The sequence below is a fragment of the Bacillus sp. FJAT-29790 genome, assembly GCF_019039215.1.
Classification (GTDB): Bacteria; Bacillota; Bacilli; order Bacillales; family Cytobacillaceae; genus Cytobacillus.
In genome coordinates this window covers 1-53,472 of record NZ_JAHNZZ010000005.1, presented here as the reverse complement: position 1 = coordinate 53,472, position 53,472 = coordinate 1, and the positions used below count along the sequence as shown (strand labels likewise).

Annotated in this window: 44 protein-coding genes, 2 tRNA genes, 2 pseudogenes and 4 riboswitches; of the genes and pseudogenes, 34 read left to right on the top strand and 14 right to left on the bottom strand. The window is 37.7% G+C overall.

All coding sequences use genetic code 11. From position 1 onward, the window contains the following. The 12 genes from BGM26_RS20275 (at nucleotide 1) to BGM26_RS20220 (ending at nucleotide 11,467) form a co-directional block, all read left to right on the top strand. A tRNA-Glu gene (locus tag BGM26_RS20275) sits at nucleotides 1-58 on the top strand. A gap of 217 nt (nucleotides 59-275) precedes the next feature. Then, nucleotides 276-348 (top strand) — tRNA-Phe (locus BGM26_RS20270). 396 nt (nucleotides 349-744) lie between these two features. Further along, nucleotides 745-2,220 (top strand): peptidoglycan DD-metalloendopeptidase family protein, encoded by a 1,476-nt coding sequence (locus BGM26_RS21865; protein WP_217042105.1) that lies wholly within the window; start codon nucleotides 745-747, stop codon nucleotides 2,218-2,220. A gap of 407 nt (nucleotides 2,221-2,627) precedes the next feature. Next, the gene (gene yycF / locus BGM26_RS20260; RefSeq protein WP_217042104.1) at nucleotides 2,628-3,338 is read left to right on the top strand and encodes a response regulator YycF; all 711 of its coding nucleotides are present in this window, start codon (nucleotides 2,628-2,630) and stop codon (nucleotides 3,336-3,338) included. A gap of 8 nt (nucleotides 3,339-3,346) precedes the next feature. Further along, on the top strand, nucleotides 3,347-5,179 hold the full coding sequence (walK, locus tag BGM26_RS20255) for a cell wall metabolism sensor histidine kinase WalK (protein WP_217042103.1): 1,833 nt from the start codon (nucleotides 3,347-3,349) through the stop codon (nucleotides 5,177-5,179). Then, entirely contained in the window at nucleotides 5,176-6,501 is a 1,326-nt protein-coding gene (locus BGM26_RS20250; RefSeq protein ID WP_217042102.1) for a YycH family regulatory protein, read from the top strand. The genes walK and BGM26_RS20250 overlap by 4 nt, the downstream gene beginning before the upstream one ends. Then, nucleotides 6,488-7,291, top strand: a complete 804-nt coding sequence (locus BGM26_RS20245; protein ID WP_217042101.1) for a two-component system regulatory protein YycI — start codon at nucleotides 6,488-6,490, stop codon at nucleotides 7,289-7,291. Before BGM26_RS20250 ends, BGM26_RS20245 begins: the two co-directional genes overlap by 14 nt. 7 nt (nucleotides 7,292-7,298) lie before the next feature. Next, nucleotides 7,299-8,093 carry an MBL fold metallo-hydrolase gene (locus BGM26_RS20240; RefSeq protein ID WP_217042100.1) on the top strand — a complete coding sequence of 265 codons (795 nt, stop codon included), beginning with the start codon at nucleotides 7,299-7,301 and terminating at the stop codon, nucleotides 8,091-8,093. A gap of 334 nt (nucleotides 8,094-8,427) precedes the next feature. Further along, nucleotides 8,428-9,657: a S1C family serine protease gene (locus BGM26_RS20235; RefSeq protein WP_217042099.1), complete on the top strand. Its 1,230-nt coding sequence runs from the start codon at nucleotides 8,428-8,430 to the stop codon at nucleotides 9,655-9,657. Between the two features lie 170 nt (nucleotides 9,658-9,827). Then, nucleotides 9,828-9,989, top strand: a complete 162-nt coding sequence (locus BGM26_RS20230; RefSeq protein ID WP_217042098.1) for a CxxH/CxxC protein — start codon at nucleotides 9,828-9,830, stop codon at nucleotides 9,987-9,989. An 80-nt stretch (nucleotides 9,990-10,069) separates the two neighbouring features. Further along, on the top strand, nucleotides 10,070-10,549 hold the full coding sequence (gene rlmH, locus BGM26_RS20225; protein ID WP_217042097.1) for a 23S rRNA (pseudouridine(1915)-N(3))-methyltransferase RlmH: 480 nt from the start codon (nucleotides 10,070-10,072) through the stop codon (nucleotides 10,547-10,549). 69 nt (nucleotides 10,550-10,618) lie between these two features. Continuing rightward, the gene (locus BGM26_RS20220) at nucleotides 10,619-11,467 is read left to right on the top strand and encodes an MBL fold metallo-hydrolase (RefSeq protein WP_217042096.1); all 849 of its coding nucleotides are present in this window, start codon (nucleotides 10,619-10,621) and stop codon (nucleotides 11,465-11,467) included. 92 nt (nucleotides 11,468-11,559) lie between these two features. On the opposite strand, the gene BGM26_RS20215 is transcribed toward BGM26_RS20220, so the two are convergent. The 5 genes and pseudogenes from BGM26_RS20215 to BGM26_RS20195 all read right to left on the bottom strand — a co-directional run bounded on the left by BGM26_RS20215 (nucleotide 11,560) and on the right by BGM26_RS20195 (nucleotide 17,061). Beyond that, nucleotides 11,560-12,741, bottom strand: coding sequence for a NupC/NupG family nucleoside CNT transporter (locus BGM26_RS20215; RefSeq protein WP_217042095.1), 1,182 nt, complete (start codon nucleotides 12,739-12,741; stop codon nucleotides 11,560-11,562). A gap of 302 nt (nucleotides 12,742-13,043) precedes the next feature. Then, a pseudogene (locus BGM26_RS20210) lies at nucleotides 13,044-13,392 on the bottom strand (transposase); the annotation flags it as partial. Between the two features lie 108 nt (nucleotides 13,393-13,500). Then, nucleotides 13,501-14,892 (bottom strand): branched-chain amino acid transporter BcaP, encoded by a 1,392-nt coding sequence (gene bcaP / locus BGM26_RS20205; protein ID WP_217042093.1) that lies wholly within the window; start codon nucleotides 14,890-14,892, stop codon nucleotides 13,501-13,503. 815 nt (nucleotides 14,893-15,707) lie between these two features. Further along, complete coding sequence (locus tag BGM26_RS20200) at nucleotides 15,708-16,529, bottom strand: DUF4179 domain-containing protein (protein ID WP_217042092.1); 822 nt, start codon at nucleotides 16,527-16,529, stop codon at nucleotides 15,708-15,710. Next, on the bottom strand, nucleotides 16,516-17,061 hold the full coding sequence (locus BGM26_RS20195; RefSeq protein ID WP_217042091.1) for a sigma-70 family RNA polymerase sigma factor: 546 nt from the start codon (nucleotides 17,059-17,061) through the stop codon (nucleotides 16,516-16,518). Before BGM26_RS20195 ends, BGM26_RS20200 begins: the two co-directional genes overlap by 14 nt. A gap of 654 nt (nucleotides 17,062-17,715) precedes the next feature. On the opposite strand from BGM26_RS20195, the pseudogene BGM26_RS22065 reads away from it, so the two are divergent. Both BGM26_RS22065 and BGM26_RS22060 read left to right on the top strand, forming a co-directional pair. Further along, nucleotides 17,716-18,762: pseudogene (locus BGM26_RS22065) on the top strand (cache domain-containing sensor histidine kinase); the annotation flags it as partial. Continuing rightward, nucleotides 18,760-19,707, top strand: a complete 948-nt coding sequence (locus tag BGM26_RS22060; RefSeq protein WP_483297831.1) for a methyl-accepting chemotaxis protein — start codon at nucleotides 18,760-18,762, stop codon at nucleotides 19,705-19,707. The pseudogene BGM26_RS22065 and the gene BGM26_RS22060, both read left to right, overlap by 3 nt. A gap of 149 nt (nucleotides 19,708-19,856) precedes the next feature. Here the strand turns inward: BGM26_RS22060 and BGM26_RS20185 are convergent, their stop codons facing one another. The 3 genes from BGM26_RS20185 to BGM26_RS20175 all read right to left on the bottom strand — a co-directional run bounded on the left by BGM26_RS20185 (nucleotide 19,857) and on the right by BGM26_RS20175 (nucleotide 23,688). After that, nucleotides 19,857-21,539, bottom strand: a complete 1,683-nt coding sequence (locus BGM26_RS20185) for a multicopper oxidase family protein (RefSeq protein ID WP_217042089.1) — start codon at nucleotides 21,537-21,539, stop codon at nucleotides 19,857-19,859. A 332-nt stretch (nucleotides 21,540-21,871) separates the two neighbouring features. Continuing rightward, on the bottom strand, nucleotides 21,872-23,185 hold the full coding sequence (locus BGM26_RS20180) for a DUF4179 domain-containing protein (protein ID WP_217042088.1): 1,314 nt from the start codon (nucleotides 23,183-23,185) through the stop codon (nucleotides 21,872-21,874). Further along, nucleotides 23,182-23,688: a sigma-70 family RNA polymerase sigma factor gene (locus tag BGM26_RS20175; protein ID WP_217042087.1), complete on the bottom strand. Its 507-nt coding sequence runs from the start codon at nucleotides 23,686-23,688 to the stop codon at nucleotides 23,182-23,184. The genes BGM26_RS20180 and BGM26_RS20175 overlap by 4 nt, the downstream gene beginning before the upstream one ends. A gap of 613 nt (nucleotides 23,689-24,301) precedes the next feature. Between BGM26_RS20175 and BGM26_RS20170 the strand changes: the two genes are divergently transcribed. Together BGM26_RS20170 and BGM26_RS20165 are read left to right on the top strand one after the other, a co-directional pair. Continuing rightward, nucleotides 24,302-25,516, top strand: a complete 1,215-nt coding sequence (locus BGM26_RS20170; RefSeq protein WP_217042086.1) for a M14 family zinc carboxypeptidase — start codon at nucleotides 24,302-24,304, stop codon at nucleotides 25,514-25,516. Nucleotides 25,517-25,949: 433 nt separating this feature from the next. After that, nucleotides 25,950-28,094, top strand: a complete 2,145-nt coding sequence (locus BGM26_RS20165; RefSeq protein ID WP_217042085.1) for a bifunctional metallophosphatase/5'-nucleotidase — start codon at nucleotides 25,950-25,952, stop codon at nucleotides 28,092-28,094. Between the two features lie 156 nt (nucleotides 28,095-28,250). Here the strand turns inward: BGM26_RS20165 and BGM26_RS20160 are convergent, their stop codons facing one another. Beyond that, nucleotides 28,251-28,679, bottom strand: a complete 429-nt coding sequence (locus BGM26_RS20160) for an exosporium protein C (RefSeq protein ID WP_217042084.1) — start codon at nucleotides 28,677-28,679, stop codon at nucleotides 28,251-28,253. Between the two features lie 557 nt (nucleotides 28,680-29,236). On the opposite strand from BGM26_RS20160, the gene BGM26_RS20155 reads away from it, so the two are divergent. From BGM26_RS20155 to BGM26_RS20130, 6 genes are all read left to right on the top strand, one after another. Further along, complete coding sequence (locus tag BGM26_RS20155) at nucleotides 29,237-30,577, top strand: cyclic 2,3-diphosphoglycerate synthase (protein ID WP_217042083.1); 1,341 nt, start codon at nucleotides 29,237-29,239, stop codon at nucleotides 30,575-30,577. Nucleotides 30,578-31,530: 953 nt separating this feature from the next. Further along, on the top strand, nucleotides 31,531-32,988 hold the full coding sequence (locus BGM26_RS20150; RefSeq protein ID WP_217042082.1) for a protein adenylyltransferase SelO: 1,458 nt from the start codon (nucleotides 31,531-31,533) through the stop codon (nucleotides 32,986-32,988). A gap of 364 nt (nucleotides 32,989-33,352) precedes the next feature. After that, nucleotides 33,353-33,742, top strand: a complete 390-nt coding sequence (locus BGM26_RS20145) for a VOC family protein (protein WP_217042081.1) — start codon at nucleotides 33,353-33,355, stop codon at nucleotides 33,740-33,742. 124 nt (nucleotides 33,743-33,866) lie between these two features. Then, a riboswitch (ZMP/ZTP riboswitch) is annotated at nucleotides 33,867-33,946 on the top strand. A gap of 385 nt (nucleotides 33,947-34,331) precedes the next feature. Further along, nucleotides 34,332-34,412, top strand: a riboswitch (glycine riboswitch). A 139-nt stretch (nucleotides 34,413-34,551) separates the two neighbouring features. Then, nucleotides 34,552-35,751: a phosphoglycerate dehydrogenase gene (locus BGM26_RS20140; protein WP_217042080.1), complete on the top strand. Its 1,200-nt coding sequence runs from the start codon at nucleotides 34,552-34,554 to the stop codon at nucleotides 35,749-35,751. 544 nt (nucleotides 35,752-36,295) lie between these two features. Then, entirely contained in the window at nucleotides 36,296-37,468 is a 1,173-nt protein-coding gene (locus BGM26_RS20135; RefSeq protein WP_217042079.1) for a ParM/StbA family protein, read from the top strand. A 14-nt stretch (nucleotides 37,469-37,482) separates the two neighbouring features. Continuing rightward, nucleotides 37,483-38,085, top strand: a complete 603-nt coding sequence (locus tag BGM26_RS20130) for a hypothetical protein (protein ID WP_217042078.1) — start codon at nucleotides 37,483-37,485, stop codon at nucleotides 38,083-38,085. A 61-nt stretch (nucleotides 38,086-38,146) separates the two neighbouring features. On the opposite strand, the gene BGM26_RS20125 is transcribed toward BGM26_RS20130, so the two are convergent. Beyond that, entirely contained in the window at nucleotides 38,147-39,337 is a 1,191-nt protein-coding gene (locus BGM26_RS20125) for a coenzyme F420-0:L-glutamate ligase (protein WP_217042077.1), read from the bottom strand. A gap of 271 nt (nucleotides 39,338-39,608) precedes the next feature. On the opposite strand from BGM26_RS20125, the gene BGM26_RS20120 reads away from it, so the two are divergent. The 5 genes from BGM26_RS20120 to queF all read left to right on the top strand — a co-directional run bounded on the left by BGM26_RS20120 (nucleotide 39,609) and on the right by queF (nucleotide 44,379). Continuing rightward, nucleotides 39,609-40,499: a LysR family transcriptional regulator gene (locus BGM26_RS20120; protein ID WP_217042076.1), complete on the top strand. Its 891-nt coding sequence runs from the start codon at nucleotides 39,609-39,611 to the stop codon at nucleotides 40,497-40,499. Between the two features lie 172 nt (nucleotides 40,500-40,671). Further along, nucleotides 40,672-40,854: riboswitch (Lysine riboswitch) on the top strand. A gap of 126 nt (nucleotides 40,855-40,980) precedes the next feature. Continuing rightward, on the top strand, nucleotides 40,981-41,829 hold the full coding sequence (locus tag BGM26_RS20115) for a transporter substrate-binding domain-containing protein (protein ID WP_217042075.1): 849 nt from the start codon (nucleotides 40,981-40,983) through the stop codon (nucleotides 41,827-41,829). Nucleotides 41,830-42,012: 183 nt separating this feature from the next. Then, nucleotides 42,013-42,765 (top strand): amino acid ABC transporter permease, encoded by a 753-nt coding sequence (locus BGM26_RS20110; RefSeq protein WP_217042074.1) that lies wholly within the window; start codon nucleotides 42,013-42,015, stop codon nucleotides 42,763-42,765. A gap of 17 nt (nucleotides 42,766-42,782) precedes the next feature. Then, nucleotides 42,783-43,517, top strand: a complete 735-nt coding sequence (locus tag BGM26_RS20105; protein ID WP_217042073.1) for an amino acid ABC transporter ATP-binding protein — start codon at nucleotides 42,783-42,785, stop codon at nucleotides 43,515-43,517. A 188-nt stretch (nucleotides 43,518-43,705) separates the two neighbouring features. Then, nucleotides 43,706-43,752, top strand: a riboswitch (PreQ1 riboswitch). A 126-nt stretch (nucleotides 43,753-43,878) separates the two neighbouring features. Next, nucleotides 43,879-44,379, top strand: coding sequence for a preQ(1) synthase (gene queF, locus BGM26_RS20100; RefSeq protein WP_217042072.1), 501 nt, complete (start codon nucleotides 43,879-43,881; stop codon nucleotides 44,377-44,379). 147 nt (nucleotides 44,380-44,526) lie between these two features. Here queF and phaC read toward each other — a convergent pair whose 3' ends face one another. From phaC to BGM26_RS20085, 3 genes are read right to left on the bottom strand one after another with little or no spacing between them, the layout of a single operon-like run. Continuing rightward, the gene (gene phaC / locus BGM26_RS20095; RefSeq protein ID WP_217042071.1) at nucleotides 44,527-45,609 is read right to left on the bottom strand and encodes a class III poly(R)-hydroxyalkanoic acid synthase subunit PhaC; all 1,083 of its coding nucleotides are present in this window, start codon (nucleotides 45,607-45,609) and stop codon (nucleotides 44,527-44,529) included. 34 nt (nucleotides 45,610-45,643) lie between these two features. Next, nucleotides 45,644-46,387, bottom strand: coding sequence for a 3-oxoacyl-ACP reductase (locus tag BGM26_RS20090; RefSeq protein WP_217042070.1), 744 nt, complete (start codon nucleotides 46,385-46,387; stop codon nucleotides 45,644-45,646). 32 nt (nucleotides 46,388-46,419) lie between these two features. Then, nucleotides 46,420-46,878 (bottom strand): DUF4349 domain-containing protein, encoded by a 459-nt coding sequence (locus BGM26_RS20085; protein WP_217042069.1) that lies wholly within the window; start codon nucleotides 46,876-46,878, stop codon nucleotides 46,420-46,422. A 219-nt stretch (nucleotides 46,879-47,097) separates the two neighbouring features. Between BGM26_RS20085 and phaQ the strand changes: the two genes are divergently transcribed. The 3 genes from phaQ to BGM26_RS20070 all read left to right on the top strand — a co-directional run bounded on the left by phaQ (nucleotide 47,098) and on the right by BGM26_RS20070 (nucleotide 48,825). Next, complete coding sequence (gene phaQ, locus BGM26_RS20080; RefSeq protein ID WP_254119818.1) at nucleotides 47,098-47,514, top strand: poly-beta-hydroxybutyrate-responsive repressor; 417 nt, start codon at nucleotides 47,098-47,100, stop codon at nucleotides 47,512-47,514. 279 nt (nucleotides 47,515-47,793) lie between these two features. Beyond that, a complete protein-coding gene (locus BGM26_RS20075) occupies nucleotides 47,794-48,336 on the top strand; it encodes a hypothetical protein (RefSeq protein WP_217042067.1) in 543 nt (180 codons plus the stop codon). Nucleotides 48,337-48,405: 69 nt separating this feature from the next. Continuing rightward, nucleotides 48,406-48,825: a MaoC family dehydratase gene (locus tag BGM26_RS20070; RefSeq protein ID WP_483297830.1), complete on the top strand. Its 420-nt coding sequence runs from the start codon at nucleotides 48,406-48,408 to the stop codon at nucleotides 48,823-48,825. Nucleotides 48,826-48,841: 16 nt separating this feature from the next. Here BGM26_RS20070 and BGM26_RS20065 read toward each other — a convergent pair whose 3' ends face one another. Beyond that, on the bottom strand, nucleotides 48,842-48,982 hold the full coding sequence (locus tag BGM26_RS20065) for a hypothetical protein (protein WP_217042065.1): 141 nt from the start codon (nucleotides 48,980-48,982) through the stop codon (nucleotides 48,842-48,844). A gap of 211 nt (nucleotides 48,983-49,193) precedes the next feature. Here BGM26_RS20065 and BGM26_RS20060 point away from each other — a divergent pair, with 211 nt between their 5' ends. From BGM26_RS20060 to BGM26_RS20045, 4 genes are all read left to right on the top strand, one after another. Continuing rightward, nucleotides 49,194-49,385: a hypothetical protein gene (locus tag BGM26_RS20060; RefSeq protein WP_217042064.1), complete on the top strand. Its 192-nt coding sequence runs from the start codon at nucleotides 49,194-49,196 to the stop codon at nucleotides 49,383-49,385. A gap of 182 nt (nucleotides 49,386-49,567) precedes the next feature. Then, the gene (locus tag BGM26_RS20055; RefSeq protein ID WP_217042063.1) at nucleotides 49,568-51,016 is read left to right on the top strand and encodes a DEAD/DEAH box helicase; all 1,449 of its coding nucleotides are present in this window, start codon (nucleotides 49,568-49,570) and stop codon (nucleotides 51,014-51,016) included. Nucleotides 51,017-51,053: 37 nt separating this feature from the next. Further along, nucleotides 51,054-51,299, top strand: coding sequence for a glutaredoxin family protein (locus tag BGM26_RS20050; RefSeq protein WP_217042062.1), 246 nt, complete (start codon nucleotides 51,054-51,056; stop codon nucleotides 51,297-51,299). 208 nt (nucleotides 51,300-51,507) lie between these two features. Further along, nucleotides 51,508-52,917: a vWA domain-containing protein gene (locus BGM26_RS20045; protein WP_217042061.1), complete on the top strand. Its 1,410-nt coding sequence runs from the start codon at nucleotides 51,508-51,510 to the stop codon at nucleotides 52,915-52,917. Nucleotides 52,918-53,472 lie beyond the last annotated feature (555 nt).

Sequence of the window (53,472 nt, the reverse complement as noted above, 5' to 3'; positions counted from 1 at the left end):
CAAGCGGTTAAGACACCGCCCTTTCACGGCGGTAACACGGGTTCGAATCCCGTAGGGGTCATGGCACATGACAGTTAGTAAGCGGCTGGCAAGGACGGCTACCTTGCTGACTGTCATATATATATTTTATTATGTTTCGTTAGCTGATTATAAAAATTTGCAGTGTCGAAGCAATATATTCCTGGATGGCAACCATATAAAAACTGTGACAAAGAACGCATCGCTTTGGAACACAGTATGCCCACAATCGAAATTTAGGAAACAATACTATATATGGCTCAGTAGCTCAGTCGGTAGAGCAAAGGACTGAAAATCCTTGTGTCGGCGGTTCGATTCCGTCCTGAGCCATCCTGAAAAAGGAGCATGACAATAGTCATGCTCCTTTTTGTTACACAAATGTAATAAAACAATAAAAAATTTCAGGAAAAAGGCTGAAATTAACCTTGTTCCCCGGCTTAAATCGATATTTTTTTAAAAAAACACCCCGAAAAACCACTTATTATAGCGTTATTTCTTAATATATTCTCTATTTTTGACAAAATTCGATTACAATCGCCTTAATCAATTATGAAATAGTAATAAAATGTCAATAATTATACATTTCTGTTACATTATGAAGTCTACTAATCTATTGAGATGCTTTTATGATAAAGTAGAGAAGTGAAAATTCTGGCAGGGAATAAAACTAGTTACATAGCACTATATTAAAGTGTGTTTGTTGCCGTAGTCTAGGAGGATGTAACAGTGCAGGAAACGACCAATAAATTAACAACGCTTAAAAGCCATACATATAAGAAAGTAAAATCGATATTTAAAAAAGCAGTAATAACAGCATTTGCTGCAGCAGCTATTTCTATTACGGGCGGAGCCTCTCCCTTGGCAAACACCGAGGAAATAACGACTGTTTTTTATGTTTATGTCAATGAGCAATATATTGGCACGGTCTCAGATAAAAATGAGGTTGAAAGCTTAGTTAATCAAAAATTGCAAGAGTCGCAGGCTGTTCACAAGAATCTTAACTTATCGCTTAATTCCAAGTTAACCTATGTCCCGGAACAAGTCTTTCACTCGAATTCTATCGCTAATAACCTAGAAGTAGCAAAGGAAATTGTAAAGGAAATTAATGTACAGGCTCAAGCCTCTGCACTTGTAATTGGTGGAAGCCCTGTAGCTTATGTTGAAAATCAAGAAAAGGCTAAAGAAGTAATCGACCAAATAAAATTAAAATATGTATCGGAAAATGAACTGCAAGAAGTAGAAGCGAAAAAAGCCTCCGTAGACGGTACATTCCCGCCATTAAAAGAAAATGAAACTCGTATACTTGACGTTCGGCTATCTGAAGAAGTTTCAGTATCTGAAGGGAAAATTGAACCCGAACAAATCATGTCTGTCGAGCAGGCAGTAAAACTTCTCGAAAAAGGATCGATAGAAGAAATAAAGTATAAAGTAAAAGAAGGAGATGTGCTTGGCGGAATTGCTAGTGCCCATAGCCTTCAATTAAAGCAGCTGCTCGCAATCAATCCTGGTTTAACCGAAAATTCTCTTCTGCAAATTGATCAAGAATTGAATGTAACAATCTTAAAACCATATGTTCAAGTGATCGTTGACAAGGAATATTTCAATAAAGAAACAATTCCATTTGAAAAAGAAGTTGTAGAGAATTCTTCGATGTTCAAAGGGGATACAAAGGTAAAACAAGAAGGGAAAGATGGGGTGCGATCAGCAACCTATCATATTTCCGAACAAAATGGTCAAACAGTTAAAAAAGAGCTAGTTAAAGAGGAAATTCTTCAACAGCCTGTTAAACATATTGTGGTTAAAGGAACAAAAGTTATCCCATCACGTGGCGAAGGAAGCTTTGTCTGGCCGGCGGTTGGCGGATATATTTCAAGTAAAGTTGGATACCGCTGGGGGAAAATGCATAAAGGCATTGATATCGCAAGACCGAGCAACCGTACGATTAAAGCGGCAGATAATGGCGTTGTCGTATCTGCAGGATGGGCTAACGGTTTTGGGAATAAAATTGTCATTGATCATCAAAATGGCTACCGCACCATTTATGCCCACCTCGCTTCGATTGATGTAAGCGCAGGCCAAACTGTATCAAAAGGTTCTAAAATCGGTATCATGGGCTCAACTGGGGATTCTACAGGCGTACATTTACATTTTGAACTTTATAAAAATGGAAGCTTGCAAGATCCATTAAATTATATTCGCTAATTTCCGCTGTCTCTAGTTGTTTATACTAGAGACATTTTTATTCTTTTGGCAGTGTTAAAGCACACTGTTGATATTTGTATTTTGTTGATTGGAGCGGAAGGTGCGAGACTCCTGCGGGAAAAGCGAGTCCAAGGGAGACCCCGCAGGAGAGATAGCGACAAGGAGGCTCTCGAACCGCCCACGGAAAGCGAGCACCTGGAGCGGAAATCAACAACCAAGATTAACAGAACCATTCTTTTTGAAATAACGACATTGAATGGCTCAGCTAGGCAGTGGACTTTACTAGGTTAATCTAACTCTTCCAAATAGATGAATTCCCTAGTGTAAAATGTTAAAGTAAGTTAATAACCTTTGATATTATACAGCATTCTACTGCTCCAAAATAAATGATTAAAAAGGAGAAAAGTATGGATAAAAAAATTCTAGTTGTAGATGATGAGAAACCAATTGCAGATATTTTGCAATTTAACTTGAAGAAAGAAGGCTACGAAGTAATCTGTGTCTATGATGGAAATGCTGCTTTAGAAAAGGTCGAGGAAATTAAGCCGGATCTCATTCTCCTTGATATTATGCTTCCACTAAGAGATGGAATTGAAGTTTGTCGTGAAGTGAGAAAAAAATATGATATGCCGATCATTATGCTGACTGCGAAAGACTCGGAAATCGATAAAGTGATTGGGCTTGAGCTCGGAGCTGACGACTATGTAACAAAGCCCTTTAGCACACGGGAGCTAATTGCTCGGATTAAAGCAAATTTAAGACGCCATCAGCAAATTACTGCAAATGCTACTGAAGAGAATGAAACAAATGAAATAACAGTAGGATCATTGATTATTCATCCGGATGCTTATGTTGTTTCAAAACGTGGAGAGACAATCGAACTGACTCACCGTGAGTTTGAGCTTCTTCACTACTTGGCTAAGCATATTGGACAAGTTATGACACGGGAGCACCTGCTTCAGACTGTTTGGGGCTATGATTATTATGGGGATGTGCGAACCGTTGATGTGACGGTTAGACGGCTTCGGGAAAAAATTGAAGACAACCCAAGTCACCCTACATGGATCGTTACAAGACGAGGGGTCGGGTATTACTTACGAAACCCCGAACAGGAGTAAGGATATTAATGAAAAGAGTAGGTTTTGCCCGATCAATCCACCTAAAGTTTGTCATCATTTATGTGTTACTTATATTAATCGCGATGCAAATCATTGGTGTGTACTTTGTTCGACAATTAGAGTTCACATTAAAGGATAATTTCAAAACGACGATCCAAGATAGGGTTAATTTGCTTGCTTATTATCTCGAAGAACAGATGACGAAAGAACGATTGCCTGACGAAGAGGGACCGTCTCTCGAAGAGGATGTTTATAAATTATTAAGAGACTATTATTCTGCCGATATTACGGAGGTAAGGGTGATTGAAGGAGATACACTCAAGATTTTGGGAACTTCCGACCCTGATAATCAAGGAGTAGTAGGTCAAAGAACAACGGATACGTTGAGCAGAATGACAATAGCTACTTCTCAGCAAGCGAGTGAAGATTTCATTGACCCACATACGGGTAATCGCATCTGGGTTCTAGTGACCCCGATTAAACATAATGGGGAAGTAAAAGGGGCTATTTACTTAGTTGCAAAGATTGAGAACGTATTTGAGCAGATGAGACAGATCAACAGTATTTTTACATCTGGAACAGCCATTGCCCTTGCAATTACTGCCGTTTTGGGCGTTCTTCTCGCACAAACGATCACAAGGCCGATGTCTGATATGCGTAGGCAGGCCCTTGCGATGGCGAAGGGGAATTTTTCAAGAAAAGTAAAGGTTTATGGCTATGATGAAATTGGGCAATTGGCAATGACCTTTAATAACTTAACAAAGAAGCTGCAAGAGGCCCAGGCAACGACGGAAGGGGAACGGCGGAAGTTGTCTTCAGTCCTTGCCTATATGACAGATGGCGTAATCGCAACGGACAGAAAAGGCAGAGTCATTTTAATCAATGAACCGGCTGCAAAAATGTTGAATGTTTCACGTGAAACAGTCTTATCCTCCCCTATTGTTTCACTACTAGGTTTGGAAGAGGATTACACATTTGAAGAATTACAAGCGGAACGCGAATCTGTCATTCTCGATTACAGCCAGTATCCGAATACATTGATATTACGTGCGAATTTCTCCGTTATCCAGAAAGAGACTGGATTTGTTAATGGACTCATAACGGTCCTTCATGATATTACTGAACAGGAAAAAATTGATATGGAACGCCGTGAATTTGTCGCGAACGTCTCCCATGAGCTAAGAACCCCATTAACGACAATGAGAAGCTATTTAGAAGCATTAGCTGAAGGGGCATGGAAAGATGAAGAAATTGCGCCAAACTTTTTAGAAGTCACTCAGAATGAAACAGAGCGAATGATTCGTCTTGTTAATGACTTGCTGCAATTATCGAAAATGGATAGCAAAGATTATCTTCTAACAAAAGAATGGATTGACTTTATCTTCTTTTATAATCGGATTATTGATCGTTTTGAATTTACAAAGCAGCAAAATGTGACATTTGAAAGAAAGCTGCCAGATCATTCGGCCCTTGTTGAAATTGATGAAGACAAGCTTACGCAAGTGCTTGATAATATCATTTCCAATGCATTAAAGTATTCTCCAGAAGGCGGAAAAGTGGCATTTCGCATTGAAGAGCAGAATGATTTTATTATTGTGAGCGTCTCGGATCAAGGGGTAGGAATACCGAAGGACAATATTGATAAGATTTTTGAACGGTTTTACCGAGTGGATAAAGCAAGAACGAGGAAGCTGGGCGGAACAGGCCTTGGCCTCGCAATCGCCAAGGAAATGGTGGAAGCGCATGGCGGGGAAATATGGGCGTCCAGTACAGAAGGAAAAGGGACAACGATTTCTTTTAGCCTGCCTTATGTTCGTACTGAAGAGGATGATTGGGAATGACATATGAAAATATTAAATCAATCATATTAGTCATTTTAGTATGTTTTAGTGTTCTTTTAACATGGAGCATTTGGACGTACCAGCCAAACTATGAAATGATGAAAAAAGCGAATACAGTTCAAGAAGTAGCGATTAGTGCGAAGAAAGATGTAAAAAAAATCATAAAACCAGATAAAATCTATTATCACTATTCGAAAGATAAGCATATTGGGACGATTGACAGCAATGAAATCGATCGGGTTATAACGGAAATTAGCCGATGGAACTTTGTTGACTTTGAGGATGTTTCAGCAGAAATAAAGAGTTTTCCAACATTCATTCATCAGGCTGAAAGTGCAGTTATCCTCTTTCCAGATTCGATTCCAATTGAGCTATATCGGACGATTATTGAAATAAAGGATAAGAAATTACCTGATTTTCGTTTTGACCGGATTGTCATTCATTTAGAAGAAACTGAAAAGGAACAAGGCTTCGTTTATTTTATTTCTTCGGAAGACAAACAAGCCTTCAGAAGCTATGTTCCTGCCTCTTTCGTGCAAAATTTTAAAAATGCTTATTTTAAAAATGCCGAATATAGTTTGAACTTTGGGGAGTATTTCCCTTATAAAGTTTCAAACGAACGAACTCTCTTTTTGCCAATAAAAGAAACGAAAATGCTTCGATATCAATATTTATCAAATCCTTTAGAACCCGAAAAGTTTAAAAATGCTTTGTTCAGAAATCCAAGCTTTGTTCAGAAAAACCATCAGACGTTAAGCGAAGAATTTACAGACGGATCAAGTCTAATGCGCGTTAACTTTGATAAGAATACGATTTCTTATGTGAATCCGGTTGAAGGCCATGAGACTATTTCCTCCAAAAATTTATTAAAAAGAAGCATTGATTTTGTGAATGAGCATGGCGGTTGGACGGATAATTATCGCTATGTTGAAATGGATGAAATGAGACATAGGGTGCTTTTCCGCCTTTATGATGCGAAGGGCTATCCTGTTTTTAGCGAAGATAATCGGATTTCAGAAATTAGTCAGACCTGGGGGCAAAGTGAAATTAATGAGTATTTGCGCAGCAATTTTTCGCTTGGCATTCGTACAGAATCCACTGAAATTGATCTTAGTTCAGGCCAGACTGTATTAGAGCGTATAACGGGTATGGACGGATTTGAATCAGAAAAACTGCAGGATTTAATAATCGGATATACAATGATAAAGGACGCACAGACAAGATTAGTCTATTTAGAGCCTTCCTGGTACTATCAATACAATGATTCATGGAGAAAAGTATCTGTGGATGAAACAGGGGGGGACATTCATGGATTGGAGTAGAATCAAGACAATCTTTATATTGACCTTCCTTGTTCTCGATATTTATTTAATGTATGAGTTCTTTAAACTTAAGAGCTCCAGCCAATATGAGTTTAGAACAGAGACTTCGTTTGAAAAGCGGCTTAAAGCGGATGAAATTGAATATACTGACCTTCCAAAAAACAATCTCAAGGACATGTATTTAAGTGCAAAGCCAAAAAACTTCAGCAATGAGGATCTCGAGGAATTAGAAAAAACGAAGTTAAAAGGTCAGCGAATGAAAATAAATGAAGGATTCATCTTGGAATCTGTTCTTGAAAAGCCATTTCAGATTAGTGATAAACTTGAATCCTCAGAGCTCAATTCTTTTATTAAAAATAATATTTTGTACGGTGACCAATATCGATTTTGGACGAAGAAAGGTAATACTTTGACGTATTATCAGCAGTTTGGTGATAAAATTTTTTATAAAAACTTCAATGGTGAACTAACAATCTATTTAAATGATGAAAATGATATTGTTTCCTACAGGCAAACATTATTGGAAGATATCGAGGAGCTATCGGAAGAAGAGAAAATTATTCAGCCCCTTAAAGCCATTGAAACTTTATATGGAAATGGCTCCTTAAAGCCCAAAAGCAAAATTACCAAAGTGGAGCTTGGTTATTTCACATTCGTCCACACACAAACTTCACAAGTATTAACACCTGCGTGGCGTTTTGTGATCAATGATGATGAGAATTTATTTGTCCATGCCTTCGAGGGGCAAATTATTCAATTAAACAATGAAGAGAAAAAAATAGTGGAGTGAGAAATTTATGTCTTTGCAATTCAGCGTTCTTGCGAGCGGGAGTACAGGGAATGCGATCTTTGTCGAGACGGAGGACCATTCATTTCTGATTGATGCGGGCTTGAGCGGGAAGCAAATGGAAGCCTTATTTCAGAAAATTGACCGGGACATGGGGAAGCTCTCCGGTATATTAGTCACGCATGAGCACAGCGATCATATTAAGGGAGTAGGCATCCTTGCAAGGAAGTATAAATTACCGATTTATGCAAACGAAAAAACATGGCAGGCAATGGATGGCTTAATTGGACAGGTTCCTGTGGAGCAGAAGTTCACCTTCGATATGGAAACTGTGAAAACGTTTGGTTCTTTAGATATCGAATCGTTTGGTGTTTCTCATGATGCGGCGGATCCGATGTTTTATGTTTTTCATCAGCAAGGCAAAAAACTTGTCTTGATTACGGATACCGGATACGTCAGTGACCGTATGAAAGGCTTAATCTCCAATGCGGATGCCTATGTATTCGAAAGTAATCATGATGTTCAGATGCTCCGGATGGGCCGCTACCCTTGGAGTATTAAAAGAAGAATCTTGAGTGATGTCGGCCATGTTTCAAATGAGGATGCTGCTATCGCAATGAGCGAAGTAGCCGGCGACCAGACAAAGCGCTTCTATTTAGCCCATTTAAGTCAAGACAACAATATTAAAGAACTAGCAAGAATGTCTGTTGCACAAACGCTTGAAAGCAGAGGGATTCTTGTTGGCGAGCAGTTTGAGCTGTATGATACTGATCCGAAGATACCAACCGCATTGACAGCAGTCTAAAGTTAAGAAGTGAGACTAGAAGCAATCGGGGAGTGACCGATTGCCTTTAATGAAGGAAATAAAAGCAACAATCCAAAGAGCTTGATTAAAAAGGAATGAATGGCCATTTTGCTTGCGGCTATTTATTCCTTTTTTGCATTGTTAACAAAATCCATCTAATATATGAACAAAGTCGTAAGATTCCGATTTGGCGCGTCTTTTCCTTAGATTTTAAAAAATGAGGGAGTATAATAATGGGTAGATAGGAAGAATAGATCTTAGCACTTATAAATACTCCTTTTTTATAAGGAATTCAAAAGCATTGATTCATTTTTGAAGAAAGGACTGATCCATCGTGGGTTACTATGACCAAGATCATCAAAACCGTTATAAACAACAAAAAGGAAACAGGGGCGGGTATTTCTTAGTAAGTCTAGTTGGAGTTATTTTAGGAGCATTTCTCGTTATTATTGCTATCCCTAAGCTTTCTGATATGGGTATTCTTCCATATACAGTTGAGCCAGGTGCACAATTGCAAGAGAGTGCAATGGGGAATGGAAATAGAAATGTTCTCACAGAAAATGTTTCTCTAAATGTCGTCTCAGATGTTACAAAGGCTGTTGACAAGGCGGGGGATGCTGTTGTTGGCATTACGAATATCCAAACAACAGGCTTTTGGAATGACAAAGGGAATGTTGGGGAACCAGCTGGTACTGGCTCAGGTGTAATTTATAAAAAAGAAGGAAACAAAGCTCTAATTGTCACCAACCATCACGTAGTAGAGGGTGCAAGTGAACTGGAGGTGACTCTAGCGGATGGAACAAAGATTCCAGCCAAGCTTAGAGGCAGTGATATTTGGACAGACCTTGCTGTAATTGAAATAGATGCGAAAAAAGTAAAGAAAGTCGCTGAGTTTGGAAACTCGGATGCTTTAAAGACAGGTGAGCCTGTACTTGCGATCGGAAACCCTTTAGGTCTAAGGTTTTCGGGTTCTGTTACACAAGGAATCATTTCCGGGTTAGAGCGTACGATTCCGATTGACATTAATAATGATGGAATTATCGATTGGCAGGCAGAAGTGTTGCAGACCGATGCAGCGATCAATCCTGGTAACAGTGGCGGTGCCTTAGTTAATATTAAAGGCCAAGTCATTGGCATTAATTCAATGAAAATTGCCCAACAGGCAGTAGAAGGCATTGGATTGTCTATTCCAATTAATCATGTAATACCTATCATTGAAGACCTTGAAAAATATGGCGAGGTAAAAAGACCATATATGGGCGTCGACTTAAAATCAGTCAATGAAATCCCGGCCTATTACCAACAAGAAGCATTGAAGCTTCCAAGTGACGTTACTTACGGAGTTGCCTTGAGAAGAGTAGAACCAAACTCACCGGCTTCACAAGCGGGATTAAAAGAACTAGACGTCATCGTTGAAATGGACGGTGAAAAAATGAACGATGTTATCGATTTACGACAGCATTTATATACGAAGAAGAAAATCGGTGAACAAATGAAGGTTAAGTTTTACCGTAATGGAAAGCTTCAAGAAACAACTATAAAGCTAAGTGGAGAAACCTTTTAATTATCGTGAGTAGATAATATAGGTAACAGGAAAGCGAAATGTGCTTTCCTGTTTTTTATGGTTTTGATAAGATGAGATGTGGATAAGTAAAGGAAAGTAGAAAGAATGAAAATTATCCACAATTCAAATAATAGTGATAGCGTTTTTTTAATGAAAGGAGCATAATTTTGATGATTTACTGTTGTGAAGAACATGTTGATATAGCAATAGATACTGTGGTTGATGAGTATGAAACATTTCCGCAATTAAAGAAAGTATTAGGGGAGGAAAAGTTATCAACAGCCTGTGAATATTGCAAAAATCCAGCTATATATCTTGTGGCAAACAAATGATCCTATACAAGATGTGGATAGGGAATGTGGATATGTGGATAACTATTGTGGATATCTTGTTTACAAAGTGAGGATGAACTGTGAATATCTCAATCATAACGGTCGGAAAACTAAAAGAAAAATATTTAAAACAAGGAATCGATGAATATTTAAAAAGATTATCAGCCTACGCCAAAATGGACATCATCGAAGTTCCAGACGAAAAGGCACCTGAAGAACTAAGTGAAACAGAGATGATCCAAGTGAAACAAAAAGAGGGCGAACGGATCCTAGCAAAAATTAATCCAGATGCACATGTTATTGCTCTTGCGATTGAAGGGAAAATGAAAACATCGGAAGAATTGGCAGATACACTCGATAAACTGGCTACGTACGGGAAAAGTAAGGTAGCCTTTGTTATTGGGGGATCTCTTGGATTGAGCCAGGAAGTGATGCAGCGGGCGGATGAGAAACTTAGTTTCTCGAAGATGACATTTCCGCATCAGTTGATGAAGTTGATTTTGGTGGAGCAGGTTTATCGGGCTTATAGGATAAATCGGGGAGAACCGTATCATAAATAGCGGCGGTTCTTAAAAAAACCTTATGAGTAAACAACCGTATTTTTAAAAAAAGAAAGAAGGCATCTCTTTATGCACTCAATTAACAAAGTAGGTAAGAGTTTTTGGTATATCACGCCAATATCGGAAACCGACCGCCCTATTCTAGGAATGGTTGTCGGCAATAATAAAACATTAATGATTGATGCAGGTAACTCGGAAGACCATGCAAATTATTTTCTGAAAGAACTTTTAAATAGGGGAGTCCCAAATCCTGATATGGTTGTTCTTACCCATTGGCATTGGGATCATATCTTTGGTCTATCAGCATTACCTAATACCGTTTCTATCGCTTCCAAAATAACAAAAGGGGAAATGGAGAAGCTAATTCCGTTTTCATGGTCAGACGAGGCATTAGATGCGCGAGTGAAAGAGGGAACGGAGATTGAATTTTGTGCCAAAGCCATTAAGGAGGAATTCAACGATCACCGAGATATCAAGATTGTCTTGCCGGATGTAACTTTTGAGAAGCGAGTGGAAATTGACCTTGGCGGGGTAACCTGCATCGTGCAATACGTTGGAGGGGATCATGCTGCAGATTCAGTAATCGTGTATATCAAAGAAGAAAAGATCCTTTTTCTTGGTGACTGCATTTATCCTAATATGTATTCCGAAAAAGAAAACTATACAATCAAGGAAACACTACGACTATTAGATGAATTAGAATCATTTGACGCAGATACATATATACCTTCGCATCAAAAGCCGATTTCAAAAGAGGAATTTAATCAGGAAGTAGCCAAGCTTAGAACCATTGCGAAATATACCGATATTTGCGGTGGTGATAAACAGAAAATAATTGAGGAATACGAAAAGTTCGTAAAAAGGGAACCTACAGAGGACGAAAGAGTTACAATTGACGACTTTGTAAATGGTTATTAAATCCATCCCTGTGTTTATTAAGGTGTTTTATTAAGTTTTAAAAGCTAGATTTCCAGAACAAAGAACCCACTCAAAGGAGTGGGTTCCTGCTTTTATAAAACGATACTAACGATGATACCTGAAAGTATACTAACAAGTGTGGCGCCATATAACAGTTTCAACCCAAAACGCGCGACGATACTCCCCTGCTTTTCATTCAAGCTTTTAACCGCTCCGGTAATAATGCCGATGGATGAGAAGTTAGCGAAGGAAACCAGGAATACAGAAAGAATCCCGAGTGTGCGGGCACTAAAGTGATGATTGCCTCCGGACAAATCCATCATCGCGACAAATTCATTGGTCACCAGTTTAGTCGCCATAATCCCCCCGGCACTAACCGCCTCTGATAAAGGAATCCCCATAATGAAGGCAAGTGGAGCAAAAAGGTAACCTATCAGCTGCTGAAAGGAAATATTAAATATTAGCTCAAACACGTGATTAATTGCCGACATTAAAGCAATGAACCCAATCAGCATGGCACCGACGATAACTGCAACCTTAAAACCATCAAGGATATACTCCCCAAGCATTTCAAAAAAGGATTGCTTTTCTCCCTCCTGTATTTCTAATAGATCTTCACTTGGTTTTACCTCGTACGGATTAATAATCGAGGCGATGATAAAGCCGCCAAATAAATTTAAAATTAAAGCTGTGACAACATATTTTGGCTCCAGCATCGTTATATAAGCGCCAACTAATGCTATTGATACTGTCGACATCGCCGAAGCACATAGAGTATACATACGCTGTTTTGAAAGCAGGGCTAGCTGCTTTTTTAATGTGATGAAAACTTCCGATTGTCCGACAATCAGCGAAGCAACTGCATTATATGATTCAAGTTTACCCATCCCGTTCACTTTACTTAATAGTAATCCAATTCCCCTCATGAGGAACGGCAGGATTTTCAGGTGTTGAAGTATTCCTATTAATACAGAAATAAATATGATTGGGAGCAATACATTTAGAAAGAATGGAGTCTCTCCCTTGTTCGCCATGCCGCCATACACAAAGGAAACCCCATCGCTTGCATATTCGAGCAGTATGCTAAAAATAGTAGATATACCATTGATGATGATGATGCCATATTTCGTATTTAACAGTACTACTGATAAAATAATTTGAATGACTAGCATCGTGATAATTGGTTTGAATTTTACCTCTTTTCGATTGGAGCTAGCTAACCAAGCCAAAAACAATACTACAAGAACGCCTAAAATTGAAATACCATATTGCATATGTTACCTCCTGATGAATTAAAACATTATGTACATGCTTACGGTAAAGTTACCGCTAGAATAGTACCCTCTATTATTTGTGATTGCAATGGATATTTTACCCATATTTTATAAAAAGAATCGGACACAATAGGCAGAAAAGATGATTTGGGAGATTTCAAGATGGGTCAATTGAGGAAATAAAAGGAGAAAAACTGCCAGTTAAATAGGTGTGGTGAACCGTTTCATAAGTAAATGAGGTTTAATCCTTTTTAAAGTAGAGCCCTTGTTCTAGGGCTTTACATGGTATTTTTGTTTAATTCACATTTTTCCACACTGGACATACTGTGTGTCATATTCGCTTCATAAATTCTTCTTTTAAAGCCATGTGATGTAATATTGATACCCTCGATCGCTATGAATTAATGGCTGCTCATCAATTAGGGCAATAGTTGCTCGATCTAATGTTTTAAACACTAGTTCATTATTGTTTGAATGTCTCAATACATAGCTAACAATTGAACCACCGTAAAGGTCTAAAATTGCACTTAAATAAGCTTTATTAGAAACTCCATATTTCAGTTCAGTCATATCTGTAACCCATTTTTCATTAGGCTTAATCGTTTTAAATTCACGATTTAATATGTTTTTAAAGACGTGTTGAGGCGTTGAATGAATATAGGGATATACTGCTCTCATCAGAGCATTCAATCTTCTGTTAAAAAGATAAGTGAGCTTACATTGTTTCTGCATTTCAATGTAAGCTCACTTTTTGTATTCCTATTCTTTATTCATTAAGCTATGCTTTCTACCGTAAGTAAAATAGATGAACAATCCAACTACAAACCAAATACCGCATGCAATCCATGTATGAATAGAAAGTTGAGAGATTAAAAATAAACATAATAGAAATGAGCAAATCGGTAAAATTGGAAAGAACGGTACTTTATAACCGCCGGATGGTATACTCTTATTTTTTCTTAAGAAAATAACTCCGATTGAAACGATTGTAAATGCAAGCAATGTTCCCATGTTCACTAATTCCACGAGTTTAGACAAAGGAATGAAGCCAGCGCAAAAAGCGATAAGTGCTGCAAAGATCCACGTATTTTTAACAGGCGTTTTATATTTTTTATTAAGCTCATACATACTTTTCGGTAGTAATCCATCACGTCCAAGTGCGTATAGAAGTCTTGTTCCTCCATATAGCATTACAAGGATAACCGTCATCATCCCAACTACAGCCCCCAGTGAAATGACACCAGCCATCCAATCTTGGTGAACGAGCTTCATAGCAAAGCTAACTGGGTCACTTACGTTTAGCTGTGTATATGAAACCATTCCAGTTAAAATAAGCGAAATCACTACATAAAGTAATGTACAAATTAATAATGAACCAATAATTCCAATAGGCAAATTGCGTTGTGGATTTTTTACCTCTTCTGCTGCGTTTGAAACAGCATCAAACCCAAGGAAGGCAAAGAAAACAAGGGCTGCCCCGCCCAAAACTCCTTCTATTCCGAAAGGCATAAATGGCTGCCAATTAGCAGGCTCCACATAAAAAATACCTACTCCAATAAATAAAAGAATAACACCTACTTTAATAAATACCATGATCTTATTCAGTTTTGCAGATTCATTAATCCCGCGCGTTAACAAGAAAGCAGTGGCTAATACTATAGCAATAGCTGGGATATTTACATAAGTTCCGTCTGCCGGAACAAATGGACCTGAGATTGCCTTTGGAATAATGATATGAACTCCTTCTAACAAAGCAGATAAATAGGAAGACCAACCAGTTGAGACTGCAGCAACTGCCAAACCATATTCTAGCACTAAAGCCCAACCAACTAACCAAGCAATTAATTCTCCAAATACAATATATGCATACGAGTAGGCACTGCCTGTTACTGGTACGGATGAAGAAAATTCTGAATAACACATACCTGCTAACGCACAGACAATAGCAGCAATAATAAATGAAAAAATAATAGCTGGTCCAGAATGATTAGCAGCCACTGTTCCAGGAAGAATAAATATACCTGTTCCTACAATGGCGCCAACTCCAAGCATTATTAAATCAAATGCTCCTAACGATTGCTGGAGCTGGATATCTCCCTTTTTCTTAAGTAACTCCCCGAGATTTTTTCTCCTGAATAATACATTTTTCATACTGAACCCTCATTCTTTTTGAAAATATGTAAAAATTCTATATCTTTATTTCTTAAAGGTCAATCGGTTTTGTCGAATCACCAAAAATTTTGTCGAAAAATTAAGATGTTTTTTAAAATTAATTGAAAAGAGGAGACGAAAATAGTTTATACAGAATGGCACATATCTATCCATATAATGAAGGAGCTATTTTTCGATAGCTATTTAGTGTTTGATAATGAGTAACGATTCAATACTTTGAATGTTTTTGCTACATCAAAAGTCATTATTTCGGTGACGACAGATTTATTAGAAGGCACATACAATAAAATTAAATAATAGATAATACCCATTTAGATGTTTCACGGTGAACCTTACCATAAGTAAATGAGGTTTTGGGATTTTATAAAATAAATGAAAAATAAGCTGTATAGGAAGTTTGAATATGAATGTCCTCTATACAGCCTATTTTTAATCTTCATAAATCTATAACTTGGAATGGGAAGTACCTGTTGGTGGCGTTTTTAGTACCAATAGCGTTTATAATAACAATGATTTTATATCACTTTATTATTCGAAGATTTAACTTGTTACGAGTTTTATTCGGCTTTAGAATGATACAAAAAACTAAAATTCATAAAGAAACAGCAAGTTTAAATATTGATCCCAAACATAATCATATTTAGTGTAAACCTATTATTAAAATCCGCCTTGTATTACGTTGTGCAAGGGAAAGCCTAGGCTCTATTAAAACCTAGGCTTATCTGGCTTGACCTATGCTAATAACACCATTAATATGCTATATTTAGAGATGATAGGTAGTCTTTTAAAATTTTTCATTCATTCTTCTCTAAAATGATAGCCTGTTCATCGAGAACTTTGGCAATGCTAGTGAGTTTATTGATGGAGGCTGTACCAGCTAAAACGAAAGTAAATTTATTTCGTTTCCATGTAATATAATTCGTCCTATTTTCTTTATCGGTTTCACTGAATTGATAAGAGAGAACATCAGCTTTTACTCCATTTATATCAACGGCGGATTTAATAACAGGACTTACACTTTCCCCTTCAAACTGTGGAGAATTTATGGCATAAGGAACAATATTTAAAATGACATCCTCACCGTTTAGATATCCCATTTCGAGAATCTCGAACTGATTTTCACCGTATTTATCTACCCTAATAGTTAAATGGTCGGCATTTCTGTCAAGGTGGGGGATTTTCATTCCAATATAATTCTCTACCTCTTCCGTATAATCAGAGAACATTTTTACTTCAATATCTCCACCTGCGGTATTAAAAGCACCTTTTTCGCCATAGCCAAACAATGCGCCCCTTAACAAATGCGGATCTTCCCTTTCCTTAGATACATCCTTATAAACAGCCGAATAGATAAAGTTTAAACCTGGAACTTTGGTGAGCATCTCAGCCATGGCGGGGGAAGCAAAGCCGGAACCCAATATGCCTGCTCCAAGAAAACCTGTTGCCGCAACTGCATAGAGCCAGTTCTTCTTCTTCTTCTGCAAAGGTTTATTTCCAAAAGCAGATAAGTCGGCTAATGTTTGATCAATCCCTTTGCTAAAAGCAGCTGGTACCTCACTATTTCTATGTTCTTTAATAAATGCATTCAGTTCTCTATCCAATTTAGATTCTTTCATATCCCATACCTCCGGATTCATTGTCTTTGGTTAACCATTTTTCAAGCTTTTTCCTTGCACGACTTAATCTTGATTTAACCGTTCCTTCCGGTTGATCGATTATTTCAGCAATATCCTTAATGGATAAATCTTGAAGATAAAAGAGCGAAATGACAATCCGATATTCGTTTTCCAATTTACTTATACAATCTCTCATATCCAACTTTTCTTCTATAGAAGTTTCATAGTGATGTGAATGTATATCTGGTACCAAAGGAACAAACTTATTCCTTACTCTTAATAAATGGGTGCATTCTCTTATTAAGATTTTGATAATCCAAGTCTTAAAGTATCTTGGCTCCTTAAGCGTGTGGAGGGAAAGATACGCCTTTATAATCGTTTCCTGAGCAGCATCCAGACTATCACTATCCGATTTCACAATAGTAGAAGCTATTCGATAAAAACTAGATTCCATTGCTTTGATGAGGCGGATAAAGGCCTCTTGGTCACCCTTTTGTGCTTTTATTACATCCAATTCCATCTTTGTATCCAATCCCGTCACTCCTTTCTTTTCATTTACATTTATTAGAGTGAATGTGGGCAACAAATGGTTCCCATAAAATAAAATATTTAATGAATAAAACAGGAATCTTTTTGATATTCAAGGTACAACTCTCCCTAAATAAAAATATGCTTTCCAATAATTAGAGTTGATAATTTTTAAATTTGGTTCCCCTTTATTTATTTTTTAAAAAACCTCATTTAGCCACATCACGGTGAACCTTATCATAAGTAAATAAGGATTTCTCTATAATTTTATAAAGGGAGGCTCATTAACTGTAATAAGAAATCGTAAATAAAGGATGATCTTCGAATTCCATCTAAAATCGGCTCAATTCCTTGTAGTACTTGATCTACTTTAAGAAACTTCGGTTTTTCTCCTAATCCATACTAACCCAGGCAAAATCCGCGACAATTTCCTCAGTGCTTATATTCATTACGTTTGTACCGACTCGGATACAGGCCCTTCAGCATTATTTGCTTTCTTTATATAGTGAGGTATGTGTGAGTCCTGCTACCGGAATTAACGAGAATCATATGATTATTAAAAATTATTTTTTTATTTACTCATTCCTAAACAACTGGGTATATAGACCGAAAGTTATATAGTGATCCAACTTAACTAAAAAGGAAATGAAGGTGTACTATGTTCAAGTCTATCAAGACAAAAATCATATTATCGGTGACGGTCCTATTTCTTATCAGCGTAACCGTAATGACCGCCATTAGTAGCTTTCAAGTGCAAAAAGAAACAGAAAAAAATCTCATTGACCAAAGCGCAGGGCTCGTAGATGAGATGGTAAATTCCATTGAGGCTTTTTTACAACTGTATGACAATGGACTCTCCCAAATGTCCTACTCTCATGCCGTAACCAATTATTTGGTTAATGACGATGATAATAAATCCTCTAATATAGCATTGGAAGCAGAGTTTTCTGAATTCATGAAAATATATAAAGAAGCTACTCTAGTCTATTTCGCTCTTCCAACGAAAGAAATGCCTACCTTTCCACAAGTCGACCTTGGAAGTGATTATGACCCGACAAGCTATGAATGGTATCAGGAAGCAGCTGCGAATCCTAACGAAGTCTACTGGACGGAACCACGTATTGATCGGGTAACGGGCGAGTATGGCATCAGTGCTATGAAAGCTGTTCAGAAAGACGGTAAGCTCGTGGGCGTCGTTGGAATTGATATCGAAATGGCTTCGTTGGTCGAAACAGTATCCAAAACTAAAATTGGCTATAATGGGTACTCAATTCTTTTTGATTCAAAAGGAACCGCAATGGTCCATCCGACATTGCAAGGCGAAAATCTATTGCATCTCCCTTACATAGAAGAAATATTTACAGGAGACAAGAATGAAGGTTCCATCCAATACAAGCACGAAGGTGAAGATCGCGTAAATGTGTTCGCAACGATTCCTAAGCTCGACTGGAAAATCTCTGCGGTTTATTTGAAAAAGGATATTAACGAAATTGCCTTCAATTTGAGAAATTCTATGATTAGCGTAGTGCTTGTGACATTGTTTTTATTTTTTATCGTCCTTTACGTCATAATCAGTCGCACCATCAAGCCGCTTCAGGAATTGAATTCACTGATGGATTCGGTTTCCAACGGTGATTTGACAGTTCATTCCACGATTAAGACGAAAGATGAAATCGGTGAACTCGGCAGTAACTTCAATACAATGATTGAAAATATGAACTCAATCATTACTGTCGTCAACAGCTCTGCTGAAAATGTGCGGGCAAACTCCGAAAGCCTCAGTGCGGTCGCTGAAGAAACAAATGCTTCAAGCGCAGAAGTTGCAAATGCAGTCAGTGAAATTGCAGACGGTGCTTCAAAATCAGCGGAAGATGCAGAGCTTGTTACAGGTCGAGCCGATTTATTGAGCCATCAAATCAACGAAATCACAGTCAAAGCTAGCATCATGACAGACATTGCGACGAAAGCCGGTGAAATGAATAAAGACGGCCAGGGACAAATGCAAGCATTGACCCGTTCCTTCTCCGAATGGGAAAGTCACTTACAATCTATGTCCGAGGTTGTTAGTGTATTAGAAGATAAAGTAAAAGCAATCGGTGGAGTGATGGAAACCATCACTGAAATCTCAGCACAAACGAACCTCCTTGCTCTAAACGCAAGCATTGAGGCCGCCCGCGCAGGCGAACACGGTAAAGGCTTCGCAGTCGTCGCCCAGGAAGTTCGCAAACTCGCCGAACAATCAGCAAGCTCGACAGAAGAAGTAAAAGTGACAGTTCAAGAGCTTCAAGCAGAAACCCGACTCGTCACTGAGCAAATGAATGAAACACGTGAAAACTTCCAACGCCAGAGCACTGTCGTCAACGATACTGGAATGACGTTTAGCGCAATCTCAGCACTAATGGGGGATATGCAAGATTCCATCGATTCAGTCTACGAAGAAATCCAAAAAGTCGCGGTACACAATGTCGACGTAACAGAAACGATCCAACTGATGGCGGCCACTTCACAAGAAACAGCAGCAGCTTGCGAAGAAGTAAGCGCCTCGACGGACGAACAGCTGCGTGCCATCCAGTCCGTGACGAATGCAGCGGAAACGTTGACAGAATTGAGTGAGGAACTGAGTAAAGCCGTCAATCGCTTTAAGGTTTAAGAATCTATGAATTGTGGTGCTTATTTATATAAGACGAAAATTTAATCATTTTACGATGTAAATCTTTAGAAACAAATGCGCAATTTACCTCTATTTGATCGTAAACTGTAATGAAATTAATAAGCTGACACCTAAAGGAAATAAAGGTGTCAGCTTTTGGTCCAGAAATTAAAATACTTATGTTTGGAGTTTTTACCTGAGATAAAACACTGAGAGAAAGAATCATTAGTACATTCACCAGCAAATGTTTCACACGGGTTAAAGTTCTGATTTTCAAGAACTTCATACATTCTCATCATTTCATGATCTTCGTGCTCTAAAATGTGGCAGTGCCATGGGTAAATTCCTGTAAATGGTCCAAAACGCACAATGATACGGGTAACCTCCCCAGGATTGGCACGAACCGTATCTTTCCATCCCCTCTCACTCGAATCTGGTGGTTGTGGTGGACTGACTGAAAGATTAGGACCATTTGGATTACCAGTGAACGCCGCACGATTCAAAATTTGAAAATTAACAAGGTGCAAGTGAATAGGGTGGGTGTCTGGAGTAGTATTGTAAAGCTCCCAAATCTCTATGGTCCCATTTAATGGAGTTTCTGTAAGATGCGGCTGATCCCACATCATGTTATTTAATAATAGTTTTGGACGCCCAAAATCATCAGTCGCTTCAACTAAGGTGTTTTTTCGTACGATTACAGCATCTTTCGGGTCAAGTTGTTCCAAACAACTTAGCTTTGCTGGAATTTTACTTTTGTCAGGTTTGGATAGCTTTTGTTTGACACGGAATTGCATGATCTGTCTGAGGTTAACGGAAGGCTTTTGACCGTTAGGAAATGGGGTTTCTGCGTCATTCGTTAAGATGATACTTTGGCCTTTATGGTTAGAAAAATCGATAATGACATCGACACGTTCAGCCGGGGCAAGGATGATTTGGGATACTGTAATCGGTTTTTCTAAAAGCCCTCCATCTGTGCCAATTTGGACAAAATCTAAATCGGAATTCAGACGTATACGGTAAAAACGAGAATTAGATCCGTTAAGGATGCGGAACCGATATTTTCGTGGTTCAACCTCCTGATAGGGCCATACTTTTCCATTGACTAAGATGGTATTGCCAAAAAACTCTGGCACAACTGATGGGTTTGGTAATTTAGGATCTAATGGTTGATTGGGCTGTAGTTTGGAAGGTGGCTCATGGCCTGGCTGAGTTGGATAGAATAGTTCACCATTAGGATAAAACGAACGATCTTGGATGACTAGCGGAATTTCAAATTTCCCCTTAGGCAGGTTCAATTCTTCCTCATCTTTATCTTTGAGGAGGTATAAGCCCGCTAGCCCTGCATAAACATTCAAACGAGTGATTCCAACGGCGTGATCATGGTACCATAGTGTTGCAGGGCGTTGGCAATTTGGATAATAGTAGACTTCATGTGCAAATTTCGGCCCAACACTTTCAAAATTCTGTGTAAACCATGCATCTGGATATCCGTCACTTCCGGGACTAGTTCGCCCTTCATGCAAATGGACAACTGTCCTTACAGAAGGTTTATCTGATTCCGCACCGTGAACGGTTCGATCAACAGGCAGCAGGTGTTCAAAAGGCAAATTATTTTTCCACTTGACTTCAATAGGCTGATTTCTTTGTGTTTCGATTGTCGGACCAGGATACATACCGTTGTAACCCCAAACGGTAGTCGGCGGCAAATCTCGATGTAACTTTTGCTTGACTTGCTTCATCGTTACCTCATAGTATGGGATCCCATTACGCTTTTTTTTTGCCTTTAAGACAGGAGGAATGGGTAAGGGATCTACAAATTTCTTTAAAAACATATGATGCCTCCTTAAAAAAGGAATATAGCTTTCCTGTTTATAATATGGATTAATTTTTTTAATGTATAGGCAGAGTTAAAGAGGTTAAGAACTGTTTAAATTCGATGGACCGTCTGAATTAGTTTCATAAAACCGCACTTTGAATAGTTAAGGTGAACCGTATCATAAGTAAATAAAGGCTTTTCAGTAATATTTAAATAAACCGACTCAAGAACATTTCTTGAATCGGCTCTTTGGAGTTTCTAATAAATGAAATATAGGCTTTTAAAGGTTGTTGAAACATCAAGTACAAAAAAAAAACGCTTTGTTAAAATAGTTATAAATTATTTTCCTTATTTAAGTTCAACTTGAATACTCCCTATGCCATTTAAATATTGCTCATAGCGTGATACCTTGAGCTTTACTGGATTAACTGGAGGCCTTTCTGCATTTTCCACTTCAAATAGCTGCCCAATTAACATATGGTTTTCACGCTCTGAAATCCAAATACTATATGAATTATAAACTTCACTGTTTGCATCAATAAAATTACTAAATAACCCTTTATGTTCATTCTTTTTATATGGAGATACTTTGTATTGAATTTCAAGGTTATCTTTTATTTCAAGCTCGATATTAATATTTGCAGGCTGACTAATAATTTTTTTATTTTCAAAATCGATCACAATAAATTCATCGGCTTTATCAATTGCTTCAATTTCTCTCAGTTCAATTGTAATACTCTCCGGGATACGAAAATAATTACTTTCTAGCATGATACTAAATTGTTCGTCTTCATAATTGCCTAATCCAACGAAACCGTTTCGAATTTTCCCCCATTCTTCATTTTGCTCATCATATATACGAATATCCTCAAAGCTTAATATTTTCTTTGAGTTTGATGGATCAATGGACATCTTTAATTCGGATCTAATCGGAGAAATAATGAGCTCATGGATTGTAAAGCGTTGCCCATCGATGATTAAGCGTTTATTAATAGGAAATCGTTTAGAGGCTTTAATTTCATTTTTTAACATAAATGGAATTTTAAAGACTGTTTCTGGACGATCACGAAGCGATAATATAAGCGCGAAATCCTGTGATGAATAGTCCATCCCCTGGCTTGCAACAACGTCAATTGTATTTTCGACCTCATATGTCCCCTCAGGCAGCGCTGTCCAGCTACTTCCAACTGTTGAATTTACTAGTTCATCATTTTGTTTAACTTCTGCTTTTACGCCCTTGAAAATTGTCAAATCTTCATCCGAATTCAATTTGTAGGAAATGATCATCCCGGATTCATCTGCTATAACACCTGTAATTGTCAGCGTTTTTCCATAAATTGTTTGGCTCGCATTAATTTGCTCGTAATATTCGTTGATTAAAATATCTTCAATTCCTTTATCTAAAGAAATCATTTCAACAAGTGGCTTTAACCCAGGAATTTGTGCGACTGCATGTGCAAGAGCTGGGGACACCCGAATGGATCCGATTAAAGCAATCATAATAATGGCAGCAGCAATTGTGGCTTGTAAAAGTCGTTTATGACGAGTTCTTTGTTTTTTTAATCGTTTGTATGCAGTAAGTTGAGCTCCTGACTGTAATTTTTCCATTGGCACTGATTCAAGTAATTCCATATATCTTTGTTGTTTATCTAACTGACTCATGAAAGGCCCCCCTCTCCTAATAAATGCCGAAGTTTCTTTAACGTTTTATGTAATCTTGATTTAACAGTACCCTCAGGAATATTTTGTAGCGTTGCAATTTCACTATTCTTTAAATCTCTAAAATACTTCAAATGAACAAGCTCCTGCTGTTCAATGGGTAGCTGTGAAATTACATCATTTAGTTCAAATAGCTCTGTCATATGCTGAGGCTGTTGCAATAGATCATTCGTTACGATAATTCGCTTTTGCTGTCTTTTCATCATTAAGCATGTATTAATAACAACACGCACAAGCCATGTTTTAAAATACTGGGGCGTCTGAACTTTATGAATGTTTTTTAAGCATTGATACGTCATTTCTTGCAGAGCATCATTGGCATCATGTTCATTTTGCATATAGCTATAAGCAACTCGATACATGGGTTCTTTATATAAATTTAAAAGCTGAAGTTGAGCAGCTTCATTTCCATTAATCGCTTGTTTGGCAAGTTCGATTTCATCCATTTTCATACCTCCTTTAATGATTAGATGCAAAACTCGAATAATTCGTTCATTTTATTTTAAAAAACTTTCTAAAAATAGTGTAGTTTGCTCGATAAAAAACACTATTTAGAATAAGTTCTAAACCTAATAAAGAATACTTAGAACAGGGGGATAATGTCAGGTTTAACGGTACCCATACCATTACCAGGTGTGGATGTTGCAGTAGATGTGACGATTATAACGTTCACCAGCGATTAAATGGAAATTTGGATTGTCATGTTTGTTCGTGCTGTGTGCATTTGGTTATTTTTAGTGGTATGTGAGCTTATTCCTAGATAGATATGGGCTTTATTAGAAAATATAGGTATTTGTTTCTGTTTTTAATATATTTGCAGGTAGATTAAAATCCTTGTTGAATTTAACTCCTATATTTGTTTAAAGGAGGCAGTGTATGTTGATGAAGACATAAGAAGGGTAATAGGTATCGCCACTTTTAGGGGACGGAGAAAATTAGATTAGAATAGTTGAGGGTTCAAAGACTTTGGAGCATAAAAAATCTAATTCATATCTTCCGGTTTTGTTTGTTCACCTTGGATTAACAGTAAATAAATTTAATAAGGGGAGTTTGTTAACGGTGAAAAAACTTTGGAAAATGATATTGGCTTGTGTAGTTGTCTCTAATCTTTTTGTTTTTACTTCTCATGCTAAAACCGAACCAAATGGACCTTGGGTAACACCCGAACAAAAAGTAAGTCTTCAAAGAATGTACACTCCTGAAGAATTGGAAAAAGAGCTTAAGAATATTGAAGCTAGGTCTAAAGGAATAATGAAGCTGGAGGTAGCTGGTGTTACGCAAACCGGATACCCGATTTATGTTGCAAAGATTGGTGATAACGATCCACACAAAAAAGGAATCCTTATCCAATCGTCAATGCATGGAGATGAAGAACTAGGTGTCATTTCCTCTGTTGAATTAATTAAAACTTTAGCCACAGTTAATAGTAAAGAGGTTCAGAAGATGCGTGACAGCCTATCGGTATGGGTTGTTCCAATGTTAAATCCTGAAGGCGTTGTAGGTAAAGTCGTAGATGGAAAGCGTAAACCAAGTCGTTACAACAAACAAGTTTGGAACCAAAGTGAGTTTGGATTAGAGGCATCAACGGTCCCACCTTGGTATTACCGAAATCCTGGGTTTGACATTAACCGAGACTTTAATCCGGATTTAAATTTCGAATTAAATTCATCTACAGCTCATCTATTGCCAGGACAATCGGTATCAGGATGGAGAGGGAGCGAAGGTTTTTTTGTAACTCCGGAATCTCGTGCGATGCGTGATCTATATAAAGCACTTGAACCAGAATTATTTATTGACCTTCATCACACATATCCAACCTATACAGTTTCTGACGATAGTGATGAGATGTCCACCTTGGCCATTTTAAATGTACCGATAGCTGAAAAAGGGTATTATGATGCGAAAGGTGTGTTTTGGAAGGTAGATGATGAGGTATTAAATCTTTCAAAGCGGGTTGGTGCATTAGTATATCAAAAGCTCCAAAAAGGGCAATCACATTATGGTAATATCTCTCGTTATGAGGAATTGAATGTACCAGCGATGGCAATATCAACATTTGCTTTAAATGGGACACCAACTATGCTTTATGAAATTCGAGGCGGCTCTAACTATGATACGGGGCAAAAAGCAAGTGGAATGATGATAAAACAGACATATGAAGGACTTTATGAAACATTAAACGGATTTATTACAGGCGAAGTTTATCAGGCTGATCCTAAAGTGTATGATAATATCCCTGTATTCGGACCAGTCGTTAAAAATCCGCATAAATAAACTTGTGTTTCCTATGCTGAAGAATCAGGCTTAAAATGGTTAAAATACTTCGTTAAGATAGAGCCTTGCAATGAACTTTTTGCAAGGCTCTGGTTGAGAGAAATCACTCATATATGTATTTTGTGGATAAAAACAAAAAGCTCTTAAATAGAGCTTTTTTTTTGTTTACAGTCTAACTTTTAGCCGTCCACATTTTTCATATGATTATGGAAGAGGATAGGGAAATTATGGAGTTGGGATTTCGAAATATTTAGAACTAATTATCCAAGTATTAAAAGTTTCATATTAACGGGACTATGAAACTATTCGTAAATCATGGCACTAGGAAAAAATGATTATTTTCCGGGGGTTTACATGAAATTAACATGGAATTAACCTTCTATATAAATTACCGGATTAATATGGGGTCATACATAATAGGAGGAGTGAAATTATGAGAAAACTATTTTGTAAAAGATTTATAAATTTACTAGTTATTGCTCTACTAGTTCTACCAATCTTCTCAAGTCTCGCCATTCGTGCACATGCAGAAGATACAGTGTCGGTTAAATTACTTTCTGTAAACGATTTACATGGCAAGATTGATGTAACAGGAACGATTAATAATGTAAATTATGGACGTGCTGATTATTTGGCTACTTATTTAAAAGCCCGTAAAGCAACCAATCCTAATAACACGCTAATTATCCATTCTGGAGATATGATTGGTGGCAGTTCTCCCGTTTCAGCCTTACTTCGAGATGAGCCTACAGTTGAAATCATGGAAGCAATCGGATTTGATGTAGGAACTGTAGGTAACCACGAATTTGATAAAGGTACACAAGAACTTCTTCGGATGGTATATGGCGGAGAACACCCAAACGGCACAAAAGGATATAAAGGGATGAACTTCCCGGTTGTTGCCGCTAATGTGGAATACAAAGATACTGGAAAGCTTATATTAGATCCCTATGCTATTAAAGAAGTAGATGGTGTCAAAATTGGATTTATTGGTGTAGCCACGGTTGAAACACCTAATATGGTGATGGCCTCTGGTATTCAGGATATTCGCTTCACGGACGAAGCAGCAGCTGTTAATAAATATACGGAGGAGCTAAAAGCACAAGGAATTAAGGCAATTGTCGTTTTAGCTCACGTTCCTGGAAATCAAAGCGGTGAAACGGCCACTGGTCAAATTGCAAATTTAGCGAAGAACGTAGATGACGAGGTAGATGTCATTATTGCTGCTCATAATCATGTGAAACTCAATGCGATTGTAGACAACAAACTTATTGTCCAAGCTTGGGAGTATGGAAAATCCTTTGCGGATATTGATTTGAAAATTGATCGTGTTACAGGTGACATTGTTGAAAAAAATGCGGAAATCGTTGATGTTATTCAAGAAGGTGCAACCCCTGATCCAGAGGTTAGTGCAATTTTAGCCAAATATAAAGAATTGGTTGGACCAAAATTGAAAGAAGTAGTGGGTTATGCTACCACTCCAATGAATGGCGGATACCCTATTAAGGGCATCATTGGTGACAATGCTTTAGGAAACTTGATTGCAGACGGAATGAATTTTGAAATGAAGTCTGATTTTGCTTTAATGAACGGCGGGGGAATACGTGACGCTTTGGCCCAAGGCGAAATTACTTGGGAGAATCTTTTCAATATCCAGCCATTTAATAACACACTGGTTACGGTCACCATTCCAGGATCAGCATTGGAGCCTATATTAAATGCTCAGTTTTCATCCTATGGGCCGGACGTCTCCATTGGAGGATTCTCTTATGCATGGGATAGTAAGAAAAATAAAGTAGTGAATATCTATCTTCCTGATGGAACACCAATTGATAAGAATGGGACCTATACGCTTACTGTCAACAATTATATGTATGAACATGGGACTGATAAATATAAAATTCGCCAATATGGCAATGACCCAGTTCAAGGACCTGAAGATTTACAAGCCACTGTAAATTTCGTGAAAAGCTTTATTGGACCAATCCAATATGTAGCGGAAGGAAGAATCTCGGAAGACTTCAAGGCGCCTGAACTGATGGATGCGGTTTTACACGGGGCTGACTTGAGAGATGGATCGTATCTTCATGAAGTCAAAGTATCCTTGGCAGCAACAGATGCAGGTATCGGGGTTTCGCATATTGAGTATAGTCTAGATAACGGTGTCACTTGGAAACGTTATGATGAGGGGATAACTGTCAATAAAGAAGGTAAAAACTCTATTCAATACCGTGCGATTGATAAAGTGCATAATGTTTCAGAGACGAAAACTCTTGAGGTATCCATTACATCTGCATCAATCGAAAATACGATTTCTTTAGTGAAACAAGCGGATGGGAATAAAGGAATTAAAACAACGCTTATTGCTCAATTGGAGAACGCAATCAAAACTTTTGAAAAAGAAAAAGAAGATAATGCTTATCAATCTTTAGAAAAAATTTACTTGCATATTAGCAAGCTCTCAAATAAGCATTTAGGGGAAATGGATAAAAACGAAATCATGTTCATGCTTCAATACATCATTGAACATCGAACAGAAATTAGCGGGAATGAGTTCCCAGCCTTATTAGCAAGTTAATTTCGATTCATCCGCAGTAAGTGCTTATCGAACGGAACCTGCGAAATATTTAAACGTAAATGTATAATATCGTGAAGGAGGAGAGTGCCCTAATGGAACAGGGTACTCTCTTTGTTTATTTTGATTCAAATGTGGATCTAAGCATAGATAGAGCGATTAATTTGATCTTTTTACAGCTAGTCCACTAAAAGAAATCGGTCCAACAACGTTTGATTGAGTGTTAGGTGTAATATTCTCAACAGTAAGCTGATAAAAATTAGCGCCAGATGTTAAGTTGGAATCAATGGCTTGGAAAGTAAAGGTGTAGTTTACTTCTGAACCTACTGATTCTACCCCATCTTGAGTATTAAAGATTTCTCTCCCGTTGCGAAAGATTCTAAATACAATTTGGGAAATATTTGTAATTCCTTCCACCCCCACGGATGCAATTAGCTCAACACGATTATTTCTTGAAGCATTGGCGGGGATGTTTATTCGAATCGAGGCTAAAATAACTCTAAATGGAGCTTGTGGAATCGTAAAAGCCCTCGCTGGGGTAAAACGGCTTAGAGGTTGAGTTGCTTGGTAATCAAGAACTTGTACCACTTTATCACCTCCTTTTGTATGATGATTTAAGATATGTGTTTTTTCAAAGTTTGATTGTGTAGTAGACCAAGCAGTACTAATTAGGTTGTAAAAATGAATTGTGTAGCAGTTTAAATTACAAAAGAGTGGTGAAATCATAGAAATTGAAGAGGTATCCTTTCAAGATCTTGATAATTTAATTTCTTTTGTATTAGGGGATATGGATTATAAATCTGAGGGGGTATGAATTTATATATTAATAAATATCAGCCTTGATAAAGAAGGGTAACTATTTTTTTACTTTCCCCACGCTCAATGAATCCTCTTCGTTATCTTTGTGATTGATAATGGTCTGTTCAATAGATATATACGTCTGATAACGTCCTTCTAACTCTTGTTTGTAATTCTGTAGAAGCAATACGGTTATATCTCGGGCTCGATTTTTAGTTCGAACATCACATCATCGTCTATTTGCATCCATATTTATTAATTTCTAGCACTTTTGAAAAAGTTATTGTATTAATATACATTCGTGGTTATAATTATAATAATTCATTGAAATTATAGGAGAGAGTGCTATGAAAAGAAAAAATATTATTATTATAGGTGCGGCAGGAAGAGATTTTCATAATTTTAATACGTATTATCGTAATAATGAAGCGTATAATGTTGTTGCTTTTACAGCAACACAAATTCCAGATATCGATGGACGTAAATATCCAAGTGAATTAGCGGGCGAACTATATCCAGAAGGGATTCCCATTTATTCACAAGATCAATTATCAGAGTTGATTAAAGAGTTACAAGTAGATGAATGTATTTTTGCGTATAGTGATGTTAATTACGAAGATGTGATGGGCGTAGGCGCGATCGTGAATGCAGCGGGTGCTAATTTCACACTGCTTGGACCAAACAGCACGATGTTAAAAAGTAATAAACCGGTCATTTCTGTTTGCGCTGTGCGAACTGGAACTGGAAAAAGCCAAACGTCGCGAAAAATTATCGAAACGCTGATGGAGCATGATTTAAAAGTCGTTGCAGTGAGACATCCGATGCCTTACGGCGATTTAAATGCCCAACGTGTTCAGCGCTTTGCGAAAGTGGAAGATTTAAAAGAACATAATTGTACGATTGAAGAAATGGAAGAATATGAACCACATGTGGCACGAGGAAATATTATTTATGCTGGTGTTGATTATGCTGATATTTTGGCAGCAGCTGAAAATGATCCAGATGGCTGTGATGTGATTTTATGGGACGGAGGAAATAATGATTTCTCTTTCTTTCAGCCTGATTTAGCTGTTACTGTCTTAGACCCACATCGCCCAGGGCATGAGCTGAAATATTACCCTGGCGAAGTATGCTTAAGAACAACTGACGTGGCCATCATTAACAAAGTTGATAGTGCAGCTAAGGAAGCCGTTCAAATCGTAGAAAATAATATAAAATTCGCAAATCCAAATAGCACGATTATTAAAGCTGAATCAAAAATAACTGTTGATGACCCTGAGAGTATTGTTGGAAAACGCGTGTTAATCGTTGAAGATGGTCCGACATTGACACATGGAGAGATGAAACTTGGTGCAGGTACAGTTGCGGCGGAACGTTTGGGTGTGAAGGAAATCATTGACCCACGTCCATTTGCGGTAGGTACAATCACTGACACGTTTAACAAATACAAACATGTTGAAAATGTCCTTCCAGCGATGGGATATGGCGAACAGCAATTAAAAGATCTTGAAGAAACAATTAATAAAGCTGACTGTGATGCAGTAATCATTGGCACTCCAATCGATTTAACACGCATTATTTCGATTAATAAACCATGTACACGTGTACACTATGATTTAGATGAGATTGGCAGTCCAAACCTAAGCGATATTTTAAAAGGTTTTATCCAAGAACATAAACTTGTGTGATAAACATCCGGTGCCACTCAAATAATTAGAAAAAGACTATAGACACATCAGTTGTTGCTAGTCCTTTTAAATGTGAGCGTCAAAGAAAGCAATATTGAAAAAAACTATTTCAATTCGGTTTCATAACCTCATTTAGATACATTACGGAGAACCGTATCATAAGTAAATGAGGTTTTTGCTAATTTGTAAATGTAGGTTGTCTCAATGCAACTCTTTAGAGGCAGCCTATTAATTTATTTAAAGTAAAGGCATGAGCCTTGCTCAGGATTAATAAGGAAATAAAAGGTTTTTGATGGTGGCCTTTGGTCGGGTGTAACTAAATGAGTCAATTCCATTTTTTTATTTAAAATAATTAATTAATCCAATTGTGATGAAATTGGAGGGGAAAGGTAGTCTGTCCTTGAACAAAAGGATGGACTATTTCTATTTTCTGAATTATACAGCTAGCTGTACTGAAGTAAAAATACAAAAGGAGGGTAATATGAACATAAATTAGTCGAATTTAATACGACAATGTAAGTAAAACTAGAGCAAAAATAGTTTTCAGATTTAACCATTTATCATTTTTTACATATTTGGGTTTATTATGAATCCAACGGTAAGCCGTACCGTAAATATAGGCAATAAAGTTGAAGAGGCAGAATTTTGCTGTCTGAGACAGGAAGCCATATTTAAATTATTTAATTGATTGATAACCCTTTGCTGTTGACTCAATTCTTGCATCATTGTCTGAATAAATTCCTCAATCACCTGAAAGGAAAGTCACATTTGCAATTAACATTTACTTAAAAGAGCGCTATCTTTCGGCGAAAACGGTATAATAAATTGGAAGAAGTAGACATTAAAGAGGGACTACATTTGTGTCTTGACGGAATATAGATATCTAAAAGTAACATAAAAGGTTTATGGTTTTTATCTAGGGAAAAAATGACGAAAGAAGTAAAGGAGAAACTATGACAAAAGAAACAGGATGGAACTTTGACAACAGTTATGCCCGTCTGCCGAAATCATTTTTTTCTGGCATCAACCCAACCCCCGTACGCTCACCGAAGCTGATCATTCTCAATAATCAGTTGGCAGCATCCCTCGGTTTGGACGTTAAGAAGCTGCAAAGTGAAGATGGCGTATCGGTGCTTGCTGGTAACATGATTCCAGAAGGTGCTTCACCTCTTGCTCAAGCTTATGCGGGGCATCAGTTCGGGCATTTTAACATGTTAGGAGACGGCCGAGCTGTGCTGCTAGGCGAGCAGATTTCGCCCCAAGGTGAGCGGGTTGATATTCAGCTTAAGGGTTCGGGGAGAACGCCATATTCCCGCGGGGGGGATGGTCGAGCGGCACTTGGACCCATGCTGCGTGAATACATTATTAGCGAAGCAGTAAATGCGCTTGGAATCCCTACAACCCGTAGTCTAGCAGTAGTGACAACCGGGGAGCCAGTAATACGCGAAACCGATCTGCCTGGTGCAATTCTGACTCGTGTGGCTGCTAGTCATCTACGCGTTGGTACCTTTCAATATGTTGTAAAATGGGGCACACCCGAGGAACTCCGAATCCTAGCTGACTATACAATTAAGCGTCATTTCCCAGACATTGAAGCCGCAGAGGACCGATACCTTTCGCTACTGCAGGAAGTGATCAAGCGTCAGGCTGAGCTTATTGCCAAATGGCAACTCGTTGGCTTTATTCATGGGGTGATGAACACTGACAACATGACCATTAGCGGAGAAACCATCGATTATGGTCCTTGTGCCTTCATGGATGCTTATGATCCGGCTACGGTATTCAGTTCCATTGACATTCAAGGCCGCTATGCTTATGGCAATCAGCCGTTTATTGCCGGGTGGAATCTTGCGCGATTTGCAGAAACGCTATTGCCGCTTTTGCATGATAATCAGGAGCAGGCTGTCAAACTGGCTCAAGATGAGATTTCAGGTTTTACTGAGTTGTATCACTCTAATTGGTTCGTGGGAATGAGAGCAAAACTGGGGATATTTAACGAAGAGGTACAGGATGAAACTCTTATTAATGACCTCCTTAATATGATGGAGAAGTATCGTGCGGACTACACCAATACCTTTCGCGCATTTACTTTTGATAGACATGAGGATACGGTCCTATTTGGGACCCCAGAATTTGCTCAGTGGCATAAGCTCTGGCAGGCAAGGCTTGGTAGACAGCAGGAATCGAAAGCTTCCTCGAATCAGTTGATGCGGAACAGCAATCCTGCGCTCATCCCACGGAACCACCGGGTAGAAGCAGCGCTTGAAGCCGCAGTGGAACATGGAGACTACAGCGTGATGGATCGGCTTTTGGATGTTCTTTCGGACCCTTACGCTCACACCGCCGAACAGGCAGAATACTCCACATTGCCTGCGTCAACAATCCCTTACCGAACCTTTTGCGGTACCTGATTTTAAGCATTAGAGAAAATAGGAGCATTCCGCTTTTCTCAATAAGGTTGACGCTTTATCATGTTTTACAATTAGTATTTTGTTAAAAATGAAGGCTATTTTCTAAATGATTGTTGTTTTTAAATAGGTTTTGTATGAAGTTGATTGGAGCGGAAGGTGCGAGACTCCTGCGGGAGTAGCGGGACAGGTGAGACCCCGCAGGCACAGGGTGCCGAGGATGCTCATCGCCCGCCCCGCGGAAAGCGAGCATCCTGGAGCGGAAATCAACTAGACCTCTTTTTTGTAAAATAGCAACAAAGTTTACGAAAACAGCAAATTGAAAATATGTAAAAACAGACTAACTAGCTGAAAGGAAGAGAAGAAGATGATTAATAAAATTGGACAAATTATGTTGTATGTCAATAACCAAGATGAGTCATTGAAATTTTGGACAGAAAAAGCGGGATTTATCGTAGTGTCTGAACAAGATAATGGCCAAGGATTAAGATGGGTCGAAATTGCCCCAACAAAGGATGCAGAAACGAGTATCATTCTCCACAATAAGGAACTTATTGCTAAAATGCAGCCGGAATTAAATCTTGGCACTCCATCGTTAATGTTTTTCACGGAAAAACTCGATCAATTATATAAAGACCTTTCCGATAAAAATGTTACAGTTGGGGATATTATGACGATGCCTTTTGGCAGAGTATTTAATTTTGCGGATACTGAAGGAAATTATTTTGCAGTCATGGAGAAAGGTGAAGCACAGTAAAGGAATGGATGTTAAGGGGAAACTGGAGAACTGAAATCAGATAACCTAACTAAATATTTTTAATATAGAAACATCTTTTGGCTTGAAGGTTGCTAGAGAATTTGTTAAGATGAAACAAATGAAAAAGGCTATGTGTAACTGGCGAAAACGGATAACCGTGGGGGAGCACATAGTGTCGAATAGTCGTTCGCCTGGGCTGAGGTAAGGGGATTTTCCTCTTACCTCTTTATGTTTATTAGGGGGAGATGGTTCCGAATAAGAGGTTGATATATCTTTACATTAGTATAGAAAAAAATGATTTATGGCCATTTTCCGCTTTAAAAAACTAGGCTGTTTTCGTAAAGTTTGTTGCTATTATAACGTGATTTTTATCAAATAAATCTGAGTTGATTGGAGCGGAGGGCACTTGACTCCTGCGGGACTAGAGGGAAGCGGGAGACCCCGCAGGCTGTAACGCCGAGGAGGCTCCCGTCCCTCCCCGCGGAAAGCAAGTGCCTGCAGCGGAAATCAACGGGCAACCTTTGTAGGCTAAAACAACCAAAAACTAAATAATTAGAAGGCTATGATTGTTATGGATCACACTATAACAGGAGCAGCTTCTGGAGAGATTGCAGGATAACTGCAACGCCGAAGGGTTCAAAATCTCAGGCAAAAGGACAGAAGAGTAACAAATACCTATTTGTTATTTTTTGTCGTTTGAAGAGATTGGAGAACACCAGTCTCTTTTTTTATTTCCATATTGTCTAAGATTAATAGAAAACGAATAAAAGAAATTCTAAAACCATCATATATAAAGAGGAGACAACACTATGAGCACATTAACTTTAGAGAAAGTGAAAACAATAAAAACATTAAATAGTATTGCTGAAAGCGGGTTAAATGTATTTAATAACGATCATTATACGATCGACAATGACAGTGAAAATCCTGATGCCATTATTGTTCGCAGTTTTAACATGCATTCAATTGAGTTCAACAATCAGTTAAAGGCAATTGCACGAGCAGGGGCAGGTGTCAATAATATTCCTGTCGACAAATGTACAGAGCAAGGAATTGTTGTTTTTAATACTCCTGGAGCTAATGCCAATGCGGTTAAAGAAATTGTACTAACCTCATTAATGGCCTCATCCCGTAATCTTTTTGCCGGTGTGAGCTGGGTTAAAACATTAGCGGGTGAAGGAGAACAAATTTCAAAGCTTGTAGAAGCAGGGAAGAAGCAATTTGTTGGTAAAGAAATTAAGGGGAAAACACTAGGTGTGATCGGTCTAGGTGCGATCGGTGCGCTTGTTGCGAATGATGCGCTCGATTTAGACATGGATGTAATCGGCTTTGACCCGTTCATCTCTGTCGATACGGCTTGGAACTTGTCCCGTAATGTACAGCGCGCGATGACGATTGAACAGTTGTTTGCCAACTCTGATTATATTACCGTACATGTTCCACTTACAGAAGACACAAGAGGGATGTTTAATGAAGCAACCTTTAGCATCATGAAGCATGACGTTCATATTTTGAACTTCTCTCGCGGTGAGCTTGTGAATGAAAAGGACATGGCGGCAGCACTCGAAAGCGGAAGAGTTGGTAAATATATTACAGACTTCCCGAATGAAAATGTGTTAAAAATGAAAAACGCTGTTCCAATCCCTCATCTTGGTGCGTCTACGAATGAATCGGAGGAGAACTGCGCCATCATGGCGGCTCGCCAGCTGAAGGAATTTCTCGAAAAAGGAAATATCAAAAACTCAGTCAATTTTCCAAACGCTTCTCTCCCTTATACAGGAAAGCGCCGTTTGACAGTTTTCCACCAAAACGTTCCAAACATGGTTGGCAAGATTACATCTGCTGTATCAAATTATCACTTGAACATTGCTGACATGGTGAACAGAAGCCGAGGGGATTATGCCTATACGATTATTGACATTGATAATAAAGTAAACGGCGATATCATTCCAGGTTTAGAGGAAAAAATCAGCCAGACCGAGGGCGTTGTTTCAGTCCGGATTATTTAAACATAGTGACTTTGCTGCTCATATATATAATCGTTAATAAAAGGGGTATGGAGACTCGTACCAGAAGTAACTGCAAAATTCCCCGAAACTAGATGTTAGAGAGGTCCTTTATCAATTTATCATCGATAGAGGGCCTGTTTTAACTTTTTTATTTTATCCCCTATAAATCGGTATCTTGTTTCTCCACATGGGAATTCTTTGTTCTGATGGTAGGATTAGGGCAAAGATAAAGATATTCATCCAATGTTTACAAATTTGTTTACAAGTTTACGAAACGTAAACGTTTGTGTGCATATATGTTTACTTGTATACGAATGCGTCCACATCCTTTGGAAGCAAGATTGTACGCGTTTGTTATCGAAGTTTACGAAAATGTGTACAAAAAGCAATCAGTTTACAAGATGTTTACAGGTTTACGATTATATTTCTTTTCAGTGGTAATCATTGAAGAATTTATTATATCCCTTTAACCTTAAATAAGAGAGGCTTGTTAATACATAACTTCTTATAAAAATAAATCTATTAAATGAAAAGGGATGATCTTTTGTCTAAAACGAGAATTGCAGCTGTGGATGTTGGAAATGACTCGATTAAGGCTATTTTTGGGGAATTAGAATACGAATTAAATATTCCTAACATTGTCGCAAGAGACACGGAAGACCGTCCAGTCATTGGGATTGAAGAATTAAATAATAAAAATCCTTTAGATGGTATTCATATAAAGGTGCACTCCCCTGCTTTGAAAGAGAATAATGCCATATACCGTATCAGTCATTTAGCAACTAAAAGTAATAATGCTACCGAATTAGACCCTGGAAGCAGTAAATCAGAAGAAGACCAAACATTGGTGATGCTGTTTGCAACCTTGGCGTTAGATGCCGTTAGAGCGGAGAATGCAAATGTTTTTCCTCGCTCGAAAAATGTCATTGATGCCAACTATACATTAGGAACCGGCCTCCCCCTTCGTGAGGTGAAAGAAGGAAAAGATGTGGGGTACCGCTCGAAATTGGTTGGGTCTGTCCATCAAGTAGAATTTCTCGTCACACCTAAATACCAAGGTTTGAAAGTAAATATTAAATTTAATGAAGTAAAGGTCTATCCTGAAGGATTTGCCGCTTATATTAATCTTGTCATGGATAATAATTTAAAAATCATTAATAAAGATTTAATTGATAAGAGAATCCTTATTCAAGATATCGGGGGCCTTTCGACAGATATCGCAGTTATTAAGAATCGAAATGTCGATGATGATAAGGCGCAAGGATTTAACCTCGGTGTATCAGAATCACTTGAGGCCGTTAGAGAAGAAATTAGAACAAAACATGGGGTAGAATTAGACAGCCGCCGCGATGTGGTCGAGATTATTACGAGGAAAAATGATCGGAATCATATTATGGTGAAAGGAAGCCGGACGAGTGTTCATGATATTACTGATCGGATTCTTCTAGAATTAGCCAAAAAGCAATACCGCCTATTGCGCAATGTGTGGCAGAAAAACTCACAAACTGAAATTTGCTATTTTGTCGGTGGAGGGTCTAACGTATTAAAAGAATATATTAAAGCATTAAATAATAGTTTGGACGGATATAATATAGAATTTTTTGAGGATGAAAAAGAGAGTATTTGGATGATGGCAAATGCCTACTATAAGCTAATCACTGACTTTGTGAGGAAAACAGAGAAGCAAAAGGCAGTTCAAGAGCCGGTAAAGAACTGATTTAAGGTGATTATATGAAAAAATCCGCTTCGAGTGAGATTAAGAGGGGCCAAGCGATTTCTTTCCGTGTCCCATCTAATACACCTGACCATTTACTAAAGCATTTGCAAAAGTTAAAGGAAACTGAAAGAAGGAATTTTTCAAGCAAAATGGCCGAGTTTGTGTTGCAAGGAGTGGGAAATGCCTATTCAAGGGAAAGAGAGACAATCACGATTCCCCTGCCAAAAAAATTAAGCAAATCCCAACGAGATTGGTTGAAGCATGAACACTCAGAGGCATTACTGGGAAGTATTATTTATCATTTGTTATCTGATCCGGTTCGGTCTACTTCATTACTTGCTTCAATGAATAGTGGCTCATTGGATATAAATCAGGCATTGTATCTGCAAGAAGAGGAAGCGATGAGTGAAAGTAAGATTGAAATTTCAAAGAGTGATAGCTTTATAGTAGAGACGGCAGTTTCATCCGATGTTGATTTTTCAGATGATGACTTAAGTGCTTTTAATTGGGAAACCGCAAAACAAAACCAGCCGCAGCCTGAGGAAGAAAAGAATATTGAAATAGAAAATAACTTTGATGATCTTCTGGGGGATTTTCTTGCCAGTATGAATAAATAAGAATATATAAAAAGGGCTGACCTAAATAATGGTCAGCCTTTTGTGCGGTGCCTGTCACCTTTTATTTCGTAAAGTTATCAAAATAACCTTGGATAAAGACAATCGGTGTGCCTTTATCTCCGCTTCCAGAGGTTAAATCGGATAGCGAACCGATAAGGTCAGTCAGTTTTCTTGGTGTAGTCCCTTGTGCTTCCATTGATCCGACAAGATCAGATTCTTTATTGCTAATAAATTGAGATATCGCTTGTTTAAGTTCTTCCCCTTTTAAATTAGCAAAGTTATTATCAGCAAGATATTTTAACTTTATTTCATTAGGTGTACCTTCAAGTCCTGATGTGTAAGCCGGGGACACTACTGGATCTGCAAGCTCCCAAATCTTACCTACTGGATCTTTGAATGCCCCATCACCATAAACCATGACTTCGACATTTTTGCCCGTCTTTTCTTTAAGTATTTGCTGGATTTTATCAACGATAGGCTGGCAATTACGCGGAAAAAGTTTAATCCCATCTTCAGTTGATTTATTTGCTCCTAGCAGCCCATAAGCTTCGTTACAGCCACTGCCATCAATAGACTCTGATAAGATGTTATCTAGGCTATAAATTTTATCTCCGCCATTGGCTTTTAAAATTCTCTTCGTTCTGAATCTCGTATGTATATCACAAGTAAGAACATTTTTAGTGTAATCTAAAATTGTCTTTGGATTATTTGAAAAAATAACTTCACATTCAACACCGTATTCTTCAACTAACGATTTATAATAATCAATATAATCAACACCGGTAAAAGTATGTTTATTATAGCCAAAATGATCACGGAATTGTTTTTCTGATAAAATATCTGTCCAAGGATTAACTCCCTTTTCATCAAGCATATCCATATCGACTAAATGATTCCCAACTTCATCGGATGGATAGCTAAGCATTAATACAATCCTTTTGGCTCCTTTTGCAATCCCGCGAAGACAGATGGAAAAGCGATTACGACTTAAAATAGGGAATATGACGCCAATCGTATCTTCACCAAACTTGGAACGAATATCCTTAGCGATATGATCAACTGTCGCATAATTACCTTGAGCTCGAGCAACGATTGATTCTGTTATAGTAACGATATCTTTATCATTAATTTTAAAGCCTTCAACTTCTGAAGCTTTTAACACACTATCTACAACAATCTCTTCTATATTGTCCCCTTGATTGATGATCGGGCAGCGAAGACCTCTGGCAACTGTTCCAACTACTCTTTCCAATACGATCGCTCCTTATTAACCGAATGAATTTCATTAAGCATCTTTTTGATTGAAAAACGAACGTTTTTTTTTAATAGTATATAATGTTCGTTTTATACAGAATGATGTTATATATTTGATTAACTTTATTCGTTTTTCGGTTAGGTTTAATACATAATGAAATAAACTCAACTAATAAAGTTATTTTATTATGTCCTTACTTGTAATATACACGATTTTAGTGATATAAGTAAAATGACAATATTGAATGGTAGGTATAAGAGGTGCTTATATGATAGGCAAATTAGATTTATATAAAGTATTTTGTCAGGTAGGAAAAAGTGAAAGTTTCTCTAAGGCAGCAAAAGACCTTTACATGACACAACCAGCTGTTAGCCAAGCGATCATGCAATTAGAAAATGAATTAGATATACGCCTTTTTAATCGAACACCTAAAGGGGTAACTTTAACAAATGAGGGCAGCCTTTTATTTGAATATGTTCATTCGGCCATTAATTTAATTCAGGCCGGGGAGGAAAAGATTCTAGAGTTTAAGAATTTAACGACAGGGGAATTAAAGATCGGTGTGGGTGATACGATTTCTAGACATTTTTTACTTCCTTATTTAGAAGCTTTTCATAATAAATATCCGAATATTAAGTTTAAAATTGTTAATGGTACCACGTTGGAGATCTGTTCGATCCTGAAATCGGGAGGGGTTGATATTGCCATTTGCAATTTTCCTATTGATGACCCCACATTAGAACTAATCCCATGTATTGATATCCATGATATTTTTGTTTGCGGGGAGAAATATAAGGATCTTTTATCCAAACCAATGAGCCTTGATGAAGTAGTAAAACTGCCATTAATCCTACTTGAGCCGAAATCAAATTCCAGAAAATTTGTAGAAGATTATCTGATCTCTAATGGGATAAAGATTTCGCCGGAATTTGAATTAGGCTCCCATGAATTATTATTGGAGTTTGCCAAAATGAATTTAGGAATTGCATGTGTGATTAAAGAGTTTTCCCAAGAGGATATAAAAAATGAATTATTGTATGAAGTACAAATAATTGAAGAAATACCAATGAGAAATATAGGGGTATGTTTTTTGAAAAGTGTTCCTCTATCACCAGCTTCAACAAAATTTGTTGAGATCATCGAACATAAACAGATATAAACGATTGAACCGTTAATAAATTACTTCTAAAAAAGTTTTTTTATCGTAAATGATATGTATTACGGAATTCAATGGAATATATATATAGGTAGTAATACATATAGGCTCATTGACAGATAGAGTACATTCTTGTAAAATATATGATAATCGAATAAAAGGCCTCACTTTTTACTAGTGAGGTAGAGGCGCGGTATTTATTAGTCCTTAGAGGAGTTTGAGAATCGATGATTTTAAGGAGAAGGAAATGCTGCCGAAGTTTGTAATATTTCTCTGTATTACTTGCTGGGTCTGTAGTTAAGAGCTGCAGGACTGTCTCAATAAACGTACCAGTTTATTGAGGAGTACTATCTCATTTTGGTAAAGAAGAGGATTTAGGGCAACTTTACATATTGCGACCTGAGTTCATCTCAGGTTTTTTTTGTACAGGTTGTCCTTTTTGAGTTTTCAAAAACATAAACTTATATAAAAGGAGAGGAAAATGATGAGGAAAAAAACATCTATATTCATAACGATGTTCCTTTCGGTCATTTTGCTGTTAGCAGGATGCGGAACGAAGGAATCCGGAAGTTCAGCGACGCCGGGAACATCTGAAAAGAAAGAAACATTTAAGATCGGTTTGGAAGCCGGTTATGCACCATTCAACTGGACTCAATTAGATGATTCCAACGGTGCAGTTAAGCTTGATGGCAATGCCGAATACGCGGGTGGTTATGATGTTGAAATTGCCAAAAGAATTGCAGCAGACTTAGGGAAAGAATTAGTCATTGTGAAAACGGAATGGGATGGCCTTGTACCAGCCTTAGTATCAGGCAAAATTGATGCAATCATCGCAGGAATGTCACCGACAGAAGAGCGGAAGAAGACGATCGATTTCTCAGAAAACTACTACACATCCCAATTTGTCATGGTTGTCAAAAAGGGTGGGGCTTATGAAAATGCTACTTCAATCCAAGACTTTAAGGGTGCGAAAATAACCGGTCAATTAAACACATCTCACTATATGGTAATCGACCAAATTGAAGGCGTTATTCAACAGCCAGCAATGGATAACTTCGCTGCAATGCGTGTTGCCCTGGAATCGGGTGTGATCGATGGTTATGTGTCAGAGCGTCCGGAAGGGATTAGTACATCTGCCTCCAATGATAAATTTGTCATGATTGAATTTAAAGATGGATTTGTTGCAGATGAAGAAGATACGGCTGTTGCAGTCGGACTTAAAAAAGGCAGTGAACTAACAGAGCAAATCAATAAAACATTAGCTTCTATTTCTGAAGAAGAACGTCAGACGATTATGGATAACGCAATTAAAACTCAACCAGCTGCAGAATAATGATTAAGTCGGACCGGCTGTTTTCGCAGCCGGTTTTTGTTGCCGAAATAACTAAGCACAAGCAGTCTTTCTCTTTAAGGGCAAACGGGGATCAACTTCGTCTACCAAGAAGACTATGAATCTCCTATCTGCATCTCCCTGAAGATAGGCGGCTTGTGCTTTTCTCATTAAAGGAGGGAAAGTATGAGCTTAGAATGGATTATCTCAATCCTAGTCAATAACTGGCCAATGTTTCTTCGCGGAGCGGGAATGACACTTCTTATCTCTATTATCGCAACGATTATTGGTGCAATCATTGGCTTATTAGCGGGGGTTATTCGAACGATTCCCGTTCCTGAACGAAGAGGGAAACGAGTATTTCTGAAAACAGTAAATGCCATTCTAACGATGTATATCGAGTTTTTCCGTGGAACGCCAATGATTGTGCAAGCGATGGTTATCTATTATGGTTCTGCTTTAGCTTTTGGTTTAGACATGGACCGAACATTCGCTGCAATCTTGATCGTCTCCATAAATACAGGAGCCTACATGGCAGAAATTGTTCGCGGTGGCGTGATTTCGATCGAAAAGGGGCAATTTGAAGCAGCTCAAGCGATCGGGATGAATCATATTCAAATGATGTTTAATGTTGTATTGCCTCAAGTAATCCGAAATATTTTACCTGCAACCGGCAATCAATTTATTATTAATATTAAAGATACGTCCGTTCTGAATGTCATTAGTGTAACGGAGTTATATTTTCAAACTAAATCCGTCGCGGGAATGAACTTCAGATATTTTGAACCGTTCTTTATTGCATGTATTTTATACTTCGTAATGACTTTCTCTGTTACATTAATTCTCCGTTATTTTGAAAGAAAATTAGACGGTCCGGATAATTATAGTATGATTGGCCACCATTCGCCAACACCGCCAAATGGCAATCCAAATCAATAAAGGAAGGAGGAGCAAATTTGGAAAAGGTAATTGATATTCAACATTTAAGCAAATCCTTTGGAACTCATGAAGTATTAAGAGACATTGATTTTTCCGTTAATAAAGGAGAAGTTGTTTGCATCATTGGTTCCTCTGGATCCGGAAAATCCACCCTTCTTCGTTGTATTAATCTGTTAGAAAAACCAAGTGGCGGCCAAATTATCTATCACGGAGAAAATATTCTAGATGATAAACATGATATCCCCGCTTACCGCACAAAGTTAGGGATGGTTTTCCAGTCATTTAACTTATTTAATAACCACAATGTGATAAATAATTGTGTTGTTGGTCAAGTTAAAGTGTTAAAACGTTCCAAAGAAGAAGCTGAAAAAACTGCGTTGAAATATTTGAAAGTCGTTGGAATGGATCAATATGTTAACGCAAAGCCAAAGCAATTATCGGGTGGTCAAAAACAGCGTGTAGCCATTGCTAGAGCCCTTTCGATGGAACCAGATGTCATGTTGTTTGATGAACCAACATCTGCTCTTGACCCTGAAATGGTAGGAGAAGTTCTAAAAGTAATGAAGGAACTGGCTGAAACAGGACTTACTATGTTAATCGTTACGCATGAAATGGAATTCGCGAAGGAAGTTTCTGACCGTGTCGTATTTATGGACAAGGGCGTTATTGCAGAAGAAGGAAGTCCAGAGCAAATTTTCAATCATCCAACCCAAGAACGAACGCGGGAATTCTTGAAACGAACTTTAAAATAGATTTAACTGTCCAAATGTTTCCGCGTATGGTTGGTTGTGGTTCAAACTGATCTCGGGAAAAGAAATTTGTGCTGCTACGCTGCGAATAAATATATTCAAATAATATAATAAGAAAATCTTACGTAAATTTCTATTTGACGTTTTACTAGGTGTTCTATATCATATGGTGAAGAGATACCCGTACTTGAACGGGAGAGGTTCATAGCTGATACCCTCTATAAAAAACTATGGATTCATGACAATATGCCATGTCCATACCGGACGTGGCTTTTTTGTTTGATCTTTTTAGTTTGCCATAGATTGGTCGGAGGAAGCTCTCTTGAAAAAAGTGTTGGGGTATATTTTACAAGGGGGTTTTACGATGTCTGGCAGAAGCCATGAAGAAGGTTTAAAGGATTTGACATTATTAGGTAATCAACATACAAAGTATTCATTTGATTATGCACCCGAGGTATTAGAGGCGGTAGATAATCTTCATTCGAATCGTGATTATTTCGTGAAATTTAATTGTCCGGAGTTTACTAGTTTATGCCCGCTGACACATCAGCCTGATTTTGCAACGATGTACATCTCCTATGTTCCGGATAAAAAAATTGTCGAGAGCAAATCACTAAAACTATATCTTTTCAGTTTTCGGAATCATGGTGATTTCCATGAAGATTGCGTCAATATCATCATGAACGATTTAATTAAATTATTGGATCCTAGGTATATAGAAGTTTGGGGCAAATTCACACCACGCGGGGGTATTTCCATCGATCCATGGTGCAACTATGGGAAACCTGGGACCAAGTACGAAGAGATGGCCCATTTTCGTTTAATGAATCATGACCTTTATCCTGAGAAAGTGGATAATCGATAAGGGACAGTATTTCATACCGAAAATAAGTGTGAAATTTGGATTTACGGATAAAACAAAATTTTTGCGGATCTATTGATTTTTTACAGATAAGCATAAAACCGCTCCAAGTTTTCATGGAGCGGTTTGTTTTTTACAAGTAAATAGGCTTTATTTTGATCGTTCTGCTAACCAGTCACCAATTGCAGGAAAAGTTAGTTTGACTGCTTTTGGCCCAAATGTAACAGATACATGACCTGTTGGCATACATACGTATTTTTTATCCACGCTAGAGATTTTTTCCATTAATGCCTCGACTTGATGAGGCATTGCAATAACATCGCGTTCGCCGGAAATGTTAAGGACATTTGCATTAATCGCACTTAAGTCAACTTTACGTCCGCGCACGACAAGTTCCCCATTAATTAACTTGTTTTGCTGATAAAATTCACGTATCCATTGACGATAGGCTTCTCCAGGGAATGGAATCCCATCCGCCAGCCATTTTTGCATGAGTTTCCAGCTCTCGACAAACTTCGGATTTTCTGAACGGTCATATAAACTAATATAGGGACCGTGGAAATTCGAAAGCGGATCTAACATTTTATTGCCGAAATCGATCATTTCCGGCGGAACATTCCCTAATGTTTCAACCACTTTATCAACATCAAAGTAGCGGTCATCTAGGAAACAACCATATAAACCTGTATTTTCAAAATCAAAAGGACTAGTCATAAAGATTAAGTTTTTAATAGGCAGTTCCGGATGGAGAGAAGCGAAGATCGATGTCATCGTTCCTCCCATACAATAACCTAGGACAGATACATCACTTGCTTTTGATGTGCGAAGAACCTTTTTAACTGCTCGCGGAATATAATCTAAAATATAATCATCAAGTTTCATGTGGCGGTCTTCATAACAAGGTGTGCCCCAATCGAGCATATACACATCAAAGCCTTGATCAAGAAGATATTCCACAAGACTCGAGCCTTTTGTGATATCAAGGATATATGGCTTGTTTATTAAGGCATATACCATTAACAGGGGCGTTTTGTATTTTTTCGGCTTATCTGAAATATAACGATATAATACTGATTTGTTTTTCGTCCAGATCACTTCTTTGGGTGTTAACCCAACTTCAGGCTCCGGATCCGTTGTTAACACTTCCATTGTCCTTTTGAAACGGCGATACGAGCGTTTCGTTTCATCCGGCAGGCTATCTAGTATCTCTTCCATTTGTTTTTCTGCGATCATTTTTCATTCACACCTTTCTTGGAAAAGCAGTAATTTACATAAACAGCCCGCCGTTAATATTCAACTGTTGTCCAGTAATGTAGGCACCATCTTTACATAGGTAGAGAACGCCTTTTGCAATTTCTTCCGGATGGCCAAATCGTTTCTTAGGAACTTTTGCTTGGATTTGTTGGCGAATGTCTTCGGGGATTTCTGTAACCATGCTCGTTTCAATAAATCCTGGACAAATCGCATTTACAGTCACACTTGTTCTTGCTAATTCAAGAGCGAGGGACTTTGTAAATCCAATCATCCCTGCTTTGGCAGCAGCATAGTTCGTTTGACCGAATGCTCCTGTTTGGCCAATGATCGATGAAATGTTAATAATTCTTCCAGCGTCGGATTGTGAGATATAATTTAATGCTGGTGATACCGTGTTATACACGCTATTTAAATTGACATCTATCACTTTTCTCCAATCATCTTCTGAAAGCTTCTTAAATGAACGGTCTCTTGTAATTCCAGCATTATTAACTAAAATATCTAACTGGCCATATGTATCAATCGCTGCATTTACTAATTTAGCAGCTTCTTCCGCAATGGAAACATCTGCCTGTACAGCCAATGCTGTTCCTCCGTTTTCATTAATAGAAGAAACAAGCTTCTCAGCTGCTTGACTGCTGCTATTATAATTTAATACGACCTTTACGCCATTTTGGGCTAATTCCTTTGAAATCGCAGCTCCTATTCCTACCGCCCCGCCTGTAACGATTGCAATCTTGCCATGTAAATTTGCCATATGTCTCTCACTCCTAGGATATTTTAATATATTTATTTATTACTATTTTCCTTTGTGTTGTTACTTTTGTTATTACTCTTTTGATTTTCTTTCAAGAATTGAAGGGCTTCATCAAGTTTACTTCCAATCTCTTTTACTTCTTTCTTCAAAAGAGCCATCTCTTTCTTAACAGCTGAGGATGATTGTTGATTTTCAAGGTTTTCTTCCAACTTTTCTTCTAAATCGTCAACCTTTGTGTCTAAGTTCACAATTAAAGACGACAAATTTGACAAATCTTCACGGGAAGGCAGGTTCATTTGTTCTAAGTACTGCTTAGAGGACTTATCAGTCATCTGCTTAAATAACAAATTCCCTTCCAAAACCTTTCCCATCCACTCGGAAAATTCCTCTGTTTTGATTTGTTCTCCCATTGCTTCTCTCCAATAGTTCTCAACGTTCTTATAGTGATCTTGCCAAATGGAAAATGGGTCAAATGTTTTTTGATTAGACAATGTTCGAGCCCCCTCTTTTAATTATTCTTTTCATATAACAGTGTAGCGATGATTTTAGCAGGAAACAATTCAAACCTTTCTAATAATTTCGACAAAACATGTGCGAAAACTGACGAAAGATGGTAAATGTCGAAGGAGTGAATTTTTTTGAGTTTGACAAATTTTTCTTATAGGTGTAAATTACACATATAAGAAAAAAGTATTTAGGTGATGTTTATTATGACAGACAAAAATGAAACACAAAAAAAGAATATGGAAAAAAGTATTGGGGGCTCTCCAAAAAACTTTATGATTCCGTTTTTATTATTAAGTTTGCGGGGGGGATTTAGTCTGCATGGGTATAAACTGATTCAACAGTTAACCCAATTTGGCTTTTCTTCCATAGATCAGGGGAATGTTTATCGTGTTCTTAGACAGTTGGAAAAGGACGATCTCGTCAAATCAGAATGGGATACATCCAGTGGTGGCCCAGCAAAGCGAATCTATTCATTAACAAATGCTGGCGAGCAATATTTAGATTTATGGGCCGGCTCACTTGAACAATATCAAACAATGTTGGACAGCTTTTTCAATCTGTATTCCAACATGTTTATGCCCCCGTTTTCAAAGGGTAAGGACGATCCTGACGAAAAGTGATCCTGCAGAATATTCTGCAGCCACATAAATTATTTTTTTAAAAATGGCTGTTTTCGTAAAGTTTGTTGCTTTTAAATAATCTGAGTTGATTGGAGCGGAGGGCACTTGACTCCTGCGGGAATAGAGTGAGCGGGAGACCCCACAGGCGGTAACGCCGAGGAGGCTCCCGTCACTCCCCGCGGAAAGCAAGTGCCCGTAGCGGAAATCAACGGGCAAACTTTGAAGGCTAAAATAACAATATATGCGAAAGCAGCCCTAAAAATTAAAGGAGGCGTAATGATGTTTACAAATTCGGTGGAGCAGTCGAAAAAGCTACTTGATACTATGTGGGGAAATTGGGAAAATGGCGTTCAGAAGATATATGAATCTCAACAAGAGTTCGGAAAAATTTCGGTAGAAGCAATTAAAAAACAACAAGAGATGTTTACGACACTGACTTCCAATCTTAAACAAGTGGAAGAAGAAATGAAAACCTCGTTAAATAAAGTCACTCAGTCATTTAAAGAAAATAATAAGTATCTCAATAACGAAGAGGCTGCAAGCTTGCTTGAGAGTTGGAATGAGAAAATGGCTGATATCATCAATCGAATTCAGCAATTATCTGCTACTCCTAGCAAAGCAATGCTGACGATGGTTGAACAATCGCATGAAAGAATGTATGAATCAGTGAAAAAGGCTGTAGAAGAGCAAAATAAAATACAAACAGAATCAAAAGAAGTGATTGAAAAGTTTATGTCGCAGATCAAAGAGTCCCAAAGTAAATGGGTTGATGTGATAGAAGGCCAAACAACTCAAACACTTGAGAAGCTTCAGCCGAAATGAAAGAACCTGTTGGGATTAGGAGGAATGAAATCCCAGCATTCAAAATTAATTGAAAGATCAAGAAATATAATGGATCGGCCTTTTGCAGAAATTGCAATTGGGGATACGGCCACTTTTACGAGGAAAGTGACAAATCAAGACATTCTCGATTTTGCTACACTTACAGAAGATGTAAACCCTATCCATATAGATGAGGATTTCGCGGCGGGTACAATGTTTAAGGGGAGAATTGCTCACGGAATATTAACAGTTGGCTTTATTTCTGCTCTAATTGGCACCATTTTACCCGGAAAGAACGTCATTTATTTATCGCAAAATTGCAAGTTCACTGCACCAGTTCGAATCGGGGATACGATAAAAATAGTCGGAGAAATTATCGATAAACGCCCTAGGAAAAACATTCTGACCTTACAAACCAATGCCTATAATCAAAAAGACGAAATAGTGCTTGAAGGCAGTGCCGTAGTCATGAAGAAGGAGCAGTCTTAGACTGCTCCTTCTTCTATTATTCTATAGTTCTTTTATATTCATGCAGCAACAGGCTAATTTCATAAACGCGATGACCAAGTGATTCAACTTTTTCCTTTTCAAAATGATGATCAAGCAATAACCCAATCTCATACATTGAATTTTCTACTTTATACATAACTATTCCCCTTTTTTTTCATAGTTTGTAAGTTGTAATTACCATTATTTTCTCCAGATTACTTAATTAATATACCTTGTTGGTTTATTTAGGTTAAAAAAAGGATTACTTTTTTAGAGCTTTTAATGAATCCATCCATTCAGAATCGAAAATAATATAATTAATGTTATACTTGGTGAATAGATTGGGTATCTAAAGGAGTTTAATATACATGAAGTACATGAAATCGCAAATGAAACAGCTGATCAATGACAATAAAGAATTGCAAAAGCGCTTAAAAGAGTTGATGGCTGAACACGATCTTGAGAAAAACTTTGCTCTTAAGGCTTTGTACCATTCAGAAGTTGCTGAGGGCGGAAAGTATCAGTTAGCATACCAAGCACTTGACTTGCCCAAAGGGTAAGTCTCTTTTTATTAATTCGAACATTTATTAGCGGAATCATAGTGGAAAAAGGAATTTAAAGAATAATGTTAACGAAGCGTCTTATAATAGAAGAAATTAGCGTATAATGGTAGCTTGTTTAATGTAGTGTAATCTTTACAGAAATGATAAGGTAAATAATCCAAAATAAAAGAGGCTTAGTTATGGGTAAAAGAAGCTTTAATGATTATCAATTAAGTGATGAAATCACAAACGCGCTGAAAAGCTTAGAATATGAAAATCCAACAGAGGTACAGAGTAAGGTCATTCCTCTTGTGTTAGAGAAGATTGATCTTGTTGTGAAATCGCAAACAGGAAGTGGGAAGACAGCCTCATTTGGGATCCCTATTTGTGATTTGATCGATTGGAAGGAAAACAAACCTCAGGCATTAATTTTGACACCAACGAGAGAGCTTGCAGTTCAGGTGAAAGAGGATATCACAAACATAGGCAGATTTAAACGAATTAAAGCAGCGGCCGTTTACGGAAGGCAACCTTTTGCTATACAAAAAACAGAATTAAAGCAAAAGACACATGTAGTCGTCGGAACTCCGGGTCGGGTACTGGATCATATTGAAAGAGGGTCGCTTGCCTTAGAGCGGATTAGCTATCTTGTTATTGATGAAGCGGATGAAATGTTAAACATGGGATTTATCGAACAAGTAGAAGCAATCATAACAAAGTTACCTCGAAATCGTGTGACGATGTTATTTTCGGCTACAATACCTGAAGAAGTCAAAAACTTATCACTTAACTATATGAAAACACCTATCGACATTGAGATTCAAGCGACTGGACTTACGACTGATAAAATTGACCATTCTCTTTTTGAAGTGGATGAAGATCATAAATTTTCGATGCTTCAAGATGTAACGATTGTCGAAAATCCAGATAGCTGCATTATTTTTTGTCGAACAAAAGACCGAGTCGATAATGTATGTGATCAGTTAACTGATTTAGGTTACAGCTGTGATAAAATTCATGGAGGCATGGTACAAGAGGATCGCCTTGATGTGATGGATGATTTTCGAAGGGGAGAATTCCGCTATTTAATTGCGACAGATGTAGCAGCTAGAGGAATTGATATTGAGAATATTACACATGTCATCAACTATGACCTTCCATTAGAGAAAGAAAGCTATGTCCATCGTACGGGAAGAACGGGACGGGCGGGTCAAAAGGGGAAAGCCATTACGTTTGTTACTTCATTCGAAGATCGATTTTTAAGTGAAATTGAAGAATATATTGGTTTTAAGATTCCGATCATGACCACACCTTCAAAAGAGGAAGTCTCAAATAAGAAAGCTGCCTTTGAAGCAAAAATGAATGTTGAACCAATAATTAAAAAAGTAAAAAATGAAAAACTAAACAAACAAATTATGAAGTTGTATTTTAATGGCGGTAAGAAAAAGAAGCTTAGGGCAGTAGATTTTGTTGGAACGATTGCTAAAATTGATGGTATCTTAGTAGAGGATATTGGCATCATCACAATCTTGGACGCCGTTTCTTATGTAGAAATCTTAAATGGTAAAGGTCCTATCGTGCTGAAAGCAATGAAGAATACAACAATAAAAGGTAAGTTGTTGAAAGTACATGAAGCTAAAAAGAAGTGAAGAGATCATTGAAAAGTTATAAGGAGGCGCAAAACGTATGAGCAACCAAGTAATTGTTTATTCCACTAAAGGCTGTACTGAATGCACGCTGGTCAAAGAAATGCTTACTAAGGAAGGAATTCCTTTTGAGGTCAGGGACGTGTTAAAGAATCCAGAATATCAGCCAGAGGTAGAAAAATTCGGATTTATGGGAGTGCCCGTAACCGTGGTAGCGGGTCAAGCGGTAAAAGGGTTTAATCCTGACGAACTAATGAATCTATTAGAAGTAACAAAGGATAGCTAACGAAGAAGAAGCCATGTTCAAAAAACATGGCTTCTTTTTTGTTCTATTTGAAAGAGATAAACCCAAATTACTATGAGCCATAAGAAAAAATTCGGCATTTCCAAATTAATACCATTTAGGTAAAAGGGCCCTTTTCTACCCATCATATTATTACATATACTAGCTATATAAAGGGAATATTTCCCTTTTTGGATGGGAGTTGAAAATTTTGTTAAAGCAATTTCGTTTAATTTTACTATTTGTATGCTGTTTAGCGATGTTTGGCTGCCAACAAAATGAAAAGACGAGTATTAAAAAGAAATCACAAAAAGTTGAGGAAACAACCGCAGATAAAAGTAAAGAAGAAAAAGAAAAAGCTACATATAGCCTGATTGGAGAAGAAATAGAAAAAGAGCCAGCAGGCGAATTGTTTCAAAAATATATAAACGATAAAGAGTTCGCTGATAATGATGAATATTCTAATGCAGCAGAAGAAGCAGTTAATGAATACATACAAAGTATAAAAAAGCTGGATACAAAAGAATGGGGCGCTGAAAAATGGGCGCAATCACTTGTCACAAATTTTCGTACGAATTACAGCAATACAATTCAGCCGATGAAGGATTTTGGAGTCATATACGATGAACTCAAGTTCCCAGACGGTAGACTGCTACAAGATGTCAGTGAGGAGGAGCTTAATAAAGGGCCTGGTAAAGTGAATGTTGCAGTATTACTTGATGCAAGTGGAAGTATGAAAGCAAATGTTTCCGGCGTTAATAAAATGGAACTGGCCAAAACAAGTTTGAAAAGCTTTTCCGAAAGTCTCCCTGACAACGTAAACATTTCACTATCTGTATTCGGACACAAGGGAACTGGTGCAGACAAAGATAAAAATTTATCATGCAGCAGTATAGAAACAGTCTATCCTTTGAAATCGTATCATAAAGAAGGCTTTACTGATGCAATGAATAAATTTAATGCGAGCGGCTGGACACCACTTGCGTCAGCCATTCAAAAGGCTGAAAAAGAATTACTGGAAGCAAGTGATAAACAAACAAAGACATTTATTTATGTGATCAGTGATGGGATTGAGACATGTGATGGTGATCCCGTACAGGCAGCGAAAGATGCGAAAGTTTCCATTACTGACCTCCAAATAAATATCATTGGTTTTGATGTTGATGACGAAGCTGATCGCCAATTGAAAGAAGTAGCAAATGCCGGTAGTGGAGAATACTCTTCTGTTAAAAACAAACAACAGTTGGATGACCAAATAACAAAATCATGGAAAGAAAGTATGAGTAAAACCACATGGCGTTTTTGGTTTGCAGGCAATCATAATAATATAAATTGGAGTTCTGTCGGGATGTCGAATCAACTAAGAGAGCATTTTAATAAGCATATCACTTCTCGAAACAGGGAGTTGGATCGAATGACTGCAGCCTTAAACAGTTTGTTGGAAGCCGATCTCATAGATCTAAACACAAAAATTACTATTTCTGATTTATTATATAAACGTTCAAAAGTTGTCAAAGAATATGCCGATAACATTCAAAAAGAAAAACATCATGAAATTTTTGACACAGCTGATCGATTGAGAGAAATTATTAATAATATGACGGAAGACCTTGATTTATAGGACTGAATAGAAGACATTCAATATGTCTCGAAACCACTGGAAAAAATCCAGTTAAAGAAAAAAGAAGTCGATTACCTACTGTGTGTAGATGATCGGCTTTTTTTGTTTAATGTATATCGATTTGCTTTGACTCTATTAACAGCACAGCTGTGCCACGGTGTTAAGCTAGAAATTGAGATGGAAAGTTGAGGGTTTAAAAATAACGTTATTTTATTCCCTAGTAGTTGTTGACTTCTCTAAAATATAATAGTAATATAGTAAATCTCACCGAGTAAATCTGGCAAAATAGAGTATGGCTCTGTTTTAAGAAGAACTTAGGTGGTTGACAAATAAAAATACATTTGATAAAATGTAATTCTGTCGTTGATACGGCAAAAGTTATTTCAAAAAAGTATTTGACATTAGTGAAGTGAGATGAGATAATGTAATCCTGTCTCGAAAATAGTTCTTTGAAAACTAAACAAAGCAGAAACGTCAACGTTTTAATTTTTAATTTGAGCTAATCTTACTCTTTATTGGAGAGTTTGATCCTGGCTCAGGACGAACGCTGGCGGC

Excerpts from the sequence above, each read along its gene's own strand:
- yycF (WP_217042104.1), top strand. The coding sequence starts at position 2,628 with ATGGATAAAAAAATTCTAGTTGTAGATGATGAGAAACCAATTGCAGAT.
- walK (WP_217042103.1), top strand. The coding sequence starts at position 3,347 with ATGAAAAGAGTAGGTTTTGCCCGATCAATCCACCTAAAGTTTGTCATC.
- BGM26_RS20250 (WP_217042102.1), top strand. The coding sequence starts at position 5,176 with ATGACATATGAAAATATTAAATCAATCATATTAGTCATTTTAGTATGT.
- BGM26_RS20245 (WP_217042101.1), top strand. The coding sequence starts at position 6,488 with ATGGATTGGAGTAGAATCAAGACAATCTTTATATTGACCTTCCTTGTT.
- BGM26_RS20240 (WP_217042100.1), top strand. The coding sequence starts at position 7,299 with ATGTCTTTGCAATTCAGCGTTCTTGCGAGCGGGAGTACAGGGAATGCG.
- BGM26_RS20230 (WP_217042098.1), top strand. The coding sequence starts at position 9,828 with ATGATTTACTGTTGTGAAGAACATGTTGATATAGCAATAGATACTGTG.
- BGM26_RS20220 (WP_217042096.1), top strand. The coding sequence starts at position 10,619 with ATGCACTCAATTAACAAAGTAGGTAAGAGTTTTTGGTATATCACGCCA.
- BGM26_RS20215 (WP_217042095.1), bottom strand. The coding sequence starts at position 12,741 with ATGCAATATGGTATTTCAATTTTAGGCGTTCTTGTAGTATTGTTTTTG.
- bcaP (WP_217042093.1), bottom strand. The coding sequence starts at position 14,892 with ATGAAAAATGTATTATTCAGGAGAAAAAATCTCGGGGAGTTACTTAAG.
- BGM26_RS20200 (WP_217042092.1), bottom strand. The coding sequence starts at position 16,529 with ATGAAAGAATCTAAATTGGATAGAGAACTGAATGCATTTATTAAAGAA.
- BGM26_RS22060 (WP_483297831.1), top strand. The coding sequence starts at position 18,760 with ATGATTGAAAATATGAACTCAATCATTACTGTCGTCAACAGCTCTGCT.
- BGM26_RS20185 (WP_217042089.1), bottom strand. The coding sequence starts at position 21,539 with ATGTTTTTAAAGAAATTTGTAGATCCCTTACCCATTCCTCCTGTCTTA.
- BGM26_RS20180 (WP_217042088.1), bottom strand. The coding sequence starts at position 23,185 with ATGAGTCAGTTAGATAAACAACAAAGATATATGGAATTACTTGAATCA.
- BGM26_RS20175 (WP_217042087.1), bottom strand. The coding sequence starts at position 23,688 with ATGGATGAAATCGAACTTGCCAAACAAGCGATTAATGGAAATGAAGCT.
- BGM26_RS20165 (WP_217042085.1), top strand. The coding sequence starts at position 25,950 with ATGAGAAAACTATTTTGTAAAAGATTTATAAATTTACTAGTTATTGCT.
- BGM26_RS20155 (WP_217042083.1), top strand. The coding sequence starts at position 29,237 with ATGAAAAGAAAAAATATTATTATTATAGGTGCGGCAGGAAGAGATTTT.
- BGM26_RS20150 (WP_217042082.1), top strand. The coding sequence starts at position 31,531 with ATGACAAAAGAAACAGGATGGAACTTTGACAACAGTTATGCCCGTCTG.
- BGM26_RS20145 (WP_217042081.1), top strand. The coding sequence starts at position 33,353 with ATGATTAATAAAATTGGACAAATTATGTTGTATGTCAATAACCAAGAT.
- BGM26_RS20140 (WP_217042080.1), top strand. The coding sequence starts at position 34,552 with ATGAGCACATTAACTTTAGAGAAAGTGAAAACAATAAAAACATTAAAT.
- BGM26_RS20130 (WP_217042078.1), top strand. The coding sequence starts at position 37,483 with ATGAAAAAATCCGCTTCGAGTGAGATTAAGAGGGGCCAAGCGATTTCT.
- BGM26_RS20120 (WP_217042076.1), top strand. The coding sequence starts at position 39,609 with ATGATAGGCAAATTAGATTTATATAAAGTATTTTGTCAGGTAGGAAAA.
- BGM26_RS20115 (WP_217042075.1), top strand. The coding sequence starts at position 40,981 with ATGAGGAAAAAAACATCTATATTCATAACGATGTTCCTTTCGGTCATT.
- BGM26_RS20110 (WP_217042074.1), top strand. The coding sequence starts at position 42,013 with ATGAGCTTAGAATGGATTATCTCAATCCTAGTCAATAACTGGCCAATG.
- queF (WP_217042072.1), top strand. The coding sequence starts at position 43,879 with ATGTCTGGCAGAAGCCATGAAGAAGGTTTAAAGGATTTGACATTATTA.
- phaC (WP_217042071.1), bottom strand. The coding sequence starts at position 45,609 with ATGATCGCAGAAAAACAAATGGAAGAGATACTAGATAGCCTGCCGGAT.
- BGM26_RS20090 (WP_217042070.1), bottom strand. The coding sequence starts at position 46,387 with ATGGCAAATTTACATGGCAAGATTGCAATCGTTACAGGCGGGGCGGTA.
- phaQ (WP_254119818.1), top strand. The coding sequence starts at position 47,098 with ATGACAGACAAAAATGAAACACAAAAAAAGAATATGGAAAAAAGTATT.
- BGM26_RS20075 (WP_217042067.1), top strand. The coding sequence starts at position 47,794 with ATGTTTACAAATTCGGTGGAGCAGTCGAAAAAGCTACTTGATACTATG.
- BGM26_RS20070 (WP_483297830.1), top strand. The coding sequence starts at position 48,406 with ATGGATCGGCCTTTTGCAGAAATTGCAATTGGGGATACGGCCACTTTT.
- BGM26_RS20065 (WP_217042065.1), bottom strand. The coding sequence starts at position 48,982 with ATGTATAAAGTAGAAAATTCAATGTATGAGATTGGGTTATTGCTTGAT.
- BGM26_RS20060 (WP_217042064.1), top strand. The coding sequence starts at position 49,194 with ATGAAGTACATGAAATCGCAAATGAAACAGCTGATCAATGACAATAAA.
- BGM26_RS20055 (WP_217042063.1), top strand. The coding sequence starts at position 49,568 with ATGGGTAAAAGAAGCTTTAATGATTATCAATTAAGTGATGAAATCACA.
- BGM26_RS20050 (WP_217042062.1), top strand. The coding sequence starts at position 51,054 with ATGAGCAACCAAGTAATTGTTTATTCCACTAAAGGCTGTACTGAATGC.